Here is a 57,671-nt window from a genome sequence, read left to right as displayed (position 1 = left end):
ACTCCGGGTAAAATGGGTTGTCCGGGAAAATGTCCTTTAAACCAGAAAAGATCGGCAGGCAGCTGCAGTTCAAGCATCAAGCTATGGTCAAGACAGTGTTTACTCAATACCAGTGGGAGCATCATAAAAACAGTTCCCGCAGTTCGGAATAAATTATTTTACCTTGTAAATTCATGGGGATAAATTGAATCACACGCCAAAATCGCGGTATTGCAACAGGAGCAAGCCAGCCTCGCAGAGATTGGCGTAATCCCTGAGTTAATGCAACCTGCGACTCTTTGCCTAGCAGTTCAGCCCCTGTAGCGCTTAGCACTATCACGGCAGCAACATAAGACCGATCTTTCTTCTCAATTTGCAGCACACAAGCCTTTGCTACTGTAGGAAGCTGACATAATCGCTGCTCTATCTCATCAAGGGAGAGTCGCTGTTCGGCAATCTTGACGATGCGATCCTGCCGACCCAGCAAATGAAACTGTCGGTTATTATCAGCTATTCGCAAATTATCACTTAACGGAATGCCTTCTGGCTGTGGGATTAATTCCGAGACTGCACGAGTAGGACTATTATTTTCGAATAACAGCTCGACGCCATCGAATAATGTCCACGGAGTTTCAGATAACCGTTGCTGCCGACTGGCAAGAATCCCGGTTTCACTAGTGCCATAAATATCAACTGGACAGACACCACAAAGCTGCTGTACGTGCGCTGCGGTTTCGACAGAAAGAGGGCCGCCCGCTGAGAATACCTGCTGGCATTTTACCTTTTCGAGATAAGGGTCAAGTCGTTGTAAAAAGGCCGGACTACTGATGACAGTCAAAGGGAACTGCTGTGCCATGGCAACCAACTGCTCGTGGACCTCCAGATTTTCTGCGAAAAAAGGCACTCTCAGACTTAACGGCAGCATAAAACGAAAAGTGAGACCATACATATGCTGAGACGAAACGGTTGCTGCCAAACGTCCCTTACGCAGACTCAGGCCCCAGCGCTGGGCAAGCCAGCGGCTTTCAGTTTGCAAACTGGTTATCGTTTTCGTGATTTTTTGCGGTTTGCCGGTCGAGCCAGAGGTAAACAGCACCACTGAAGCCGTAGCAGGAAATTCAGGCAATGGAATGAGACTGTCGTTTTCAGCAAGCGAATTTTCATCCGAAAAAGTAATCGGGAGCAAAAGCGTTGGGCACGGCAGGCTTAGCGAACAGTCTGTCAGCAGTGCGTCGAACTCGGACAGCTGCTCTTCCAAAAGCGATTGGCGCTGATGCCCCGGCAGCACAGGTATTTTGCCACTATAAAGGGTCGCCAGCATCGCCACGGCAAAGTGGTAACTGTTATCAAAACACAGTGCCCAGCGTTTATGTGGCAGGTTCTTTAGGCGCTGAAGCAACTGACTCACGTCAAAACGAAAGTCACTTTGCTGCCAGCGCTGCGTACGACTCCAGGCAACTAGCGAGTCAGTATCGGCTATTGAAGTCAGCCATTGTTCCATCGGCAGTATTAAACACGCTGGATCCATCTTCTGACTGTCCATTCAATACCCATTAATAAACCGATCAGCAGATAGCTGATACCGCCATTATATAAGGTCCAAACCGCTATATCCCCGAAAAGGCAGGTAAAGAGTGCTATGGAACCATTAATGATGAAAAAAGCACACCAGACTTGCGTCACTCGTCTCGTATATTTAACACCTCGGGGCGGCAAATCAGGCTGAGAGAGTCTGGCCAGTCGCTCCACGATGGGGGGCGAAACAAAAAGCGAATAACCAAATAACACTAGCAACAGGGCATTCACCACTACCGGGTAATAGAGCAGCATTTGCGTTTCATGCAGCAGCCAACTGGCAGACCCAAGCGCAATGCCCGTAATCGCTACTGTCCTTCCCAAAGTGGTCAACTGGGTTAGTTTCCCGCGAAAAGTCAGCAAGCGGAGAATAAATATCATTACTAGAACTGGCGCAAGAACGCTCTCCCCAAGTTTTCAAACCCAGCCAAACCACGAGCGGATAAGCAATGACCACGATTACCGTTATCACTTGCAAACAGGCTGACAGGCGAGAACTTGGAGTTAAACGACCTTCAGTCATTGTCTGATTACTGTTGTTCGGTTTTGATCAGTACGTCAATGGCGTCAACGACGTCTTGAACTGTTTTCACAGATTTAAAGATTTCAGGCTTGATTTTCTTGCCGGTGATTTTTTGCAGGTGCACCACCAAATCGACGGCATCGATACTGTCTAAATCGAGGTCTTCATACAGTCGCGATTCTGGCGTGATGTCATCAGCATCAAGCTCGAATAACTTGACTAAAAGTTCGCTAATTTGTTGATAAATTTCTGGCTTCTGCATACAACCTTCTCAGGAAATTTTGTTTCGTTTAAATACTATTTTAATTTTTGATTGATAAAGCGTACGAGCGTCGCAACCGAATAAAAATGCTGGCGCATCTCTTCGCTTTCGGCCGAAAGTACAACGCCATATTTATTTTTCAGTGCAAGGCCTAATTCCAGAGCATCAATGGAATCCAGACCTAAACCATCGCCAAATAGTGCCGCTTCAGTGTCTATTTCTTCCGGCGTCATCCCTTCAAGATTGAGGGTATCGATGATCAGAATTTTGATTTCGTTACTTAGTGGATCCATTGCTTATTTCTCGTTATTTTTCAACACTAACTCAGAATGCAGATGTTGAGTCAATCGTCTTGCTGCCAAAGCCAACGAAGCGTCACGGGCTTGTATAAAATCCTGGGGTATTACTTTGCTTTTAACTGTAATTACAAACTGGGGTTTAACCGGCGGAACATTGTACCATCGGCCCCGTTTGGTTAGCATTGGTGGTTCACAGGAAATAGAAACTATACGAATCTCACATCCAGCCCTAAGCGCAATATTGGCTGCACCTCGTTGTAAAACAGGCGCTTCTCCAGGAATTGTTCGTGTCCCTTCTGGAAAAATAAGAATCGTACCACCTGCTTGCAGTCTCTCCTCACAGGCATTCAGCAAGTCTTCAGATCCTGAGTTAATTAGATACCCGGCTGACTTAATGACGCCGCTGACAAAAGGATTTCTCAGCAATGCCTGTTTGACGATACAGTCACAACGCGGCATGCAGGATGCCAGTAAAACATAATCCAGCAGGCTAGGATGGTTAGCGACTATCAGACAACCTTTATCTTGCTTAAAAAGATCTGCGCCTACAATACGATAATTCATTACACCGGCTAGACGTAGTGAGTTAAGAAGCAGCTGAAAACTCTTTTTTATACTGTTTAAAGTCATCAAATTAAGCTTTTGTGGATCTTTTATAAACAACCGCAACAGGGTAAACCAGATGATAGAAAGGACTAATCCGCCAATTCCGAAAAATACAAAAAATATCCCGGTTGCTAACCAGCGCCACAGGCGGTTTATCAGGCTGGCTCGTTTCATGTCATTTTTTCCGGTATTTAATCCTTGCGGTTCATAGCCACTGACCGGATCCCGCACTAATGCAAAATGCGCTGTCGTTTTGCAGGTAATGTCTTATAAAACTTAAGCTCTGCGGTAAATCATCAACCTGAGTTTCAGCGATACGCTGGCAACTAAATTGCTCGCCCAGAGACAATACCAGCGCAATACAGTAAGGCGAATAGTTAGCACTGCTCATATCATCATAAGGTTTGGGAACGATGCCATCGAAATCCACTAATAGGACTTTATTTACCCCTTTTACAGATAGCATGGCCCGCGCTTCAATCATACCCTGCTGGAAACTGTCTTTTCCGGCAGCTAATGAGGTGACCGGCAAGGTATTTTTAGCAGTAATAGTCACCCAACCGGCAGCGGTATTGTGGACTGACATAGAAAAATCTGTGGGTGAAACCTGTTGTTCCTGGGCTAACGTCTGAAGAATTTTATAGGTTCTTTCAAGCTCGCCGTGACGACTGGTAAACACGGCCCTGTCTATTTGATGCCTTTCCAGCAATGCTAATGAGGTTTCTACCGCCAGGCGACTAACCAGGCTCATTCTGCGCGAAGACATCATTGGGATACGCTGGCTCTTTTCTATTTCGCCGCAGAATCTACTCTTTTCTGGTAAAAATGCCCATCGCAGCCAGGCTTCTGAAGTACTGACTCCCGGTGCAATTGCCTGCCAGTCAAGTACCGATAATGAGTAATTCATGTGACCTCAGGCTTTGGAATCTTAAGTGTCTAACTTCAGACTGTATTAGATTTCTTATCTGCTTGCACTCGTAATTGCGAATAATCCTAACCCGAGATTTATTATATGATCTTAACAGGATCTTGGTAAGAAAATATCAATACTCTATTATTTAATAAACTATAAACTTAAAAATAAGTATAATTTTTGATTAATTTCTCAAGTAATTAAAATTAAAGAATTATGTTTATAAAATTGGCTTAAGGGATAAAGTTTTTAAGTTTAAATTTTATTAAAACGTCAAAAATCTTATCGAAAGAGGAAGAAATGGGGATAAACGCGCGTGTTTTTCAGATTTAGAATGCAAAAAACCCTGAGCCTTTCGACTAGGGTTATGCAATTAGTGGCGGAACGGACGGGGCTCGAACCCGCGACCCCCTGCGTGACAGGCAGGTATTCTAACCAACTGAACTACCGCTCCACCGGTTCTTTCACTCACAACAGACAATCCGTCTGTTATCAGTTTGTCTTCGTTAATATTCCTTGTCAGGGGAATTGAAGACTAATTTGATGCATGGCAGTTTATGTATGACTCCGTCATACACCCTTCGGGCCGTTGCAAGCAACGTGCTAAAAGCGTTGCTTTTAGTCCTACTCTCTTCTCGAGCAGGCAACCGCCCTACTACTACACAGTACTACTTTTAATTTGATGCCTGGCAGTTCCCTACTCTCGCATGGGGAGACCCCACACTACCATCGGCGCTACGGCGTTTCACTTCTGAGTTCGGCATGGGGTCAGGTGGGACCACCGCGCTACTGCCGCCAGGCAAATTCTGTTTCATTCCAACCGCTTTCCCCATTATTCAGGGCAGCCATCAGAATCAATCTTTGAACAAGCTGAATATCAAAACTTAAGTCTTTGTGTCTCTCTAAAACACCTTCGGTGTTGTAAGGTTAAGCCTCTCGGGTCATTAGTACTGGTTAGCTCAATGCATCGCTGCACTTACACACCCAGCCTATCAACGTCTTAGTCTTAAACGTCCCTTCAGGGGACTCGAAGTCCCAGGGAAGACTCATCTTGAGGCAAGTTTCGCGCTTAGATGCTTTCAGCGCTTATCTTTTCCGCATTTAGCTACCGGGCAATGCCATTGGCATGACAACCCGAACACCAGTGATGCGTCCACTCCGGTCCTCTCGTACTAGGAGCAGCCCCTCTCAATCTTCCAACGCCCACGGCAGATAGGGACCGAACTGTCTCACGACGTTCTAAACCCAGCTCGCGTACCACTTTAAACGGCGAACAGCCGTACCCTTGGGACCTACTTCAGCCCCAGGATGTGATGAGCCGACATCGAGGTGCCAAACACCGCCGTCGATATGAACTCTTGGGCGGTATCAGCCTGTTATCCCCGGAGTACCTTTTATCCGTTGAGCGATGGCCCTTCCATTCAGAACCACCGGATCACTATGACCTACTTTCGTACCTGCTCGAGCCGTCACTCTCGCAGTCAAGCTAGCTTATGCCATTGCACTAACCTCACGATGTCCGACCGTGATTAGCTAACCTTCGTGCTCCTCCGTTACTCTTTAGGAGGAGACCGCCCCAGTCAAACTACCCACCAGACACTGTCCTCACCCCGGATAACGGGGCAAAGTTAGAACATCAAACATTAAAGGGTGGTATTTCAAGGTTGGCTCCACGCAAACTGGCGTCCCCGCTTCAAAGCCTCCCACCTATCCTACACAGCAAGGCTCAAAGTCCAATGCAAAGCTATAGTAAAGGTTCACGGGGTCTTTCCGTCTTGCCGCGGGTAGATTGCATCATCACAGCCATTTCAACTTCGCTGAGTCTCGGGAGGAGACAGCGTGGCCATCGTTACGCCATTCGTGCAGGTCGGAACTTACCCGACAAGGAATTTCGCTACCTTAGGACCGTTATAGTTACGGCCGCCGTTTACTGGGACTTCAATCAAGAGCTTGCACCCCATCAATTAACCTTCCGGCACCGGGCAGGCGTCACACCGTATACGTCCACTTTCGTGTTTGCACAGTGCTGTGTTTTTATTAAACAGTTGCAGCCAGCTGGTATCTTCGACTGTCTTCGGCTCGGGAAGCAAGTTCCTCCACCTAGCGACAGCGTGCCTTCTCCCGAAGTTACGGCACCATTTTGCCTAGTTCCTTCACCCGAGTTCTCTCAAGCGCCTGAGTATTCTCTACCTGACCACCTGTGTCGGTTTGGGGTACGATTCAATGTTACCTGATGCTTAGAGGCTTTTCCTGGAAGTGCGGCATCAACTACTTCACCACCGTAGTGGCTCGTCATCACGCCTCAGGGTTGATATGTAACCGGATTTACCAAGTCACACCCCCTACACGCTTAAACCGGGACAACCGTCGCCCGGCTAGCCTAGCCCTCTCCGTCCCCCCTTCGCAGTAACACCGAGTACAGGAATATTAACCTGTTTCCCATCGACTACGCCTTTCGGCCTCGCCTTAGGGGTCGACTCACCCTGCCCCGATTAACGTTGGACAGGAACCCTTGGTCTTCCGGCGTGCGGGTTTTTCACCCGCATTATCGTTACTTATGTCAGCATTCGCACTTCTGATACCTCCAGCAAACCTCACAGTTCACCTTCAACGGCTTACAGAACGCTCCCCTACCCAACAACGCCTAAGCGTCGCTGCCGCAGCTTCGGTGCATGGTTTAGCCCCGTTACATCTTCCGCGCAGGCCGACTCGACCAGTGAGCTATTACGCTTTCTTTAAATGATGGCTGCTTCTAAGCCAACATCCTGGCTGTCTATGCCTTCCCACATCGTTTCCCACTTAACCATGACTTTGGGACCTTAGCTGGCGGTCTGGGTTGTTTCCCTCTTCACGACGGACGTTAGCACCCGCCGTGTGTCTCCCGTGATAACATTCTTCGGTATTCGGAGTTTGCATCGAGTTGGTAAGCCGGGATGGCCCCCTAGTCGAAACAGTGCTCTACCCCCGAAGATGAGTTCACGAGGCGCTACCTAAATAGCTTTCGGGGAGAACCAGCTATCTCCCGGTTTGATTGGCCTTTCACCCCCAGCCACAAGTCATCCGCTAATTTTTCAACATTAGTCGGTTCGGTCCTCCAGTTAGTGTTACCCAACCTTCAACCTGCCCATGGCTAGATCACCGGGTTTCGGGTCTATACCTTGCAACTTGACGCCCAGTTAAGACTCGGTTTCCCTACGGCTCCCCTATACGGTTAACCTTGCTACAAAATATAAGTCGCTGACCCATTATACAAAAGGTACGCAGTCACCCAACAAAGTAGGCTCCCACTGCTTGTACGTACACGGTTTCAGGTTCTATTTCACTCCCCTCGCCGGGGTTCTTTTCGCCTTTCCCTCACGGTACTGGTTCACTATCGGTCAGTCAGGAGTATTTAGCCTTGGAGGATGGTCCCCCCATATTCAGACAGGATGTCACGTGTCCCGCCCTACTCATCGAACTCACAATTTGTGCATTTTTGTGTACGGGACTATCACCCTGTACCGTGCGACCTTCCAGACGCTTCCACTAACACACAAACTGATTCAGGTTCTGGGCTGTTCCCCGTTCGCTCGCCGCTACTGGGGGAATCTCGGTTGATTTCTTTTCCTCGGGGTACTTAGATGTTTCAGTTCCCCCGGTTCGCCTCGCATGGCTATGTATTCACCATGCGATAATGTGACGTATCACATTGGGTTTCCCCATTCGGGTATCGTCGGGTATAACGGTTCATATCACCTTACCGACGCTTTTCGCAGATTAGCACGCCCTTCATCGCCTCTGACTGCCTAGGCATCCACCGTGTACGCTTAGTCGCTTAACCTCACAACCCGAAGGTGTCTTTTAAACTCATAAAGAGTGACGCCGTTCGTAGCCGTGATTATTTGAGAGACTCTAATACAGGTGCGCATAACTCAAAACTTCTACGGAGAGTTATGTTCAGCTGTATCATTTCAATTTTTCAGCTTGTTCCAGATTGTTAAAGAGCAAAATACTTCGCAGCATACTGTTTCCAATATACTCTGAAGTATTTGATGTGAGCCGTATGGATATGGTGGAGCTAAGCGGGATCGAACCGCTGACCTCCTGCGTGCAAGGCAGGCGCTCTCCCAGCTGAGCTATAGCCCCATACAGTCACTAAACAGATACCTTTATCACTCATCGTTCAGATGAGTCAGCCAATCTTTTTCTTATCAAGGCGGAGTCACACGACGTTTGCTTGGTGCAAACGAGTGGGGCGACAACGCAGAGAAGGAAAGGATTGGTAGGCCTGAGTGGACTTGAACCACCGACCTCACCCTTATCAGGGGTGCGCTCTAACCACCTGAGCTACAAGCCTATAAAGGTATTTCTGCTCGTTACTATTTCATCAGACAATCTGTGTGGACACTGCACAATGCGTATCTTTAGGTAAGGAGGTGATCCAACCGCAGGTTCCCCTACGGTTACCTTGTTACGACTTCACCCCAGTCATGAATCACAAAGTGGTAAGCGCCCTCCCGAAGGTTAAGCTACCTACTTCTTTTGCAACCCACTCCCATGGTGTGACGGGCGGTGTGTACAAGGCCCGGGAACGTATTCACCGTAGCATTCTGATCTACGATTACTAGCGATTCCGACTTCATGGAGTCGAGTTGCAGACTCCAATCCGGACTACGACGTACTTTATGAGGTCCGCTTGCTCTCGCGAGTTCGCTTCTCTTTGTATACGCCATTGTAGCACGTGTGTAGCCCTACTCGTAAGGGCCATGATGACTTGACGTCATCCCCACCTTCCTCCGGTTTATCACCGGCAGTCTCCTTTGAGTTCCCACCATTACGTGCTGGCAACAAAGGATAAGGGTTGCGCTCGTTGCGGGACTTAACCCAACATTTCACAACACGAGCTGACGACAGCCATGCAGCACCTGTCTCACGGTTCCCGAAGGCACTAAGCTATCTCTAGCGAATTCCGTGGATGTCAAGAGTAGGTAAGGTTCTTCGCGTTGCATCGAATTAAACCACATGCTCCACCGCTTGTGCGGGCCCCCGTCAATTCATTTGAGTTTTAACCTTGCGGCCGTACTCCCCAGGCGGTCGACTTAACGCGTTAGCTCCGGAAGCCACGCCTCAAGGGCACAACCTCCAAGTCGACATCGTTTACAGCGTGGACTACCAGGGTATCTAATCCTGTTTGCTCCCCACGCTTTCGCACCTGAGCGTCAGTCTTTGTCCAGGGGGCCGCCTTCGCCACCGGTATTCCTCCAGATCTCTACGCATTTCACCGCTACACCTGGAATTCTACCCCCCTCTACAAGACTCTAGCTTGCCAGTTTCAAATGCAGTTCCCAAGTTAAGCTCGGGGATTTCACATCTGACTTAACAAACCGCCTGCGTGCGCTTTACGCCCAGTAATTCCGATTAACGCTTGCACCCTCCGTATTACCGCGGCTGCTGGCACGGAGTTAGCCGGTGCTTCTTCTGCGAGTAACGTCAATCGTTGCTGCTATTAACAACAACGCCTTCCTCCTCGCTGAAAGTGCTTTACAACCCTAAGGCCTTCTTCACACACGCGGCATGGCTGCATCAGGCTTGCGCCCATTGTGCAATATTCCCCACTGCTGCCTCCCGTAGGAGTCTGGACCGTGTCTCAGTTCCAGTGTGGCTGGTCATCCTCTCAGACCAGCTAGGGATCGTCGCCTAGGTGAGCCATTACCCCACCTACTAGCTAATCCCATCTGGGCACATCCGATGGCGTGAGGCCCGAAGGTCCCCCACTTTGGTCTTGCGACATCATGCGGTATTAGCTACCGTTTCCAGTAGTTATCCCCCTCCATCAGGCAGTTTCCCAGACATTACTCACCCGTCCGCCGCTCGTCACCCAGAGAGCAAGCTCTCCCGTGCTACCGCTCGACTTGCATGTGTTAGGCCTGCCGCCAGCGTTCAATCTGAGCCATGATCAAACTCTTCAATTAAAAGTTCGATTTGCTTAAACAAGTTAAGCGGTGCTCAAAGTTTACTTTCGTAATAATTCAAAAATGAATTACTGCTTGGTCACTCTAAGACTTGGCATTACTGCCTTGATATTCTGTTGCCACCGAGGTGGCTGATATCGTCTTGTGAGTGCCCACACAGATTGTCTGATAAATTGTTAAAGAGCAGTGAGTTACGCGCTTTCGCTTGCTAACTCGAGGTGGCGTATTCTACGCTTTCCTCTTTTGATGTCAACCGTTTATTTTCGCGGCCATCATCATTCTTAATACTTTCCGACTTGTTCACACCGCGTTGCTGCTGCGTTGTTCCCCGTCGATGGAGCGGCATTATAGGGAGGCTGACGGGAATGGCAAGCGAATAAATACAGTTTTATTTCGTTTGCCTATTTTTCACCCGCAACGCTCTATTTTAAGCCGTTTTTAATGGCTGTAGGCAGTTGCGCCAGGCTATCGAGCACTAAATCCGCCAATTCTTCACCTTCTATAGTGACCGGCTTACCGCTGCGGACTAAAATTTTAGTGCCTACGCCAGCTTTTATTGCCGCCTGAAGGTCTTCAATTTTGTCGCCTACCATATAAGAAGCCGCCATATCGATGTTAAGCTCTTCTTTAGCTGTCAGGAACATGCCCGGCTGAGGCTTACGGCAATCGCATACCTGCTTGTACTCTTCTATTAATGCATCGGGATGATGCGGACAGAAATAGATGCCGTCCAGATCGACGCCACGGTCTGCCAGCGACCAGTCCATCCATTCAGTTAACGTGAAGAACTGCTCTTCGGTAAACTTGCCGCGTGCGATACCTGACTGGTTGGTGACTAATACCAGTGCAAAGCCCATCTCTTTAAGTTTGATGCAAGCTTCAATGGTTCCTTCAATGAACTCGAAGTCGTCAATTTCATGAACATAGCCATGATCGACATTAAGCGTGCCGTCGCGGTCTAAAAATATTGCTGGAACAGTTTGTGTCACGTATTAGCTCCTGAGGGCTGATTGATGCCTCAGTATCGCATGTTTTAGGTAACGGTGAGAATGCTATCTGGTTGACTTAGACGTCTAGACGCCTTAGCATCCTTCCCATGTTCTGGAATTAGTTCCAGAGGGTTACTTTTTATACGTCACGGCTGTAAAGACAACATAAGAAAAATATGATTAAACTTTCCAACATCACCAAAGTGTTCAAGCAGGGTCAGCGCAACATCACGGCGCTGTCTGATGTGAGCCTTCACGTGCCTGCAGGACAAATCTATGGCGTCATCGGTTCATCCGGTGCGGGCAAAAGTACGCTGATTCGCTGCGTTAACCTGCTTGAGCGCCCGACTGAAGGAAAAGTTCTGGTCGATGGTCAGGATCTGACCGCCTTTTCCGAAAAAGAACTGACGCGCGCTCGTCGTCAAATCGGCATGATCTTCCAGCACTTTAACCTACTGTCGTCGCGCACCGTTTTTGGTAACGTCGCGCTACCGCTGGAGCTGGACAACCTTCCTGCCAAAGAGATTAAACAACGCGTTACTGAACTACTGAAGCTGGTGGGCCTGGAAGACAAGCATGATGCTTACGCCGCCAACCTGTCTGGTGGGCAGAAGCAGCGCGTTGCCATTGCTCGAGCGCTGGCCAGCAATCCCAAGGTTCTGCTGTGCGATGAAGCTACCAGCGCCCTCGATCCGGCAACTACACGCTCAATCCTGGAACTATTAAAGGATATCAACCGCCGTCTGGGCCTGACTATTCTTCTGATCACCCATGAAATGGATGTAGTGAAGCGCATCTGTGACCAGGTCGCAGTAATCAGCAACGGTCAGTTGATTGAACAAGACAAAGTCAGTGAAATGTTCTCGCATCCTAAAACTCCGCTGGCCCAGCAGTTTATCCAGTCAACGTTGCATCTGGATATCCCGGACGACTACGCGCTGCGCATGAAGCCGGAGCAGAGTGAAGGCAGCGTTCCTTTATTACGTCTTGAATTCACCGGCCAGTCGGTCGATGCTCCTCTGCTCTCGCAGGCAGTGCGTCAATTCAACATTAATAACAATATTATCAGCGCGCAGATGGATTATGCCGGTGGCGTGAAGTTCGGCATTATGCTGACAGAAATGCACGGCAGCGTTGAAGACACACAGGCAGCGATTCAATTCCTGCATGAGAATCAAGTTAAGGTAGAGGTACTGGGTTATGTCTGAGGCAATGATGTGGTTAATGGGCCGAGGCATTTGGGAAACTGTAATCATGACCCTGACCTCCGGCTTCTTCGGATTCGTGCTCGGCCTGCCGTTTGGCGTCCTGCTGTATGTCACCCGTCCGGGTCAGATTGCCGAGAACAAGAAGCTTTACCGGGTACTGTCGGCGCTGGTTAACATCTTCCGTTCTATTCCTTTTATTATCCTGCTGGTGTGGATGATTCCATTTACTCGCGTGATCGTCGGCACTTCTATCGGTTTGCAGGCTGCTATCGTACCACTGACAGTGGGTGCCGCGCCGTTCATCGCCCGTATGGTTGAAAATGCGATGCTGGAGATCCCAAGCGGTCTGGTGGAAGCTGCCCGCGCGATGGGCGCCACGCCGATGCAAATTATCCGAAAAATACTGCTGCCCGAAGCTCTGCCGGGCCTGGTCAACGCCGCGACTATCACTCTCATTACTCTGGTGGGTTACTCTGCCATGGGGGGCGCCGTGGGTGCGGGTGGTCTGGGGCAAATTGGCTACCAGTATGGTTATATCGGTTACGACGCCACGGTAATGAATACTGTATTAGTATTGTTAGTTGTACTGGTGTACCTGATTCAACTCTGCGGCGATCGCATCGTTAAAACAGTGACCCATAAGTAAAGACAAAACGGCGGCAGGGCTTCACGCCGCCCATAATTAATCACGACATAAAATGTATAGAGGATAGGACATGTCCATTAAATTTAAATCTCTTGCAGTAGCGGGTGTACTTCTGGGAACTCTGGCCGTAGCAGGTTGTGGTCCAAAGAAAGAAGATCCCAACCACATCAAGGTTGGCGTGATTGTTGGTGCAGAACAGCAGGTTGCCGAAGTTGCTGCAAAAGTGGCAAAAGAGAAATACGGCCTCGACGTGGAGCTGGTGACCTTTAATGACTACGTGCTGCCAAATGAAGCGCTAAGCAAAGGCGACATCGACGTTAACGCCTTCCAGCACAAGCCTTATCTGGATCAGCAGATCAAAGACCGCGGTTACAAACTGGTGCCGGTCGGCAACACCTTTGTTTACCCGATTGCTGGTTACTCTAAAAAAATCAAATCTGTTAGCGAGCTGAAAGACGGCGACCAGATTGCTCTGCCAAACGATCCGACAAACCTGGGCCGTTCACTGCTGCTGTTGCAAAAAGTGGGCTTGATCAAACTTAAAGACGGCGTAGGACTGCTGCCAACCGTTCTTGACGTAACCGAGAACCCGAAAAACCTGAAGCTGGTTGAGCTGGAAGCTCCTCAGTTGCCACGCTCGCTGGATGACAACAAAATCGCGTTGGCCGTAATCAACACTACCTATGCAAGCCAGATCGGCCTGACTCCGGAAAAAGACGGCATTTTCGTGGAAGACAAAGATTCACCTTACGTGAACCTGATTGTTGCTCGCGAAGACAACAAAGACGCTGAAAACGTGCAGAAATTTGTGAAAGCCTACGAATCTGATGAAGTTGACCAGGCGGCTAACAAAGTCTTCAATGGCGGCGCGGTTAAAGGCTGGTAAGAATTAAAGTATATTTGGATTTATTCAACGATAAATCTCTATTTACATAAAATACTCTCAAGGCGGGCATATGCTCGCCTTGTTATTTGTTGAATACCTTGCTTCAATAACGCCTCTTTCTTTTAATATAAAATATACCCCGTAGCATTTTAAATGCAGCAGGTCGCAGCCGTAGTCATCTCTGAGCCTTTTATAAAGCAATAACAGGGAAAATAAAGTTGCCACAGCCTCAGCGTTTTAATGGATGAAGGGTATGGAGCAGAGGACATATAATGCGTGCTTTACCACTCTGTTTGTTAGCCCTTTTGCTAGCTGGATGTTCCGCGGCTCACAGAACGCAGCCGATTTTTAACGAACACCCGACCTATGAACCATCGCAGCCAGCCAAGCCAAAGCCAGTATCGACTCGTCCTGCGGCGATTAAACTTTATAAAGATCCCGGCGCTCTGGTTGGCACACCTTTCCGCGATCTGGGTGAAGTATCCGGCGAATCTTGCCAGGTTAACGCGCATGACGCGCAGCCAAGCATTTCGAATGCTCGTAGAAGAATGTTGAACCACGCGGCGACCATGAAGGCAAACGCTGTGCTGCTGCATCAATGCCAAATCGTCAGCAATGTCACAGGGTGTCATCAACAGGCAGTCTGTCAGGGCTCTGCTCTGAACGTCAGCTTTAAATGACCGAATTTACCTTTAATGAAATAGGGAGGATCCATTCTCCCTATAAAGAAAAGTTCGCCGTTCCACGCCAGCCAGGTTTAGTCGAGGACGGAGTCGGTGAACTACATCTGCTGCCGCCATATAATCAGGCAGAAGCGGTTCGTGGTCTCGAGGATTTCAGCCATCTCTGGGTGATGTTTATATTTCATCAAACAATGGCGGGCGGCTGGCGACCCACGGTGCGGCCACCCAGGCTTGGCGGCAATGCTCGCGTCGGCGTTTTTGCCACTCGTTCTACCTTCAGGCCAAACCCGCTCGGCATGTCGCTGGTCGAGTTGAAGGGTATCCGCTGTCAGGGTAAAGAGGTCATTTTGCAGCTCGGCAGCCTGGATCTGGTCGACGGCACGCCGATTGTCGATATCAAACCTTATCTACCCTTCGCCGAAAGTCAGCCACAGGCGATTGCCGGTTTTGCTCAGGATGCACCACAGGCCAATATGTCAGTGACTTTTAGTCCGCTTGCAGAAAGCCAGCTTGCAGCCAATTTCGGCCTTTATCCTCACCTGCGCCGCTTTATTACTCAGGTTTTGGGGCAAGATCCCCGCCCTGCCTATCGTAAAGGGGAAGAGCAGGAACGTGATTATGCCGTTCATCTGCTGGAATTTAACGTCAGATGGCGCGTCATTGCCGACCAAAATCAGGTAATCTCGCTCGACCCGCACTAAAATTCAGTGGTTCTCTTTTGACTCGCGTCGGTCACTGGTAAACTATCCCACCGCAGGCTATCTCGGGGTGCGTAATAGCTGCGGATGACGACCGACTATTCGAATAATTTCACGTTCTCGCAGGCCTTGGGTCTGCAGACGATTTGCAGTGCTAACGGAACCAACACATCATGCGTACAACACAATATCTGCTCTCCACTCTGAAGGAAACGCCAGCGGACGCCGAGGTGATCAGCCACCAGCTGATGCTGCGCGCCGGGATGATCCGCAAACTGGCCTCAGGTCTTTATACCTGGCTGCCAACCGGTCTGCGCGTTCTTAAGAAAGTCGAAAACATCGTGCGCGAAGAGATGAACAACGCGTGTGCGATCGAAATCTCCATGCCCGTCGTGCAGCCTGCCGATCTGTGGCAGGAGAGTGGACGTTGGGAGCAGTACGGCCCCGAGTTGCTGCGCTTGGTCGATCGCGGCGATCGCGCATTCGTGCTCGGTCCTACGCATGAAGAAGTGATCACCGATCTGATGCGTAATGAAGTCAGCTCCTACAAACAGCTGCCTTTGAACCTGTTCCAGATCCAGACTAAATTCCGTGATGAAGTCCGCCCTCGTTTTGGCGTAATGCGCTCACGCGAATTCATCATGAAAGACGCCTACTCTTTCCACTCCACGCAAGAATCTTTGCAGGAAGGCTACGACGCGATGTACGCGGCCTACAGCAAAATCTTCACTCGTATGGGTCTTGATTTCCGTGCTGTAGAAGCTGATACCGGTTCTATCGGCGGCAATGCATCGCACGAATTCCAGGTGCTGGCGGAAAGCGGTGAAGATGATGTTATCTTCTCTACCGAATCAGACTACGCGGCGAACATCGAAAAAGCCGAAGCTCTGGCGCCAACCACCCCACGCGGTGCGGCAACGGAAGAGCTGCGCGTTATTGACACGCCAAATGCCAAAACCATCGCCGAGCTGGTTGAGCAATTCCAGCTGCCAATTGAAAAAACCGTTAAAACACTGATGGTTCGCGCGGTGGAAGGTAGCTCTCACAAGTTGGTGGCCCTGCTGGTTCGCGGCGATCACGAGTTAAACGAAATCAAGGCGGAAAAATTGCCACAGGTTGCCGCCCCACTGACTTTCGCGACCGAAGCCGAAATCCGCGAGCTGGTCACTGCCGGTCCAGGCTCATTAGGCCCGATTAACCTGCCAATGCCAGTCGTGATTGACCGCACTGTTGCAGTCATGAGCGATTTCAGCGCCGGTGCCAACATTGACGGTAAACACTACTTTGGCATTAACTGGGAACGCGATTTGCCGCTGCCAGAAGTTGCTGACCTGCGTAACGTGGTAGAAGGCGATGCAAGCCCGGACGGTAAAGGCACGCTGCTTATCAAGCGCGGTATTGAAGTCGGCCACATCTTCCAACTGGGCACCAAATACTCTGAAGCGATGAAAGCTACCGTTCAGGGCGAAGACGGCAAGAACCAGCTGGTAACCATGGGCTGTTACGGAATCGGTGTGACTCGCGTAGTTGCTGCCGCTATCGAGCAGAACCACGACGGTCGCGGCATCATCTGGCCAGACGCAATCGCGCCTTTCCAGGTTGCTATCCTGCCAATGAACATGAGCAAATCTTTCCGCGTGAAAGACGCAGCCGAAGAGCTTTACAACACCCTGCGCGCCAAAGGGATCGACGTTATTCTCGACGACCGTAAAGAGCGTCCTGGGGTGATGTTTGCCGATATGGAGCTGATCGGCGTTCCGCATCAGGTAGTTATCGGTGAACGTAATCTCGATGCAGAAGAGCTGGAATATAAAAACCGCCGCAGCGGTGAAAAGCAGATGATCAAAATCAGCGATATCGTTGATTACCTGCTGAGCCAGATCCCACGCTAGAAATTACGGGCAGGCTGATGACTTGCCCCTGATTGCCACATAAAAAAACGCCCGCCGAGCTTTTTACAGCCGACGGGCGTTTTATTTTGCTGATTTCATTGGTTTAGAAATCAGAGCCTATTTGCAGTGCTTGCTGGCATCGGCAATGATATTGCTATCGGCCACCAGCAGCTTGTGCCCTTTCCCTTCGTCGCCCCCTGGCTCAAGCTGGAAATGTCCATCCATCGAGACAAAGATCAGCTGATCCGGGCTATGACGTGCATCCATATAGGCTTTTTCCAGTAAACTGCTGGTCGCCACTGGAATGACTTTTCCCGTCGCGCAATCGGTAAACACCACGTTGTTGGCTTGATAATGCACCATGCCGCTCAACGGCATCGGCGTTTGCGGCATGCGTTGCTCTGCCGGTTTCAACTGGAAATGCTGCATCGGGTGGCTCGAGCTGGCGTGAATCTGTTCGCCATGCATATCCAGCATCTCAAGGTTGTCTCCGGCCGGGCGGAAATAACGTTTCTCGCCGTTTGCCTCGGTTAAGACCAGCTTATCAGCAGTGCGCGCCCAGCGCCCATACTGCGCATAAGACTGATTCCCCTTGGGTTTAACCTGATAGACTTCATTTAAAATATAAGTACCGTCCTGCTGCAGGAACAAAGAGGTTTCAATACCACCACAGTCGGCACACGGCAGCACGCCCTTATAGCTCTGCTGCATGGCTTCAAAAGGTTGTTCCTGAGCAAAAATCTTGTTGTGACATCCGAATAGCGATAACAGGCTGAGCGACAGCCCCATAGCAATCATTATTTTTTTCACAGTTTTCTCCCACTGCGTTTTAATCTTTATTTCACTCTGTCTTTCATTTTAAGACGAGCGAATTTTTCCTCTTAGTGCCTTGGTCGCACCCTTGCGAACTTTGCTTTCTACACGTCGAATTTTAGAACCGCGCGTCGGCTTGGTGGCTCGGCGTGGCTTTTCAACCACCATTGCCTGATCAATCAGCGAAGCCAGGCGAGCTATAGCAGCCTCACGATTTTGCTCCTGACTGCGATACTCCTGCGCTTTAATGACCACAATGCCCTCTGCGGTAATTAAATGATGCTTAAAAGCCAACAAACGTTGCTGATAATAATCGGGCAGGCTTGAAGCTTTTATATCAAAACGCAGGTGAATAGCGGTTGAGGTTTTATTAACATTTTGGCCACCCGCTCCCTGCGCGCGAATAGCGGTAAGTTCAATTTCGCCGTCCGGGATTTCGAGCCTGCCAGAAAGAATCAACACCTCTATTGCCCCGCCTGTTTCCAGTTACCGTCTTTCCACTCCTGGAAATGAATTTCCAGATTATTGTCAGGATCGGAAAGCCAAATCGCGCCGTCTTGTAAAGTCGCCTGCAATACCATATTGCGCTGACAAAAAGCCACCAGCTGTGACAACAGTTCATCATCAATATAGCGCACGCTGAGGTTTGAGTATTGGCTGACTTTATTTTGCATCTGTGACCACCAAACTTTGGCGGCTCGCTCACCATACGTGTAAAGCACAACTTCTCGCGACTGGTTGCAACCCTTTTTCAGACGCTTCTCATCCGGCAGGCCTAATTCGACCCAAAGTTCAATGCCGTTATGATCGTTTTTACGCCAGATTTCAGGCTCGTCTTCAGCACTTAACCCACGGGTAAAGCTCAAACGCTCGTGCGCGTGGCAAATCCAGGCCAGTAAACGTAGCATCATACGTTGTTCGATTTCAGACGGATGCTGCGCCAGCGTCAGGTTGGCATCAAAGAAAAAATTGCGGTCCATATCGGCAATATTTACTGCGGCTTTATAGATAGTTGCTTTTAACGCCATGGGAAACCTCAAAGTAATGGACGCACATTGTACTTGATATCAACATAAGATAAAGCTTACTCCCCCAGCTGATAACTCCATCATCTCTGTGCTATAGTCGTTTAATAACGGAAGTTTATATTTTCCCGACTGAAAGGCTTCAAACTATGTAGAAAGCAGCATTTCGGGAAAACATGGCAGGGTTTGTTCGAAAAGTTGCGTAAAGAGCCATTTCGAACAAGCTCTATGGGAGGACCTATGCAACAATACTCTGAGTTAGTACGCCGAAAATATGCCGAGATCGGCAGTGGTGATCTCGGCTATGTGCCCGATGCGTTGGGCTGTGTGCTAAAGGCATTAGACGATGTGGCGGCCAACGCCGAACTTCCGTCTTCCGTTCGAGAACAGGCGGCTTATGCCGCCGCTAACTTACTGGTGAGCGATTATGTCGATGAATGATGAGTACCAACCCATCAATTGCGATGATTACGATAATCTCGAGCTTGCCTGTCAGGACCATCTGGTTCTGACTCTGAAGATGCGCAGTGGAGAGCTTGTCGAGGCTAAAGCCAAAGATCTGTTGATGCGAAAAAAAGTGGAGTATCTGATTGTTGACTCGGGTGGGCAACAGTTGGAACTGCGGCTCGACTGGATTGAGAGCTTCAGTAATCCAAAAATTGGTACTGTGGTCGTTAGTGCTGAATAGCGAATAACATCAACCACCATTCAACTCAACAACTGTGTGTGCGGGCAATCTTGGGATTGCCCGTTTTTATTTAGGCCGAAGGCTGGTAATGCTGGCAGACTTGTCAGTGCTGGCTAGAATAGTAAGCCGCTAAGTCACTGATATCTTGATCTGAAAGCCCAGAGGTAAACGCCTGCATAATCCCCGCCTGCCCTCCCGTTCTTCCGCCATCTTTGTAAGCATGCAAAGCCAATCCCAGATAAGCCTCATTTTGCCCGGATAAATTGGGATAAAGCGTGTTGCTGGCTTTACCTGTTGCGCCATGACAAGCTGCACAGCTGGCAGATTTGGCCTGACCGTTGGCAATATTTCCCTCTGCCATCGCAGAAATACTTATCCACGCCAAACAAACGCCCAGCGCACTTCGAGATAAAAAATGCATCACTGCTCCCAAACCGGTTGCCCGGCGGTAAACTATCGACTTTCAGTATTCCAAAACAGTGACCAGGTAGCCTCTTGCGGGCCTGAGGTCAGTGCTTCACGAGTGATAAACAGCCCTGCTGCGGCAATTAGCTGCTCATTATAAAAAATCAAAGGGATGCGCTCGCGATCCCACGGTGGAACATTAAGTTCCTGCCAGAGTTTTTTTATGCTGCGGGAACGGTCACGCCCCACTTTATTGACTTCACCGCTGGCGTGAAAACGCACGGTAAGCATTTCATCAACGCGCGGTTTGCGTAGCGTTAATCCGTTTTGCCCCGCAGACGTAAGGGAAAGCTGCCCAAGACTTGCGGGCAGATCCAGCACCTCTTGCCCCTGCCAGGCAATGACGGTGTCTTTTAACGACTGCATTGGTGCCAACCAGTAAAGGCGCTGCCGATAACGTCGGATGTTGTGAGACCCAAGACGTAGCTGCGGCTCGGCATCTTCGCGGCTTAACGCCACTTCATCCCAAATCCGCTGTAGCTGCTCTCTCGATGGCATACTGGCCCCAAGCGAAGCCAGCCAACGGCGAATCAGAGCAAAACGCCGGGCGGCAGACAGATTTTCTAGCCCTTCAATCGATAGACTGCCTTGCAAATCGATGAGGTTATCCAGCGCTTCCTGCAATAACTCATCGAGCAGTAATTCCTGTTCGGCGCACAGGCTGGCGCTGCGAGCAGTGGCGGCAGCAAAGTGAGGCCACCGCTGATATAGCATCGGCAGCACGTCGAGTCGCAAAAAATTGCGGTCGAAACGCGTATCTTGGTTACTGTCGTCTTCGATCCAGACTAATTGATTTGCACGGGCATATTCTTCGAGCTGCTTTCGCTGCAGGCTAAGCAACGGCCTGATGACCGGATGCCCGCAAATTGAGGTTTCCGCGCTCATCGCAGACAATCCCGCAGGACCGCTGCCACGCTTTAATGCCAGAAGAAAAGTCTCACACTGGTCGTTAAGATGCTGCGCGGTGAAAAGCGTCTCATCGGCCAGCAGATTTTCAGTCAATGCGCGGTAACGAGCCTTTCGCGCCGCGGCCTCAATGCCTCCCTCCCGAGCATCCACCTTGACCGCCAGCGGAATAAACTGCACTTGCCAGAGCTGGCACTGGGCCTCGCAGCTGGCTGTCCAGCTGACAGCATGGGTGCTCAAGCCATGATTCACGTGCATGGCTCGCAGCTGTAAATCGGGCAAAACGCTGTCTCGCAGCCTAACCAACGCGTGCAGCAATACCGACGAGTCCAGCCCGCCACTTAACGCTACACAAACGCGACGCCGATCACCGAGCTGATGCTGTAAATGTTCAAGCAGCATCAGCTGGGTCCGTTGGCCGTTTCTGGCTATCAAAAATAAGATCAGTCGATTTCATAAAGTTCTAAAGGCAGATCGTCGGGATCGCTAAAGAAGGTGAATTTTTTACCCGTGTGCTCATCAACACGCACCGGCTCGCACTCGACGCCGGCTGTAGTGAGAAAGGCAACCGAGGCTTCAATATCATCGACACTAAACGCCAGATGGCGCAGGCCGCAGGCTTCAGGGCGGCTGGTTCTGGCGGGTGGAGACGGGAAGCTGAACAGCTCAATCTGATAGTGCCCATTAATAGCCAAATTAGCCATCCAGGAATCGCGCGCATCACGATAGACTTCAGACTGCAACTCAAAGCCCAGCACGTCACAGTAGAATTTTTTACTGACTTCGTAATCGCTGGCAATAATGGCGATGTGATGAATCTGGCGTAATTTAAGCATCCAAAACTCCTTTTTTCAGAACTTTAACCCAATACTTTCCGTCCTCGGTCAGCCTCGCGCCGTGAATATCGGTTTCAAAGCCAGGGAAATGTTCACCGATGGAACACAGCATTAGCAGGAAATCCAGCACGGCGCGGCTCTCTTTGGTAATCATCTCACCGGGCATCACCACCGGCACGCCGGGCGGATAAGGCAGGATCATGTTGGCCGACACCTGACCAACCAACTGATCAATTTCGCACTCTTCAATATTACCGCGCACCTGATGCTGGAACATCTCATATGGTGTCATTTTCATTTCCGGTAACACGTCGAATGCCTTGAGCATCAGCGAAGGCAGATCGTGTTTAATGATCAGCCTATGGATCCCTTGCGCCAGATCCTGAATGCGCATATGACGATAGAAGTCCGGATCTTCACCATAGAGATCCGGCAGCATGTTCTTTACTCGCAGGTTAAGATCGTAGGCGCGTTTAAAATCGGTTAAACCACGCATCAGACTCATCGATTTGGTTTTATCAATACCAATGCTGAACAGGAACAGCAAATTGTAAGGCCCGGTTTTTTCGACCACCACACCGCGTTCATCGAGGAACTTGGCAACCAACGCCGCCGGAATGCCTTCTGCCGAGAGATTGCCGGTTTCATCCATGCCCGGCGTCAGAATCGTCACCTTGATGGGGTCGAGATACATGTGCTCAGTATCGGCATTTGCAAAACCGTGCCAGTTGTCATCGGGATTCAGCGGCCAACATTCGGCCTCATCAATATCTTCCGGCTGCCAGACATCATAGAACCAGCCGTCGGTTTCTTCACGTAAGCGCTGAATTTCTTTACGAAAATGCAGCGCCCTTTCCACCGAACGATTAATCAATCTGCGCCCCGGATTCCCGCGCAACATCGCGGCGGCGGTTTCTGCCGAGGCTACGATGCCGTAGTTTGGCGAGGTGGTAGTGTGCATCATGTAAGCTTCATTAAAGGTGTTTTCATTGTAATCACCTTTAATGTGAATCATCGAGGCCTGCGAAAAAGCCGCCAGCAGCTTGTGGGTCGACTGGGTTTCATAGATGACTTTGCCGGGAATACGCTCGCCGCTCATACCACTTTTACCGTCATAAATCGGGTGAAAATTGGTGTAGGGCACCCAGGCGGAATCGAAATGAATCGAGGCAACATCGAGAGTATTTTTGATGTAATCGGTGTTGTATAACAGGCCGTCATAGGTGGAATTGGTTATCACCGCGTGTACTGGCCAGCTGGCGTCTTTGGTCTGTTCTACCTTCCCGGCAATGCTGTCACGGGTGAACTCGCGCTGTGGAATACCGCCCAAAATACCGTAGGCATTGCGCAGCGGGCGCAGATAGATAGGAATAATATTGGTCATCATCATCAGATGTGCCAATGACTTATGACAATTACGGTCGATAAGCACAGTACTCCCCGCCGGGGCCGAATACATGCCGACAATTTTATTGGCAGTTGACGTGCCATTGGTGACGATATAGCTTTGCTCGGCGCCAAAGGTGCGGGCAATATACTCTTCGGCTTCCAGATGCGGCCCGGTATGGTCCAGCAGCGAGCCTAGCTCGGTAACGGAAATCGACACGTCGGCTTTCAGCGTTTTAGCACCGAAAAAGTCGTAAAACAGCGTGCCAACCGGACTTTTAAGAAACGCGGTTCCAGCCATATGTCCTGGTGTACAAAAGGTGTATTTGCCCTCTTCCACATATTTAAACAACGCTTTTGTTAACGGCGGGGTAATCTGATCAATATATTCGTCGGTATACTGGCGGATTCGCTTGGCAATATCTTCAGCAGCGTTTAACGCATACTCGAAGAAATACAGCACCATACGCATATCATGCACGCTGACATCCATCGTCGAATGGGTGTTGATAAAGCCATAAAGTGGCAGATATTCGTTTAGCTCGTTAATATCGACACAAAGCTCGGTACTGTGCTGGTCCCAATCGAAAATGACGCCACAGATGCGCGCATTGCTTTCAATAAGTTTCAATAGGTCAGCGCGGTCACGAGGATAAATCGTCTTAAAGCCCAGAATCTCGAGGGCGGCATCCAATTCGCGGATTGGCTCATCTTTGTAATAGACCCCTTCCGGGCGCATGATGGCAATAATATTCATCTGACAAATCCTTCTGGTTTTCTACAACACAGGTTATCGACCCCTGCGGCTGGAGACAATAAAAAAGGGCAGTCCAAAGACTGCCCTTTAAATTTTATAATCGTTACTCAACACACTTAAATCGCGGATTTATAACCCTTGGGCATTCGTGATGTAGGTAAGCGGCAACTGCACTCATCCCCGGAGCTTACACAAGTAAGTGACCGGGGTGAGTAAAGGCAGCCAACACCCCTACATCGTGAAGGACGACAGGGATTAGCAATAACCGTAGGTCATTAAACGCTGATAACGACGATCACGCAGCTCTTCATTATTCAGAGCGTCCAACTCGCCGAGATCAGCTTCAAGCTGAGCACGCAGAGAAGCGGCCATTGCTGGAACATCACGATGCGCGCCACCCAGAGGTTCTGGGATCACGGAGTCGATCAGTTTCAGCTCTTTCAAACGTGGAGCAACAATGCCCATGGCTTCAGCCGCCAGCGGTGCTTTATCTGCGCTTTTCCACAGAATAGAAGCACAGCCTTCTGGTGAAATCACCGAGTAGGTGCTGTATTGCAGCATGTTGACTTTGTCGCCCACGCCGATAGCCAATGCACCACCAGACCCGCCCTCGCCGATAACGGTACAAATTACCGGTACGTTAAGACGAGACATTTCACGCAGGTTGCGCGCGATAGCTTCGGACTGTCCACGTTCTTCTGCGCCCACGCCAGGGTATGCGCCCGGAGTATCGATGAAGGTGATGATAGGCAGTTTGAAGCGTTCGGCCATTTCCATCAGACGCAGTGCTTTACGATAGCCCTCAGGTGCTGGCATACCGAAGTTACGGCGAATTTTCTCTTTGGTTTCGCGTCCCTTTTGATGACCAATGATCATCACGGCACGTTCACCCAAACGAGCGATGCCGCCAACGATAGCTTTATCGTCAGCATAGGCACGGTCGCCCGCCAGTTCATCAAAATCAGTAAAGATGTGCTTGATGTAGTCAAGAGTGTAAGGACGACGCGGATGGCGAGCCAACTGCGCAACCTGCCAGGCACCCAAATCTGAGAAAATTTTACGAGTCAGTTCAACGCTTTTATCACGCAAGCGCGCCACTTCTTCGTCCAGATTAATATCTAATTTTTCGTCTTGACGACTGACTGCAGTCAGCGAGTCAATTTTCGCTTCCAGCTCCGCAATCGGCTGTTCAAAATCAAGAAAATTCAGACTCATAGCATTCCTATTTTAGTCAAATTCCAGTTCAACCTGCTCTGTACCTACCAGAGACCGTAAATCAAGCAGCAGACGATCGGTTGGCGTAACACGCCAGGTAGCACCAAATCGGAGCCTTGCCCGAGCGTTCTCCCGTTGGTAATACAGGTGCACTGGTATCGTCCCCGATCGATGAGGTTCCAACGATTCACGAAGACGGTTCAAAAGCTGGTCATCAATTTGCCTGTCAGTCAGCGATATAGCAAGACCACGAGCGTATTTTTCACGCGCTTCACTGATGTCCATTAAATCACGGGCCATCATTTTAAGCCCGCCGTTGAAGTCATCAAAGCTGACCTGTCCTGTCGCGATCAGGATACGGTCTTTTTCCAACAAATGCTGAAATTTCTCTAAAGCTTCTGTAAACAACATCACTTCAAGACGACCAGAACGGTCGTCCAGCGTACAAATACCAATGCGGTTACCCCGCTTGGTCATCATCACCTTCGCAGCAACAACCAAACCCACTGCGATGGTCATTTTTCCCCGATCGGTCGGGTGCATATCTTTCAGGCGCTGGCCGCCGCCGTAACGCTCGATTTCTTTGAGGTACTGAGTGATCGGATGCCCGGTAAGATATAGCCCCAGGGTTTCACGTTCGCCATCCAATACCTTTTGTTCCTGCCAGGGAGTAACACTGGCGTAGGATTTTTCGACCTGTTCAGGCTCTTCAGCCAATACTCCGAACATATCAACCTGGCCAATGGCTTCCGCTTTGGCATGTTGATCGGCCGCTTTCAACGCATCACCCAGCGAGTGCATCAATGCTGCGCGATGCGGGCCGAGGCGGTCGAAAGCCCCGGACATAATGAGTTTTTCCAGAATGCGCCGATTAAGCTTTTTGGTATCGGAACGGGCACAAAGGTCAAACAGCTCTCTAAAATAACCGCCTTCGTTACGCGCTTCAATGATTGCTTCAATCGGACCTTCGCCGACGCCCTTGATAGCGCCGATACCGTAAACGATTTCACCGTCGTCGTTAACATGAAAATGATACAGACCGCTGTTGATGTCAGGCGGCAGGATTTTAAGCCCCATACGCCAGCATTCGTCGACCAGCCCAACCACTTTGTCGGTGTTATCCATATCCGCGGTCATTACCGCGGCCATAAATTCTGCCGGATAGTGCGCCTTCAGCCAAAGCGTTTGATAGGACACCAGCGCATAGGCCGCAGAGTGCGATTTGTTAAATCCATAACCGGCAAACTTCTCTACCAGGTCGAAGATTTTAACCGCCAGTTCACCGTCAATACCGCGTGATTTTGCACCGTCTTCAAAACCGCCGCGCTGCTTGGCCATCTCGACCGGATTCTTTTTACCCATTGCACGACGCAGCATATCCGCGCCGCCAAGCGAGTAACCGGCCAGCACCTGAGCAATCTGCATAACCTGTTCCTGATACAGGATAATGCCGTAAGTCGGCTCCAGAACAGGTTTCAGTGATTCATGCTGCCACTGAATATCAGGATATGACAACTCTTCGCGGCCGTGCTTACGGTCGATAAAGTTGTCTACCATGCCTGATTGCAGCGGCCCGGGGCGGAACAGCGCCACCAGGGCAATCATATCTTCGAAGCTGTCGGGCTTCAGGCGTTTGATCAAATCTTTCATGCCGCGTGATTCAAGCTGGAAGACCGCAGTGGTTTCCGAGCGCTGCAGCATGTCGAAACTTTTCTTATCGTCTAACGGAATAGCAGCAATATCAAGCGGTTCAAGACCGGTTTTAGCACGACGGGCGTTAATCATATTTAGCGCCCAGTCGATAATCGTCAGCGTGCGCAGGCCGAGGAAGTCAAACTTGACCAGCCCGGCGTATTCGACGTCATTTTTATCAAACTGGGTCAGCGGGTTTTTACCCTCTGCATCGCAATAAAGTGGCGCAAAGTCGGTGATTTTGGTCGGTGCAATAACGACACCACCGGCGTGTTTACCGGCATTGCGTGTCACGCCCTCCAGCTTGCGCGCCATATCAATCAAGGCTCTGACTTCTTCGTCGGCCTCATAGATTTCAGGCAGCTGTGGCTCAGCCGCGAAGGCTTTTTCCAGCGTCATACCCGGATCGGGCGGCACTAGTTTGGAAATACGGTCAACGAAACCGTAAGGATGGCCCAGCACGCGGCCCACATCGCGGATTACCGCTTTTGCCGCCATGGTACCAAAGGTAATAATCTGTGAAACCGCCTCGCGGCCATACATTTCGGCAACGTGATCGATAACTAAATCACGCTTTTCCATGCAAAAGTCGACGTCAAAGTCAGGCATCGAAACGCGTTCCGGGTTTAGGAAACGTTCGAACAGTAAATCGAATTCCAGCGGATCCAGATCGGTTATCTTCAGCGCATAAGCAACCAGCGACCCTGCGCCAGAACCACGCCCCGGCCCGACCGGCACGGCGTTATCTTTAGACCACTGGATAAACTCCATAACGATCAAGAAGTAACCCGGGAAACCCATCTGGTTGATCACCCCGAGTTCGATATCGAGACGATCGTCGTATTCCGGGCGTTTCTCTGCTCTGACTGCGGGATCTGGGAACAGGAATTCCAGACGTTCTTCCAAACCTTTCTTTGAGCACTCGACCAGGAAGTCTTCGGTAGACATATCGCCAGTCGGGAACTGCGGCAGGAAATACTCGCCCAAGCGGATAGTCACGTTACAGCGCTTGGCTATTTCAACGCTGTTGAGCAGCGCTTCGGGGATGTCGGCAAACAGCTCGCACATCTCTTCTTCACTGCGCATGTATTGCTGCGTGGTGTAATTTTTTGGACGTTTAGGATCGTCGAGAGTGAAGCCGTCATGGATAGCCACGCGGATCTCGTGCGCATCGAAATCACCTTCAACCAGGAAACGCACGTCATTCGTCGCAACGACGGGTAAACCGGTCTCTCCAGCCAGCGCAACTGCCTGATGAAGATAGTTTTCTTCATCCGGGCGACCGGTGCGGATAAGCTCAAGATAGTAGCGATCAGGGAAATATTGCTGATAGAACTCGACGCACTGATCAACCTGTAACTGATTAGAGCGGGTGAGAAATTTGCCGATATCGCCGTGACGGGCACCTGAAAGCAACAGCAGGCCTTCGTTAAGCTCTGCCAGCCATTCACGCTCGATAATCGGTCCTGCCGCACCGTAGCCACGCTGATAGGCACGGGAAATAATCAAAGTAAGATTCTGATAACCTTGATTGTTTATCGCCAGTACAGTCAGCTGAGCCAATTCGTCGCCCAGCATATCGCTATGGACGTTGAAATCTGCACCGATCAGCGGTTTGATCCCCGCGCCGTGTGCCGCCCCATAGAATTTAACCAGACCACAAAGGTTGGTGAAGTCGGTGATACCCAGTGCAGGCATGCCGAGGGCAGCGGCTCGTTTCACCAACGGGCCGACCTTGGCTAATCCATCAACCATGGAATAGTCACTGTGTACGCGCAGATGAATAAAACGAGGTTCAGCCATAGTCAGATACCAAACATATGAGGGTGGCAGTTATAAAAACTGGGTAAACAATGCTGCTAGAGTACCGCGATTAACCCGATACGACGACATTTTCCAACGCGCGCCTGACTGGAGCAAAGCTGCGACGATGATGAACGGTTGCCCCAAGTCGAGCAAGCTGTTCCAAATGTGCTGCGGTTGGATAGCCTTTATGCTTGGCAAAACCGTATTCAGGAAACGCTAAATCTAGCTCAACCATTTCACGGTCTCTGGTAACTTTTGCCAATATGGACGCAGCGCTGATTTCTGCCACGCGGCTATCACCCTTGACTACAGCCTGCGAAGGCATCGCCAGCGCCGGGCAGCGGTTACCGTCAATCAGCACAAAATCAGGCGTTACTGCCAGCCCAGCTACGGCGCGCTGCATTGCAAGCATGGTGGCATGCAGGATATTCAGTTCGTCGATTTCAGCCGGATCTGCGCGACCGATGCACCAGGCCAGCGCTTTTTCTTTGATTTCTTGATACAAAAATTCGCGGCGTTTTTCGCTGAGCTTTTTGGAATCAGCCAGACCGATAATTGGCCTTGCGGGGTCCAGGATCACCGCGGCGGTCACTACATCGCCCACCAGCGGGCCACGCCCAACTTCGTCCACACCAGCGATTAAATTAGCCTGTGGGTAGGTAAAAATGTCTGTCATTTATTCGCCAACTCTATCACCGCCTGCGCCGCCTGCTCGTCGGCATCGCGACGAATACTTTCATGAAGCGTCAGGAAGGTTTCTTTCAACTGATGACTTTTCTCCCCACCGGCCAGCAATGGCAGCAGTGCGGCAGAAAGTTTATCGGGCACGCACTCTTCTTGCAGCAGCTCGGTCACGATTTCACGACCGGCCAGCAGGTTAGGCAGGGAAACATAGTCCGTTTTAACCAAACGCCTGGCTATCCAGTATGTTACCGGTTTCAAACGGTAACCCACTACCATCGGACATTTTGCCAACATGCATTCCAATGCTGCCGTGCCCGAGGCAAGCAAAGCCGCGTCGCTGGCAATCATCGCATTACGCGCCTGGCCGTCGAGCAAGTGTGCTGGAAGATCGGGTGCAATTTCCGCCTTTATACGCTCAAACTGTTCGCGGCGTTTAGCATTAACCAGAGGTACCACAATGTGTAAATCTGGATAGGTTTTTCGCAACTGTAACGCTGTTTTCAGGAAATCGGCGCTGAGCATTTCTACCTCGGCGTGCCGACTGCCGGGCAATAGCGCCAGGCAATGGATATCCTGCGGAATACCTAACGCTTCGCGGGCCAGTTTTTTATCGGGATGCAATGGAATAGAGTCTGCCATCGTATGGCCGATAAAGCGGCAGGAAACGTTAAATCTGTCATAAAACGCTTTTTCAAAAGGCAAGAAAGCCAGCACCAAATCGGTGGCTTTGCCAATTTTGAAAACGCGTTTTTGTCGCCAGGCCCAAACTGAAGGGCTGACGTAATGAATGGTTCGAATACCGCGCTTCTTAAGGCGGCCTTCCAGCCTAAGATTGAAATCAGGGGCATCGATGCCAACAAAAACGTCAGGCTTAAGCTCGCTAAACCGTCGCGTAAGTTCATTACCGATTTTTAACAGGCGAGGTAGACGCCCAAGCACCTCTACCAAGCCCATCACCGCCAGCTCTTCCATCTCAAACCATGCCTCACATCCTTCTGCCTGCATTAGAGGGCCTGCGACCCCCACAAAGCGTGCATTGGGATAGTGGCTCTTGAGAGCCCGGATCAAGCCCGCGCCTAGAATATCGCCAGATGTTTCGCCGGCAACCAGGCCAATTGTCAGAACGGGCTTTTCCATTATTTCTTAAATCCAGTTGAGCAGCTTAAACAGCGAACCTGAGTGCGGGTTCTTTATTAGCGAATAATGCCGCGCGTTGAACGGGCAAAGAAATCGCTAAATGGCTGTACTGCCGGGAACTCGGCAGCAATGGCGGCAATCTCGGGGAGCGATTCTTCAAGCGTATTGCCACTGCGATAAAGCACTTTATAGGCATTACGGATAGCATGAAGAGAAGGTTTGTCAAAACCACGACGTTTTAACCCTTCGATATTAATACCGAAAGGTGTCGCATGGTTGCCCTGAGCTATAACGAACGGTGGCACGTCCTGCGCAACGCCGGAGCATCCGCCAACCATCACGTGAGCACCGATAATGCACCACTGATGTACCGCCGTCATGCCACCAATAATGGCAAAATCATCAACCTGAACGTGACCGCCCAAGGTTGCGTTATTGGCAAGGATACAGCGATTGCCAATTACACAGTCATGAGCAATATGGGCATTGACCATCAGCAGGTTATCACTACCTACTTTGGTCAGCCCGCCGCCTTGAACGGTTCCACGATGAATGGTCACGCTCTCACGAATATTGTTGCGATCGCCCACTTCAACACGCGTTGGCTCACCGGCATATTTGAGATCCTGATTGATTTCCCCAATGGAAACAAACTGGAATATGCGGTTATCGCGACCAATTTTGGTCACGCCATTAACAACCACGTGTGACTTAAGCTCGGTGCCTTCGCCAATCTCGACCTGAGAGCCGATATAGCAGAAAGGACCGATGTGAACACCGGCACCAATAACTGCCCCTTCTTCAACTACGGAGCTTGGGTGAATAAAGGCGGTTTTATCAATCACGGATTATTTCTCCTGACTACGGGCACACATCATCTGGGCTTCACAAACTACCTGACCGTCGACTAATGCCTTGCCGTTGAACCAGGTTACGCCGCGACGAGTTTTCTCGAAAACGACTTCCAGCACCATAGTATCACCGGGTACAACAGGCTTTTTAAAACGAGCGCCATCAATGCCAGCAAAGTAGTAAAGCTCACCTGGCTCAAGTTTACCGACGCTTTTAAACGCAAGCAGACCGGTAGCCTGTGCCATGGCTTCAAGAATCAGTACGCCAGGAAAGATCGGTTTGCTGGGAAAATGTCCCTGGAAACAAGGTTCGTTAAAGGAAACATTTTTAATTGCACGAAGTTTTTTATGCGGAGTGAACTCGATAACCCGGTCCACCAGCAAAAAAGGAAAACGGTGCGGAAGCAGCTCAAGTATTTCTCCAATACCAAAACCTTCTACGCTAACTTCATGTTCGTGATCGCTATGAGTAGGAGTGCTCAAAATACTCGTCCTGTCTAAAATTACTGATATCATCAATAGCACGGCCTGCGTGACCCTCAAAGAGGAGCATTCTGCAGGCCGCAAATAGAGACTAAGAATCGTAAAGGCAATGAATTATAGAACAAAATCATCACCTTACTTATTGATTTTTAGTGTTTGTTGTTGGTAAGTTAGTCTTCTTCGATTCTACGCTCTACAGCTTTTAAGCGTTTATTCATCTCGTCGATGTTCATAACCAACGCGGCGGTTTTACGCCAAACTTTGTTCGCCTGTAACGGAATACCGGAGGAGTATACCCCAGGTTCGGTAATTGGTCGCATCACCATTCCCATTCCCGTTACAACCGCCTTGTCGCAAATCTCCATGTGACCGTTAATGACACTGGCTCCGCCAATCTGGCAAGAACGCCCGATTTTCAGGCTACCGGCCATGATCACACCGCCTGCGACTGCCGTATTGTCTCCAATCACGACGTTGTGTGCAATCTGACATTGATTATCAATGATCACACCATTACCAATTTGCGTATCGTCAAGTGCGCCACGGTCGATGGTTGTGCAGGCGCCGATCTCCACAGAGTCACCAATAATCACAGTGCCAAGCTGCGGGATCTTCACCCAATTACCGCGATCGTTCGCATATCCGAAGCCATCTGCACCGATAACGGTGTTTGACTGAATCAGACATTTCTGACCAATTTCAACGCGATGATAGATTGATACATTGGCCCAGATACGGGTACCGGCACCAATTTTAGCATCTTTTCCGATAAAGCAACCTGCACCAATAATGACACCGTCGCCTAATATAACGCCAGATTCGATAACTGCATTCGCGCCTACTGATACTCGATCGCCGATTTTAGCATCGGGAGAGATAACAGCGCTCGGGTCTATGTCCTGAGCCGGTGCTGGCGTGGTGTCAAGTAACTGAGCCATGCGAGCGTAAGTCAGGTAAGGGTTTTTAACCACAAGTGCCGCACTTTGGCAAAAGGGCAGATCCGCTTCGGTCAACACTACAGCACCCGCATTACAGGTAGCCAACTGTTCACGGTAACGGCTGTTTGATAAAAACGTGATTTGCTCAGAGTGTGCGGAATGCATTGAAGCAATGCCGGTGATGACGAAATCGCCATCACCGTGCAATTGTGCATCCAACTGCTGTGCGAGATCAGCCAGTCGAATTGAAACCATGCTTATTTAACCTGTTTCAACACTTCGTCAGTGATGTCTTTTGCATCGTTAGATGCATAAGCCAGAGCGTTGGCGTCGATGACGATATCCAGACCATCTTTTGCTGCTACAGTTTTAACTGCATCCTGGATGCGGCCCAGGATTTTGTTACGCTCTTCTGCCTGACGCTTACGATTGTCATTGTCAAAAGCCTGAGCTTTTGCAGAGAAATCTTCACGGTTAGCCATAACTTGTTTTTCAAGTTTTGCACGATCAGCGGCTTTCATTGTGCTTGCGTTACGCTGCAGGTTTTGCATCTGAGATTGCAGAGCAGTTTCCTGAGCTTGCAGTGCTGTAGCACGGCCTTTGAATTCGCTTTCCAACTGTTTTGCAACAGCTTCACGAGCTGGCATTTGCTGGAAAATTTCTTGAACGTTTACAACACCAATTTTATCAGCAGCTTGAACGCTAGCTGAAGCAGCCATAACTAATCCGAGGCCTGCGGCGTATAACCACTTTTTCACTATAAACTCCTTCCATCACCCGTTTGTGCTCGAAAGCACAGTAATTTACGCATAAGGCCTGAGTAATTACTCGGACCTTATGCGTTTCTGCTGATAAGGCTCAGTAGTTTTAACAGATTACCACGTTTGACCGATGTTAAACTGGAACTGTTCTGGCTTATCACCTTCGTATTTCTTGACTGGCTGCGCATAAGAGAACGACAGAGGTCCCAACGGAGACTGCCATTGTAATGCGATACCGGATGAAGCACGAATATTGCCTGGTTTACTATAGTCTGGAATACCGGCAGCAATAGTTTCTGCGGTATTGTGCCAGTTAGTATCCCACACGGTACCAGAGTCAACGAACAACGAGGTACGCAGTGAGTTGACGTATTTATCACCCACAAACGGAGTAGGTACGATAAGCTCGGCACTCAACAGGCCCATCGCGTTACCGCCGACCGCATCGTCAGAGTTGGTTACCGGACAACCGTTATAGGAAGTCGCACCTGTTGGGCAGTTGTAGTAAGCCGCTTTAGGACCAATGGTATTCGACTGGAAACCACGGACGCTGCTTGAACCACCGGCATAGAAGTTGTCGTAGAACGGCACTTCTTTACCGCCCAGGCCGTCAGCATAACCGGCACGAGCACGTCCCATCAGCACCCACTTGTGACTCTCGGTCAGAGGCAGATAGCTGGTAGCGTCGAAGGTGACTTTATAATACTTGTTGGTTGAACCCGGAACAGTAATTTTACCGCTCAGGCTGGCTTTGGTACCCGCTGTCGGGAAGAAGCCACGGTCCAGGTTGTTGTAACCCCAACCCGTAGTCAGGAAGAAGTCATTGGCGCTAAAGCTCGCGTCCGACGTATTATTCTGACCCGCGACAACGTTTGGATTTTTGCCCGCACTGTACAAGTAACGGAACATCGCAACCTGCGGTTCCATGTTGGACAGGTCATTGTGGACATAGTCCGCACCCAGACGAAGCGAGTTGTTCTCGTTGACCGGGAAGCCCAGCGTGGTGCCGAAACCGTAGCTCTTGTTGGTATACTCGGACAGGTCCGCGTCATCTGCTTTAAAGTCGTTGTAGAAGAGACGGCCGCCCAGGCTCACGCCATCAACCGTGAAGTACGGGTTGGTAACAGTCAGCTCGGTATAGGTTTGGTAATCATTTTTAGTGCCGGTAATGCCAGCCTGATAACCCGTACCTAACCAGTTATCCTGCTGAACGCCGACGGTAAAGCTGACGCCGCTTTCTGAACCGTAGCCTACGCCAAAGTTAAATGTACCGGTGTTACGCTCTTTAACTTTATAGACAACGTCAACCTGATCGGCAGTACCCGGAACGCGCTGAGTTTCAACATCAACGGTTTCGAAATAACCCAGACGATTCAGACGCTCTTTACCTTTGTCTACCAGATCGCTGCCAAGCCATGCACCTTCCATCTGACGCATTTCACGACGCAATACGCTGTCTTTGCTGGTGTCATTACCTTCAAAGCGAACGTGGCGAACATAGTAACGGTTACCGGCATCGACATTGATATGCAGAATAACGGTTTTGTCTTTATCGTTGATTTCAGGCTGCGTGGTCACTGTTGGATACGCGTATCCATAACGACCCAGCAAAGCTTTGATATCATTCTCGATTTTGGTCACTTTGGCGCCGTTATAAAGCTCACCATTGCTGATTTTACTCAGACTTTCGATCTCAGCCGAGTGACCTTGCATGTTACCCGCAACCTGAACACCGGCAACTTTGTACTGATCGCCTTCGTGGATATTCAGGGTGATGTAGATACCCTTCTTGTCCGGCGTCAGACTGACCTGAGTCGAGTCGATGTTGAAGCGCGCGTAACCGCGATCAAGGTAATAGCTGCGTAAGGTTTCGAGGTCACCAGAAAGTTTTTGCTTCTGGTATTTACGATCCCCAATGACGTTCCACCACGGCACTTCGTCACGTAGCTGGAACTGGGAAACTAATTGATCGGTGCTGAATGCGTGGTTACCGACGATGTTGATCTGCTGGATTTGAGCAGACAAACCTTCGGTAAAGACCAGTTTCAAGTCAACGCGGTTGCGTGGCAAAGGAGTCACGACGGCTTTTACCGACGCGCTGTATTTACCGACGCTGTAGTAAAAGTCCTCGAGGCCCTTTTCGATATTCGAGACTTGTGTACGGTCAAGCGCGTCGCCAACCCGGACGCCAGAGGCATCAAGGTTTTGTTTAAGCATGTCATCTTTCACCGCTTTATTGCCGGAGAAAGTGATGCTGGCGATGGTTGGGCGCTCTTTGACTTGAACAATCAGGGTATCGCCATCACGCAGAACGCGAACGTCCTCAAAGTTGCCAGTGGCAAACAATGCACGAATGGTATTACTGATATCATCGTCGGTAACGGTATCACCTACGCGAACCGGCATATTGAGTAACGCCGCACCGACGGCAACGCGCTGGAGGCCTTCGAAATGAATATCCTTCACTACGAATCCATCTGCGCCGTATACGGTCGCGCTGCCAAACAGCAGCGACGCTATGAGCAACTTTTTGATCGCCATCGTTGTTATGCGTCTTCCTAACCTAATCCCCGCCTTAAAGACGGGAGAAATCATTGAAAAGTGCAAGCCCCATCAACAACACCAGCAAAACTGAGCCAATGCGGTAACTGAAGTCCTGAACTCGCTCGGAAACTGGCCCACCCTTGAGCTTTTCTATTGCCAGAAACAGCAGGTGACCACCATCTAACACCGGTAATGGGAACAGATTGATAATACCGAGATTGACACTTATCAATGCCAAAAACATAAGGTAGTAAACAAATCCGTATTCAGCTGACAAACCTGCGCCCTGTGCAATGGAGATAGGGCCACTCAGATTATTCAGCTTCACATCGCCGGTTATTAACTTGCCCAGCATATTGACCGTTAACTTCATCAGTTGCCAGGTTTTATCCCCAGCCTCGGATAACGCTTCCAACGGCCCATACTGGCGAATCGTTTTATACTCGTCAGGCAGTGGGATAATTTTTGGTACTACCCCGGCAAAACCCTGCACCTGCCCTTTACCCACTGATTTAGTGTCTGGTATCAGCGTTAAGTTCAAAGGTTGTCCGTTGCGCTCGACGTCTAATACCATCGATTTGCCAGGATTATCGCGTACCTGAAGCGCAAAAGCTTGCCAACTTACCAAAACCTGACCATCAACTTTAACGATCCTGTCTCCGGCTTGCAAACCAGCCTTCTGCGCAGCAGAGTCAGCCTGTATCTGAGCCAGAACAGGCACTATCTGAGGCCCACGAGGAATGATCCCCAGGGCAACGACAGGATCCTGTTTTTCCGGGTCAAAATGCCAGGCGTCGAGATCAAGTTGCTTTTCAACCACCTGGGACTGAGATGAGCCAAACGGCGCAACTCCGATGGTCGTTTTCGCATCTCCAATTTCGCCAATCAACGCCATGCGAACAGATTCCCAATCAGGCGTTTCGATACCGGCAACTGACTTAAGTTCCATGCCCGGTAAAATATTGGATTGTGCAGCAACGGATTGCGGCGTAATTTCGCCGACAACCGGACGCACGCTGGGAACGCCGATAATAAATACTAACCAGTAGGCGAAAACAGCGAAAATGAAGTTGGCGATGGGGCCCGCGCTGATAATGGCCGCGCGCTGCCAGACGGCTTTGTTATTGAAGGATTTATGAAGAAGTTCCGGGGCGACCGCTTCAACACGCTCATCGAGCATTTTGACATAGCCGCCCAGCGGGATCAGGGCCAAAACGTATTCAGTTCCCTGTTTGTCGGTTCGACGCAACAGCGCCTTACCAAAACCGACCGAGAAACGTTCAACGTGTACACCGCAGCGACGAGCAACCCAGAAATGGCCAAATTCGTGCACGGTGATAAGCACCCCCAATGCAACGATAAAGGCGGCCAGGCTCCAGAGTATGTTCATCATAATCCTAACTTTCCCTTAAAAACTGCCGCTGGCAGAAGATTAATACACCAACAGCATCAGACAGGCAAAAACCGGCACCGCAGCAGTTAAACTGTCAATACGATCCATAATCCCGCCGTGGCCAGGTATTAAATTACCACTGTCTTTAATCCCTGCTTCACGCTTGAACATGCTTTCGGTTAAATCACCAAGAACAGAGGCTAAAGCGGCAATCACAGAACAAATCAACAGGGTTACAGGAACTACGTTCAACGGCGCATAGCGCCCAAACAGCCAAGATATCACTGCAGAGGTCAACAGACCCCCAACCAGACCTTCCCAGGTTTTACCCGGTGATACTTTAGGCGCCAGCTTGTGTTTGCCAAACAGCTTACCAAACAAGTAAGCGCCGGAATCTGCACCCCATACTAACAGCATCACGTACAGCAACCACCACGCACCGCTGTAATGATTTTCTGCATAGCCATAAAGGCGCAGCGACAGCATGCCCCAGAAGAAGGGAACAATGGTCAATAAACCGAAAATCAGTTTAAGCGCACGCGAATTCCGCCATGCCGCAGCAGAGCCGGGATATGAAACAACCAGCACAAGCGCCAGTATCCACCAGGCCAACCCCAGCCACAGTGAACCGCTGATTTGCAGCAGGTGAACCGACTGTTGATAGGCAGGAAGACTCAACATCATGGCAGTTAATACAAACCCGCAAAGAATAGCCAACCATACACGCTGAGTTCGTGACTTGTATCCGGCAAATTGTCCCCATTCCCAGGCAGCCAACATACTGACGACAATAGTAACGACGGTAAAACCGACAGGCGGTAATAAAAATAGCGCAGCAATGACCAGAGGAATCAAAATCAAAGCTGTAATAATGCGATACTTCAGCAAAAGTTCTCCCTAGGACGCATCGGCGCCGATAGGTGTAGTCCCCCCGAAGCGACGCTCGCGTTGTGCAAAAGCATTCAGCGCACCTTCAAAGACAATTTCATCAAAATCAGGCCAGAGGACGTCAGTAAAGTAAAGTTCCGCATAGGCTATCTGCCAAAGCAGGAAATTACTGATACGATGTTCCCCACCGGTTCTGATCACCAGGTCAACAGGTGCCAACTCACTCATACAAACTGAAGCATCCAGTGCCTCTTCCGTGATTTGGTCCGCCCGAAGTGTACCAGCTTCAACCTGACCTGCCAGCTTCTTTACGCCTTCAATGATATCCCAACGTCCACCGTAATTGGCGGCAATGTTAAGAGTCAGGCCATCATTGTTTTGTGTCAGCGTTTCAGACTTGCGGATCATGTCCTGCAGACGCGAGCTAAAGCGGCTGACATCGCCAATCACCCGCAAGCGAACATTATGTTTATGCAGGCTTTTCACTTCGCTGTTCAAGGCGCGAATAAAAAGCTGCATCAACGCAGAAACTTCCTGAATTGGGCGATTCCAGTTCTCACTGCTGAAGGCATAAAGCGTGAGCGCATCTAAATGATGGCTTGCAGCAAAGCTAACCGCTTTACGTACGGACTTTACTCCCGCTTTATGACCAAAGACTCGCATTTTTCCCTGGCGTTTAGCCCAACGGCCATTCCCATCCATAATGATGGCTACATGGCGCGGTAGCAGACAAGTTGTATCAGTCATTTGTTGATTTTCGAGCGACATAACCCCTACTCTTTTCCTTCAGCTAGAATTAACGACGTCACCTGAAACCCTGCATTCGCGTGCATGATGGAGCGTGCGCGTAAAAAAGCCGTGAACCCAACAGGCACGGCTTCACCTGACTACCAACGTGCTAAAAATAAATATGTATTGCCATGAAACACAATTATACGTTGTCAGGAGGCGCAGACTATATCATTTCAACGTTGTTCGAACAAACAGCCTCAACCAATGACGCATAATTTTACAGAGTAAATGTCTTTAATAACAAGAATGCGCTGTCTCTGGCAGAACGGTCTATCTCTAAAACCTCTTCTACGCAGCTAGGTTCTGCAGGCAATGGTTTTTCCAATACTTGCTGATTCAGTCTGGCAATGTCACCGAAGCGAATCTGCCCTGCGAGGAAGGCCGCAACCGAGACTTCATTGGCGGCATTCAGCGTCGTAGTGGCAGACTGGCCAGTACGACTCGCGTCAATCGCCAACTTCAGGCACGGATAGCGAACATAATCTGGCTCGCTAAACGTTAACGCCCCCATCTTGCAGAAATCCAGTGGTTGGACGCCTGCTGAAACTCGCGCAGGATAAGCCATCGCATGAGCGATTGGCGTGCGCATGTCCGGAGAACCCAGCTGTGCCAGCACGCTACCATCAATGTAGCGAACCATCGAGTGAATCATCGATTGAGGATGAATGATCACTTCCATCTGTTCCGCAGAAGCATTAAACAGCCAGCGCGCCTCAATATACTCCAGCCCCTTATTCATCATGGTGGCAGAGTCGACGGAAATTTTACGGCCCATTGACCAGTTTGGGTGTGCACAGGCGCGTTCCGGCGTCACGGCGTCAAACTCTGCCAATGGAAGTTCACGGAACGGACCGCCTGAGCCGGTCAGAATAATGCGCGATACACCGTTTTCTTCCAGTGAGGCATAGCCCATCTGCTGCTGCACCTTTTCGGGCAGGCTCTGGAAAATAGCATTGTGTTCGCTGTCGATCGGTAATAGCTGACTTTGGCTTTCACGTACCGCATCCATAAAGATGCGACCACAAGTTACCAGGGATTCTTTATTTGCCAGCAATACGCGTTTACCGGCTTTTACTGCCGCCAGCGTTGGCAGGAGTCCTGCTGCTCCAACAATAGCCGACATAACCTGGCTGACATCATCCAGCGCTGCAAGTTCGCAGGCGGCGTTAACGCCGGAAAGAACCTCGGTTTTACTCCCCTGCTCCTGCAGAACAAGGCGCAGTGCTGCTGCAGACGTCTCATCGCCCATCGAAGCATATTGCGGGGAAAACTCGAGGCATTGCTCAGCCATTACCTGAACATTATTTCCGGCGACCAGCGCACGAACACTAAAGGCATCGGGATTAGAGCGCACAACCGAAAGTGTGCTGGTGCCTACAGAACCCGTGGAGCCAAGAATAGTCAGTTGCTTCATGAAGGTACTCAGTATAGCGATAGTCATTATCGGAAGTGACACAGTCTGTTACTCATCGGGCCGCTTGTCTATCAGATTTAAGCACCAAATGCTGTGGTTCACTACGAGGGAATGCTGCCCATTTTATTGATAAATTCTTAATTTACAATTAAGTATGGGAGTTTTAGGAGAAATGCCGATTTAAAAAAAATTAAGCGCCGCTTAAGCGACGCTTCGTAAACTGCCTGCGCAATGATTAGAAATCCAGCAATTCGGCTTCTTTATCACTCAGAGATTTGTCGATTGACTTGATGAAGACATCAGTCATTTTCTGAATATCGTCTTGAGAACGGCGATCTTCATCTTCACTGATTTCTTTGTCTTTCAACAAAGCTTTCACTTTGTCGTTGGCATCACGGCGCACGTTACGCACTGAAACACGGCCCTGCTCTGCTTCGCCACGTACGATCTTGATCAGATCTTTACGACGCTCTTCAGTCAGTGGAGGCAGTGGAACGCGGATGGTGCTGCCAGCAGACATTGGGTTCAGACCCAAATCTGAAGTCATGATGGCCTTTTCTACAGCAGCGCTGATAGAGCGGTCAAACACGGTGACTGCCAGAGTACGAGCATCTTCTACGACTACGTTCGCCAACTGGCGCAGCGGAGTTTTTGAACCGTAGTAATCAACCTGAATACCATCGAGGATGCTCGGCTGTGCACGGCCGGTGCGGATTTTGCTGATGTTGTTTTCGAATGCTTCAACGCATTTGCCCATGCGAACTTCAGCATCTTTTCTGATGTCATTTATCACGTTGCGAACCTTTGGAAACAGATTACTAGGCAGACCATAGTCTTAGTATAGTCCGTGAATATTCAAAATGGTCGTCTGGGACAACAGCAGGTTATTCGCCTTTGGAAATCAGCGTACCTTCGTTTTCGCCCATAACCACGCGGCGCAGTGCGCCTGGTTTGTTCATATTGAAAACACGAATTGGCAGATTATGGTCACGAGCCAGCGTAAAGGCGGCAAGGTCCATGACTTTCAATTCTTTATCCAACACGTCAGTATAAGTCAGGTGGTCGAACATGGTCGCGTCTGGGTGTTTAACCGGATCGGCAGAGAACACACCGTCAACTTTAGTCGCTTTCAGAACCACGTCGGCTTCAATTTCAATCCCGCGCAAACAGGCCGCAGAATCGGTAGTAAAGAATGGGTTGCCAGTACCGGCTGCAAAAATCACGACACGGTTATTACGCAGCAGGCTGATTGCTTCGGCCCAGCTGTAATTGTCGCAAACGCCGTTAAGCGGAATTGCCGACATCAGGCGCGCATTCACATAGGCACGGTGCAGTGCATCACGCATTGCCAGACCATTCATAACTGTGGCCAGCATTCCCATGTGATCGCCCACCACGCGGTTCATTCCTGCCTGAGCAAGACCGGCACCACGGAACAGGTTCCCGCCGCCAATCACGACACCCACCTGGATGCCCAGCTCAACCAGTTCTTTAACTTCCTGTGCCATGCGATCCAAAACGCTCGCATCGATACCAAAACCTTCACTGCCTTGCAGGGCTTCGCCACTGAGTTTTAGCAGGATACGCTGATAAACGGGTTTCGCATTGGTAGCCATGGTGTCTGTCCTAAGAAGCAATGTGTCGTAATGGGATGGTCGTTTTTTTTGCATCACAAATCCTGTGATGTTATCAGACAAAAACTACAGTCTGACATAACTGCTAAAGGGTTGAACCCCTGGATATTTCAAGGCTGGATAAAACGGAACCGCCAATTGCAGCGGTTCCATTTTTTGCATCAATCCAGCATTAAGACTGTTTGCTCATTGCAGCAACTTCTGCAGCAAAATCAGTCTCGGCTTTCTGGATGCCTTCGCCCACTTCAAAGCGGATGAAGTTAACAACGTCAGCGTTGTGCTCTTTCAGAACCTGAGCAACAGTTTTGCTTGGTTCGATAACGAAAGGCTGACCAGTCAGAGAAACTTCGCCGGTGAATTTCTTCATGCGGCCTTCAACCATTTTCTCTGCGATTTCTTTAGGCTTGCCAGACTGCAGTGCGATGTCCAGCTGAACCTGGTACTCTTTTTCTACAACTTCTGCAGAAACGTCTTCTGGCTTAACGAACTCTGGCTTGCTTGCAGCAACGTGCATAGCGATTTGCTTAACCAGCTCTTCATCGGCACCAGTAGCAGAAACCAGAACACCGATGCGAGCACCGTGCAGGTAGCTACCCAGAACGTCGCCTTCCAGAGAAGCGATACGGCGAATGTTGATGTTCTCACCGATTTTGGCAACCAAAGCAACGCGCTCTTCTTCGAACTGTGCTTTCAATACTTCAACGTCAGTGATTTTGCCAGCGAAAGCAGCATCCAGCACTTTTTCAGCGAAAGCCTGGAAACCACCATCTTTAGCAACGAAGTCGGTCTGGCAGTTAACTTCAAGGATCAGACCGTAGTTGCCTTCGATTTTGGTTTTAATCACGCCGTCAGCAGCTACGTTGCCTGCTTTCTTAGCAGCTTTGATCGCGCCAGATTTACGCATGTTTTCGATAGACAGCTCGATGTCGCCGTTAGCTTCAACCAAAGCTTTTTTGCAGTCCATCATGCCAGCGCCAGTACGTTCGCGCAGTTCTTTTACCAGGGCAGCGGTAATATCAGCCATTGTAGTTTCCTCGATTATCCCAGTGCAAAAAGTCGTTTTGCAGTAGGATATTTCTCGCATTTAAGATAAGCAAAGGGGGCCAATTAAGGCCCCCTAACCAACATATTCAATACCTGGTTAATAAGGGCTGCATACCCATCATCTTTCAATCTGCATGTGCGTTGGCTGCCCTCGCTCACCCCAGTCATTTACTGATGTAAATTCCGGGGGATTCGTTCAGTTGCCGCCTTCCTGCACCTTGAAATCTATTGGGTATATCGGAGCCGTCCTTATTATTCAGCTTCTACGAAGCTTTCTTCTGCCTGAACAGCCAAGTCTTGAGAACGGCCTTCACGAACAGTGGCAGCAACGGCGCTCAGGTACAGATTCACTGCACGGATTGCGTCATCGTTACCAGGGATAACGAAGTCAACGCCATCCGGATCGGAGTTGGTATCAACAATAGCGAATACCGGGATACCCAGGTTGTTAGCTTCTTTGATTGCAATGTGTTCGTGGTCGGCATCGACAACAAACAGTGCATCAGGAAGACCACCCATATCCTTGATACCGCCCAGGCTATTTTCCAGCTTCGCAAGCTCGCGAGTACGCATCAGAGCTTCTTTTTTGGTCAGCTTTTCGAAAGTGCCGTCTTGTGATTGAATTTCCAGATCTTTCAAACGCTTGATTGACTGACGAACGGTTTTCCAGTTAGTCAGCATACCGCCCAACCAGCGATGGTTCACGAAGAACTGATCGCAGTTGTGTGCAGCGTCTTTTACCGCTTCGCTTGCTGCGCGCTTGGTACCAACGAACAGGATCTTACCTTTACGGGAAGAGATCTTGGTCAACTCAGCCAGAGCTTCGTTGAACATTGGTACAGTCTTCTCAAGGTTGATGATGTGAACCTTGTTACGTGCGCCGAAGATGAATGGCTTCATTTTCGGGTTCCAGTAACGGGTCTGGTGACCGAAGTGAACACCGGCCTTGAGCATGTCGCGCATGGAAACAGTTGCCATGATAAAACCTCTATAGTAAATGTTTGGGGTTATGCCTCCACGTATCCCGTGCAACCGACCCCGTAAAAAGCCATCGTCAGACAGCAATTCCAGAGCACCCCGGCGCAGGTGTCGATACGTGTGTGTTATTACTTATTAAACGAATAAGTACACAAATGAGTGAGTGTTTGGCTCATCCACTTTTTGCCTGCTGCAACTAGACCTGAGTCTTTCTGCAAAGACAATACAGTGATTGCCGGCGCGCTTTATACCATAAATTCGGACCAGAAACCAACTAAACTTAAACAAAAGCGCGGCGGAAGAATGATAATTTGGCAGCTCAGAACAGGGCTGATACCATGAGCCCATCTAATATTATTGTCGACCGGCAGGCATAAAGAAAGGCTGTTTTAGCAAAGGTCGTCAAAAACATGACACCCGCAGGATTCATTCATGGCAATTTCAATCAAAACACCTCAAGACATCGAAAAAATGCGCGTCGCTGGCCGCCTGGCTGCCGAAGTGCTGGAGATCGTCGAACCGCACATTAAACCCGGCGTCAGCACGGCTGAACTTGACCGCATCTGTCACGAGCATATCACTGTGAATCAGCAGGCCATCCCTGCCTGCCTGGGTTACCACGGCTTTCCGAAGTCAGTGTGTATCTCGATCAATGAAGTGGTATGTCACGGTATTCCAAGCGACGAACGTCTTCTCAAAGACGGTGATATCGTCAACATTGACGTCACGGTCATCAAAGACGGTTTTCATGGTGATACCTCAACCATGTTTATCGTCGGCAAGCCAACCATTCTGGGCGCGCGCCTGTGCCGTGTAACGCAAGAAAGCTTGTATCTGGCGCTGAAAATGGTCAAACCGGGTATCCGACTGCGTACGCTGGGCAAAGCAATTCAGCAGTTCGTTGAAGCCGAGAAGTTCTCTGTGGTTCGCGATTACTGCGGACACGGCATCGGCGAAGGCTTCCATGAAGAACCACAGGTCTTGCACTATGATGGCGATGACGGTGGCGTGGTGCTGCAGGCTGGCATGGCTTTCACCATCGAGCCGATGGTAAACGTCGGTGGTTTCCGTATCCGCACCATGAAAGACGGCTGGACGGTGAAGACGCAAGACCGCAGCCTGTCGGCACAGTACGAGCACACTCTGGTTGTCACTGAGAACGGCTGTGAAATCATGACGCTGCGTAAAGATGAAACGCTGCCAAACATTCTGGTTCACGAGACTACAGCAGCAAACTAAGTCTTGAAAAAATTTCGAAGCCGGCGCAAAAGTCGGCTTTTTTATCATAGTGTCTTGTCGTCTATTTACATCAATGCAGGGCTACGCACTTATGTCTGATTCATTTCTGTCTAAAAATCTTATCCATCTAGCCTTGCCCCTGCCGGTCGAGATTACCCGCGCATTCCCTGACAAACCCGCTTCGCCCTCAACATATAAAGATAACGAGCTGGATCGCCAATCGCTGAAACAGCACATGGATGAATTCCAGCTTTGGCTGGCCGACGCGTTTAACTGCGGGCAACGCGTCGAGGAGCTGGTTGCCGCTCGGGCGCTGTATATCGATCAGATGCTGCAACGACTGTGGATCTTCTATGGTTTTGATAAAATTCCTGAAACTGCAATGGTGGCCGTTGGCGGCTATGGTCGCGGTGAGCTGCATCCGCTTTCAGACATTGACGTGCTGGTCCTCAGCCAGAAACGTCTTAACGAAGATCAGGCGCAGCGCATTGGTGAACTGATTACCCTGCTGTGGGACCTCAAGCTTGAAGTTGGCCACAGCGTGCGCACGTTGGAAGAATGTTTGCTGGAAGGCCTGGCAGACCTTACCGTTGCTACCAACCTGATTGAATCGCGCCTGATTTGCGGCGATGTCGCTCTGTTTTTGAATATGCAAAAGCACATCTTCAGCGACGGTTTTTGGCCCTCTCCAACCTTCTTCCGGGCGAAAATCGCCGAGCAGAATGAACGCCATCAGCGCTACCACGGCACCAGCTATAACCTCGAGCCGGATATAAAAAGCAGCCCCGGCGGCCTGCGTGATATCCACACCCTTTTATGGGTTGCGCGTCGCCACTTTGGTGCCACGTCGCTGGACGAAATGGTCAGTTTCGGCTTCCTGACCAAGGCCGAGCGCAATGAAATAAACGAATGTCAGAGTTTCCTGTGGCGTATCCGTTTTGCGCTGCATCTGATCCTCAACCGCTACGATAACCGCCTGCTGTTTGATCGTCAGCTCAACGTTGCTCAACTTTTGCAATATCAGGGTGAAGGCAATGAGCCGGTCGAGCGGATGATGAAAGACTTCTACCGCATGACCCGCCGCGTCGGCGAGCTGAATCAGATGCTGCTGCAACTGTTTGATGAGGCGATTTTGGCTATCGGGCCAAATGAAAAACCGCGCCCGCTGGACCACAACTTCCAGCTGCGCGGCGACCTTATCGACGTTCGCGACGAAACACTGTTTGACCGCGAGCCGCAGGCGATTATCAGCATGTTTTACCTGATGGTCCGCCATCGGGAAATCAAAGGCATTTATTCGACCACCGTGCGCCTGCTGCGCCGCACCCGTCGTCATTTGCAAACGCCGCTGTGCATGATCCCCGAAGCGCGTGAAATTTTTATGGCTATTTTGCGTCATCCGGGAGCCGTTTCACGAGCACTGGTGCCTATGCATCGCCACAGCGTGCTATGGGCCTACATGCCGCAGTGGGGCCTGATTGTCGGCCAGATGCAGTTCGACTTGTTCCATGCCTACACTGTCGATGAACATACCGTTCGCGTGCTGCAAAAGCTGGAAAGTTTCGCCGATGAAAATACTCGTCCGCGCCATCCACTGTGTGTCGACCTGTTCCCACGCCTGCCGCAGCCAGAACTTTTGCTGATGGCGGCGCTGTTCCATGACATTGCCAAAGGCCGTGGCGGCGATCACTCAGTGCTGGGTGCACACGATGCACAAGAGTTCGCCGAGCTGCACGGGCTGAGTTCCGTAGACAGTCAGCTGGTTTCGTGGCTGGTGCGCTGTCACTTACTCATGTCTGTCACCGCTCAACGTCGCGATATTCAGGATCCTACTGAAATTCAGCAGTTCGCAGCCGAGATGAAGACTGAAAACCGCCTGCGCTACCTGGTGTGCCTGACGGTGGCAGATATCTGCGCGACCAATGAAACGCTGTGGAACAGCTGGAAGCAGAGCCTGATACGCGAACTGTATTTCGCCACTGAAAAACAGCTGCGTCGCGGCACGCAACATACTCCGGACCTGCGCGAGCGGGTGCGCCATCATCGATTGCAGGCCTTGGCGCTGCTGCGTATGGACAATATCGACGAAGAGGCGTTGCATCATATCTGGAGCCGCTGCCGTTCCGATTACTTCCTGCGTCACACGCCAAATCAGCTGGCCTGGCACGCCCGCCACTTGCTCGATCACGACTCCACCAAACCACTGGTGCTGGTGAGTCATCAGGCGACGCGCGGCGGAACCGAGATCTTTATCTGGAGCCCGGACAAACCTTATCTTTTTGCTGCCGTGGCGGGGGAACTGGACAGGCGAAATCTGAGCATCCACGATGCACAGATCTTTACCAACCGCGACGGCATGGCAATGGACACCTTTATCGTGCTCGAACCGGACGGCAATCCGCTGACGCAAGACCGCCACGAAACTACTCGTTTCGCGCTGGAACAGGCAATGCTTCAGGCCTACCAGCCGCCTCGTGCCCGTCGTCCGTCGCCCAAGCTGCGCAATTTCAGCGTGCCGACCGAAGTCAGTTTCCTGCCAACGCATACTGATCGCAAAACCTACATGGAGCTAATCGCGCTGGACCAACCGGGCTTGTTGGCACGCGTGGGGGAAGTATTCTCAGATTTGGGTCTTTCACTGCACGGCGCAAGGATTTCGACCATCGGCGAGCGCGTAGAGGATTTGTTTATTTTAGCCAACAGCGATCGTCGTGCGCTGGACAAGCAAACCCGCAGGGAAATTCAGCGAAGATTGACCGAGGTGCTCAATCCGTTCGACAAAATATGATACAAATAACGCTTGGCTTTTTTACTTTCAACATCACTAGCAGATAAAGAGAATAGTATGGAATTGCAAACCGTCATTGAACAGGCCTTCGAGCGCCGTGCCGACATAACTCCGGCTAACGTTGACAACGCAACACGCGACGCGGTTAACCTGGTTATCAATAAAATCGACAGCGGCGAACTGCGCGTTGCCGAAAAGATTGACGGCGAGTGGGTGACCCATCAATGGTTGAAAAAGGCGGTACTGCTCTCTTTCCGCATCAATGATAATGAAGTGATGGAAGGTGCGGAAAACCGTTTCTACGACAAAGTACCCATGAAATTTGCCGACTATGACGAAGCGCGCTTCAAACGTGAAGGCTTTCGCGTAGTGCCTCCCGCCGCCGTGCGCAAAGGTTCGTTCATTGCACGCAACGTGGTTCTGATGCCGTCATATGTGAATATCGGCGCCTACGTGGATGAAGGCACTATGGTTGATACCTGGGCTACCGTGGGTTCATGTGCGCAAATCGGTAAAAACGTGCACCTTTCTGGCGGCGTAGGCATCGGCGGCGTACTGGAACCACTGCAGGCCAACCCGACCATCATCGGCGACAACTGCTTTATCGGCGCGCGTTCAGAAATTGTCGAAGGCGTAATTGTTGAAGACGGCTGTGTGATTTCCATGGGCGTTTACATCGGCCAGAGTACCAAAATTTATGACCGCGAAACGGGTGAAATCCATTACGGTCGCGTTCCCGCAGGTTCAGTGGTAGTTTCAGGCAATCTGCCGTCAAAAGATGGCAAATATAGCCTGTACTGTGCAGTGATCGTTAAAAAGGTTGATGCCAAAACGTTAGGCAAAACCGGCCTTAATGAGTTATTACGCTCTATCGACTAAACTAGAGAGGCGGGTTTATTAACCCGCTTTTTTTTAAGGTGTTTTCGGCGTTTTGGTATAAACGATAAGTTTAAACAATAAAAGGAAGGTGCCGCATGTATGACAATCTGAAAGGCTTGGGGATCACTAATCCTGATGACGTGGATCGCTACAGTCTGCGTCAAGAAGCAAATAACGACATTCTCAAGATTTACTTCCGTAAAGACAAAGGTGAGTTTTTTGCCAAAAGCGTAAAATTCAAATACCCGCGTCAGCGTAAAACCATCGCCGCAGACAATGCCGGACAAGGTTACAAAGAGATTAACGAGATTAGCCCCAATCTCCGCTATGTCATCGACGAGCTGGACCAAATCTGCCAGCGCGAACAAATTGAAGTCGATCTTAAGCGCAAAATTCTCGATGACCTGCGTCACCTGGAATCGGTTGTTGCCAACAAGATTTCCGAGATTGAATCTGACCTCGAAAAACTGACCAGCGGCCGATAAATATTTTCTTTCGTACTCTTGAATGAAGACTCAAAGATTCCGAGGGGCAGGAAGGCGATAACTCAGTGACCCCCAGTAACTGACACACGATTCAGTTACTGGGGGGCACGAAGGCAGACAAGCTCGAAAGATGATCAAGATTAGACGATTTGCGTCGCCCATTTCTCAACCCATGGCAGTGCTACCAACTCTGGCTCTGGGTGTTCAATCGCATCGATTTCCAGCATCTCGCCCATGCGATTTGCCCCCTGCTCTTGCAGCATGTCATCCATCTTATGACCGCCGCCACAGAAGAAATCATAGCTGCTGTCGCCGAGCGCAATCAGGCCATAACGCAGCTCGGGCTGATAGCCAATCTTATCGCGAATTGCCTCATACAAAGGTGCAATACTGTCGGGTAAATCGGCCTGACCAGTGGTTGAGGTAACGATTAACACGTAATGATGGCGATAATATTGCCAGGCTTCCAACGTGCCTTCTTCAAACACTTTAACCTGATGCCCCTGCTTCTTGAGCAGTGTTTCGGCTTCTTCCGCCACCAACAACGCATTCCCGTAAACGGTACCTACAAAAATACCAATCTCAGCCATACCGATTTCTCCCTTAATTGAATCCTGAATTGTTAACTATCCTGACCCGCCTGCTCAGGAAACTCAACCCTTTCCAACTCGCTCGCGCAGCCTAGCCAGTCAAAGCGTGTTACTAACTGCTGCCAGCGGCTGTCCCATGGCGCAGTGATCGTCAATGGTTCGCCGCTAATCGGATGATCCAGCTGCATATGGCTGGCATGCAGCATCAATCCTGGACAGTCAAAATGCTGTGCCATACCGCGATTCTGCTTGAGGTCACCGTGAGCCGTATCGCCGATAATTGGATGCCGCAAATGCGTCATATGACGACGCAACTGATGCTTACGCCCGGTTTCCGGCGTTAACTCGACCAGGCTATAGCGCGCAGTTTCGTACTTGCCAATGGCTACTGGCATCTCTTTTCGAGCCAATACGCGATAATGGCTGACTGCTGGCTGGGCCGGTTTATCCTGAGTCGCAAACTTGTCCGCAATTTTGTCCTGCTCTTCAGTCAGCGCGTAATCGACCGTGCCATCTTCCATCACGTAACCCCTCACCACGGCGTGATAAACCTTGTTCATTTGGTGAAGTTCAAACTGCTGTGAAAGCAAACGCGCAACCTCGCTCGACAATGCCAGCAACAATACGCCTGAGGTCGGTTTATCAAGACGATGCACGGTAAACACGTGCTGACCAATCTGATCGCGCAGAGTTTGCATCACAAAAACGGTTTCATGCCGGTCAAGCCAACTACGATGGACCAGCATACCCGCAGGCTTGTTCACCGCGATCAAATGCTCGTCCTGAAACAAAATTTCCAGCATGTCAGTCTTCTATGTTCAGTAAATCATCAAGGCGTTGCAGCTCATTATGCAGGCGAATCTGATCGGGCAGAGCCATTTCATAATAAGGAGTAATGGCAAAACGGGTCGGTAAACTCGCCTCGGCGGCCAGAATTGCGTGCATGCGCGGGATCAACACCCACTGCAACCACTGCTCGGCCGACATGGTATCTACCGAAAAAGGTTCTTTACTTTCGAATGCATCTGGCTCAGGCGGCATCGGCTGCCATAGAGACAGTTCACGCATAACTTGCTCAATATCCTGCAATATCTCGCGGACTTGGTTTTCTGTACTCATCGATCACTCTCTGCATTACATACGGGCGGGTTGGAGGGGCGCGCGTAAAAGGGGCAAAGCATAGCACTGAAGGCGCGGCTCCCCAAATTTCTGCGCGACGGGCAAAACTTTTTATTAAGCATAGCCCCCAACAATCAACTATCAGTTTTTCATACTGGTACTGCAATAAAGCTACGGGCAATATAGGCGCACTTTACATTAACTGACTTTAAAGATGCCTGCGAAACCGATAACACCTATTAAAAAACGCGCAACCCCCGTTAAAGCCATGATTGCCTCCGTCTCCGGCTATGCGATGGACGGTTTTGACCTACTTATTTTGGGCTTTATGCTACCGGCCATAGCCAGCGAGCTGCACCTTGATGCTTCGCAAAGCGGATCGCTGGTAACCTGGACGCTGATAGGCGCAGTGCTCGGGGGCGTCATTTTCGGACCGATTAGCGATCGATTTGGCCGTATCCGCGTACTCACTTTTACTATTTTGATGTTCTCACTGTTCACCGGACTATGCGCCGTGGCTCAGGGCTATTGGGATCTGCTGACCTACCGCACGCTGGCTGGCGTCGGTCTGGGAGGAGAATTTGGTATTGGCATGGCACTGATTGCCGAAGCCTGGCCAGTTGAAAAGCGCAATCGAGCCTCGGCCTATGTTGGTATGGGGTGGCAGTTGGGCGTGCTGATGGCAGCGTTCCTCACCCCGCTGCTGCTGGGCTTGATCGGCTGGCGCGGAATGTTTCTGGTTGGACTGCTGCCCGCAATGCTCTCTTTCCTGATCCGCAGAACTATGGGTGAACCTGAAGAGTTTATTAAACAATCTGCATCAACCAGGCAAGAATCGCTGATGGCACGCCTGCGCCTGCTTTTTAAAGATAGTGAGACGACAAAATGTAGTTTAGGCATTTTGATCCTCACCTCCGTGCAAAACTTCGGTTATTACGGCCTGATGATTTGGATGCCTAGCTACCTTTCCAAAAACTTTGGTTTTTCGCTGACTAAATCTGGGTTATGGACTGCCGTGACCGTAATCGGTATGACGCTCGGAGTCTGGCTGTTTGGCGTGCTCTCCGATCGCTTTGCGCGCTGGAAAATTTTCCTGATTTATCAAGTTGGCGCGGTGATAATGGTCATCGTATACGCGCAGTTGACCGACCCAATAGTGATGCTGTTTGCCGGTGCGATCATGGGCCTGTTTGTAAATGGCATGATTGGCGGCTACGGTGGCCTTATTTCTGACAGTTACCCAGTCAACGTGCGCGCTACGGCGCAGAACGTGTTATTTAATCTAGGGCGTGGGGTCGGGGGGTTTGGTCCGTTAGTGATTGGCATGCTGGCATCAAAGGTCGCCTTCACTGCGGCAATTAGCCTGCTGGCGGCTATTTATTTACTGGATATCATTGCCACTGTTTTCCTGCTGCCAAAAACGCAAGGCAAGAAAGAAGATAGTCTTGGCGCTATTGGGTAATCTCGGGGGATTAACTCGAGGAAAAATCCAAAAAGTTGGGGGTACTGTTTGCACAGTACCCCCGGTTCGTTTTATAGCAATCCAGCTACCTGTGTGCTCCCTGCTCAATCCGTGAAAACTTGTCCTGTGGTTATCCTAACCAGCCATCCCTTGCAGCGTCCAACTTTCATCCTGACGTATCGTCCTAGTCATCCTGACATTCATCCTTTAGTCTTCCTGACCCACCAAACTCCTGTTTTGGCTCTCAATCTCCATCCTGGAGGTGTCCCTTGTTTCTTCCTGAAACTTCCTTGCATAATCCGATGCGATCCTGACTCTTCCTGAGTCGTCCTCTTCTTTATGAAACAGTCATCATCCTAATGCTCTGTCTCATGCCTTCCTTTCGACAAACTTAGAATCGTCGATTTTGAGGTTTGTGACAAGGCTAGCGGTATGACTTACATTATCCTTACATACCCCCCAAGAGAGCCAAAACAGGTTAAGCTTATGTTTTATGGTTAATATTATAATTAACACGGAAATTATTAGCAGGAAATATAAGAGATCTCTTACAGAGTTTGTAAGAGATCTCTCACAAGGTTGTAAGCCAAATTTCCCTTAAACTTAATCAGGGAACTTGCGGGACCAGCATTGTAAGGAATTCGGACAATGATGACGAGAGGATCGTTCTTTTTTTACTGCCGAACTCTTCCAGCATGACTTCGCCGGTTAAATTACTTAAAGAGAGTAGCATTAATTCCGAATCGGTAGTCGCCAGAAAAACAGTGGGTTCAAGCTTGAGACGTTTTTGCGTGAGCAAATGACCAATTAAATTTTCCTGTAGGCGGATAAAATCATCCTCACTCCAGACCTGAACCAAGGTAAAGGTATGATTAAGATAGCTGGCATGCATATCACCGGAAAACTGTGAGGTATAAAAGGCATGAGCTTCCGGACGCAGGTTCAAATCAAGCGCTCTTTCAACGTTAGCAAGTTCAGACGGCGGTGTAAAAGGCCGAGGAAGCCAAAAAACTTGATTATCACTGCGGCTAATGGTGCACGAGGACTCCACGCCAAAGAGTTCTTCACTGCCAGGAGCATTGCCCGTTTTCTGCTGCCACAGGTCAACATAGCGCTGAGTAAACCCCCGCAGGGCTTCAGAAACTTCAAGGTCCATATTTTTTCTCATCTTCAGGGTCAGCAGTGCGTTAAACTAGGGTCAAACGCAATTTATTTTTTATTGTACCAATCTCTTATCAAGGTGACAGCATGTCTTCCTATCAGGATAACCCCGCTCTTTCTCAACTGACTCTCGGCAAAGCGACACCTTATCGCGATCAGTATGACGCCACTCTGCTTCAGGCGGTGCCTCGCAGCATGAACCGTGAGCCGCTTGGCTTGTATCCAGATTCATTGCCTTTTCACGGCGCAGATATCTGGACGATGTACGAGCTGTCATGGCTCAACGCCAAGGGCTTGCCGCAGGTCGCCGTAGGTGAAATCAGCCTGGAAGCAGACAGCGCAAGCCTGATCGAGTCCAAGAGCTTTAAACTCTATCTCAACAGCTTTAATCAGACAAAATTTGATGACTGGGCCAGTGTTCAACGTACTTTGGAAAGCGACCTAGGCGCCTGTGCGCAGGGTAAGGTCAGTGTTGTCCTGCGTCCTTTGAGTGAGGTTGAGGGCGCGCCGATTGGCCGCTTCGCCGGGATTTGCATTGACGCACAAGATATTGAAATCACAGATTATGCCTTCAGCACCGATTATCTGCTTGATGCGACCAGTGACAAAATAGTCGACGAAACGCTGGTCAGCCATTTGCTGAAATCCAACTGCCTGATAACCCATCAACCCGATTGGGGTTCGGTGCAAATCCAGTATCGCGGGCCGGCTATCGATCGCGAAGCCCTGCTGCGTTATCTGGTGTCATTTCGAAATCATAACGAATTCCACGAGCAGTGCGTTGAGCGCATCTTTAACGATCTGCTGCACTTCTGCCAGCCAACACGCCTGGCAGTTTACGCACGATACACCCGCCGTGGCGGTCTGGATATCAATCCATGGCGGGCGAATTTCCTGTTTGAGCCTTCCAATGCGCGGCTTGTCAGGCAATAACGCCCCACTTTGTTCAAGAACTGAGCTGTCAGTCGGCGAGCAATGGTAAAAGCCTATGGACAGGTTTACTGTTAAAGAATAACAAGCACGCAAAACATCATTAACGCGGCGTTAATAAGGAGCAACTTTGATTACACATATCAGCCCACTTGGCTCAATGGATTTGTTGTCTCAGTTGGAAGTGGACATGCTCAAACGCACTGCGAGCAGCGACTTATATCGCCTCTTCCGTAATTGTTCTTTGGCTGTGCTCAACAGTGGCAGTCAGACTGACAGCAGCAAAGAGTTGCTGGACCGCTTTGAAAGCTTTGATATCAACGTATTACGTCGCGAACGTGGCGTAAAACTTGAACTGGTAAACCCGCCTGAAGAAGCGTTTGTCGACGGGCGAATTATCCGCTCGTTGCAGGCCAACCTGTTTGCCGTGTTGAGAGATATTCTGTTCGTTAACGCGCAGCTCAGCAGTGCAGGGCGTTATCAGGATCTCGACCTGACGGACTCGGTCCAGCTAACTAACCTGGTGTTCTCCATCCTGCGCAACGCCCGCACCCTGCATCTGGATGAAGACCCCAATATGGTGGTATGCTGGGGCGGCCATTCGATTAACGAAATCGAATATCAGTATGCACGCAACGTCGGTAGCCAGTTGGGTCTGCGCGAACTGAATATCTGTACCGGATGCGGTCCTGGCGCGATGGAAGCTCCGATGAAAGGCGCCGCTGTCGGCCACGCACAGCAGCGCTATAAAAACAGCCGTTTCATCGGGATGACCGAACCGTCAATCATTGCCGCCGAGCCGCCTAACCCGCTGGTAAACGAGCTGGTGATCATGCCAGATATCGAGAAACGTCTAGAGGCCTTTGTGCGTATTGCTCATGGCATCATCATATTCCCTGGTGGTGTGGGCACAGCGGAAGAGTTGCTGTATTTGCTGGGGATTCTGATGGATCCGGCCAACAGCGATCAGGTACTGCCGCTGATCCTCACCGGTCCGAAAGAAAGCGCTGACTACTTCACCGTACTCGACGCGTTTATCCGCGAAACGCTGGGCGACGAAGCGCAAAAGCATTACACCATTATTATTGACGATCCGACCGAGGTGGCAAGGCAGCTCAAGCGCGCCATGCCGTTGGTGAAAGAAAACCGTCGTAACAGTGGCGATGCTTACAGCTTCAACTGGTCGATTCGTATCGCGCCAGATTTGCAGCTGCCGTTTGAGCCAAGCCATGAAAATATGGCTAATCTCAATCTGCATCTCAACCAGCCACCAGAGCAGCTGGCAGCCGCTTTACGCCGCGCATTTTCGGGCATTGTGGCCGGTAATGTCAAAGAAGTGGGCATTCGCGCGATTCAAAAAAACGGGCGGTTCAAGCTGCATGGCGATCCGCTGCTGATGAAGAAGATGGACAGCTTGTTACAAGGTTTTGTAGCTCAGCATCGTATGAAACTACCTGGCACGGCTTATGTGCCTTGCTATGAGATATGTTCCTGATCTTGATGCTTTTATTCTAATATTCATCCGCTTATAAAAGCGGGTGAATATATCAACAAATCCCGCACCTCCAAGCAAAAGTGAAATTGCGCGCCCTCTCGCAATTCCCCGCTGCAAGCTTGCGCAAACCGACTTCCCCGATGCCATCGAACCGAAATACTGATACCCTCTCGGTATGAAAATTCACTTATTAATCATCGACGCGCTAAATCTTATCAGGCGCATTCATGCCGTACAGGGATCACCCTGCGTCATTGCCTGCCAGAGCGCCGTTAATCAGCTGATTCAGCACACTCAGCCAACCCACGCGGTTGCTGTATTCGACGAGGACGATCGCCACGATAGCTGGCGACACCAGTGCCTTCCAGACTACAAGGCAGGGCGAACGCCAATGCCGGAAAACTTGTTTGCTGAAATGCCTGCATTAAAAGCCGGCTTTGAGAGTATTGGAATTGCCTGCTGGCACGCTGCGGGGCAAGAGGCGGACGATCTCGCCGCCACCCTTACTGCCAAAGTAGCTGGCGCTGGTCATCAGGTAACGATTGTTTCTACCGATAAAGGCTACTGCCAGTTGCTCGCACCCGAGGTACAAATACGTGACTACTTCCAGAAACGCTGGTTAGACATGCCGTTCGTGCAGGCAAGTTTCGGCGTACTTCCAACCCAGCTAACAGACTACTGGGGTTTGGCAGGTATCAGCAGCAGTAAAATTCCGGGCGTCGCCGGTATTGGCCCAAAAGCCGCGGAAACCTTGCTGAGTCAGCATCCGACGCTGGAAGAGCTGTATCTGCACCTGAATGAAATACCAGAAAAGTGGCAAAAGAAACTGCGCGAACATCAGGAAATGGCATTCATAAGCCGCCGCGTCGCAACGCTGCAAACCGATGTAATTTTGAAGGGAAATCTACAAGATTTACGGCTCAAAGGCTGAGCCGTAATTTAGAAACTTCAAGGGCGAAGAGGTACAATCCTCAAAGTCATTGGAGCTGTGGCAAGGCGGCTAGTTTGAGAATCCCCGGGAGCTGACACAAGTCAGTGACCGGGGTGAGCAAACGCAGACAACGCCGCTACAGCTTCAAGGAACACAAAATATTCCTCTAAGCCATTGGAGTTGTAGCAAGGCGGCCAGTTTGAGAATCCCGATGAGCTGACACAAGTCAGTGACTGGGGTGAACAAACGCAGCCAACGCCGCCACAGCTTCAAGGAACACAAAATATTCCTCTAAGCTATTGGAGTTGTAGCAAGGCGGCCAGTTTGAGAATCCCCGGGAGCTGACACAAGT

51 protein-coding genes, 3 tRNA genes, 3 rRNA genes and 1 pseudogene (1 of these 58 cut by a window edge) are annotated in these 57,671 nt (G+C 50.2%); 16 read left to right on the top strand and 42 right to left on the bottom strand.

Translation table 11 applies throughout. The features are described 5' to 3' along the window. From AB3G37_RS04865 to gmhB, 14 genes and pseudogenes are all read right to left on the bottom strand, one after another. Positions 1 to 125: the 5' portion of a hydroxymyristoyl-ACP dehydratase gene (locus AB3G37_RS04865; RefSeq protein WP_369789872.1), read on the bottom strand. 217 nt of this gene lie to the left of the window's left edge; only the first 125 of its 342 coding nucleotides appear in the window; it begins with the start codon at positions 123 to 125; the stop codon falls past the left edge of the window. Next, entirely contained in the window at positions 122 to 1,507 is a 1,386-nt protein-coding gene (locus AB3G37_RS04860; RefSeq protein WP_369789871.1) for an AMP-binding protein, read from the bottom strand. Before AB3G37_RS04860 ends, AB3G37_RS04865 begins: the two co-directional genes overlap by 4 nt. Beyond that, positions 1,489 to 2,077, bottom strand: a pseudogene (locus tag AB3G37_RS04855) (hypothetical protein). Before AB3G37_RS04855 ends, AB3G37_RS04860 begins: the two are co-directional and overlap by 19 nt. A gap of 7 nt (positions 2,078 to 2,084) precedes the next feature. After that, positions 2,085 to 2,339 (bottom strand): acyl carrier protein, encoded by a 255-nt coding sequence (locus AB3G37_RS04850; protein ID WP_009638149.1) that lies wholly within the window; start codon positions 2,337 to 2,339, stop codon positions 2,085 to 2,087. 35 nt (positions 2,340 to 2,374) lie between these two features. Beyond that, positions 2,375 to 2,632: a phosphopantetheine-binding protein gene (locus tag AB3G37_RS04845; RefSeq protein ID WP_369789870.1), complete on the bottom strand. Its 258-nt coding sequence runs from the start codon at positions 2,630 to 2,632 to the stop codon at positions 2,375 to 2,377. 3 nt (positions 2,633 to 2,635) lie between these two features. Beyond that, complete coding sequence (locus AB3G37_RS04840) at positions 2,636 to 3,418, bottom strand: lysophospholipid acyltransferase family protein (RefSeq protein ID WP_369789869.1); 783 nt, start codon at positions 3,416 to 3,418, stop codon at positions 2,636 to 2,638. A 31-nt stretch (positions 3,419 to 3,449) separates the two neighbouring features. Continuing rightward, a complete protein-coding gene (locus tag AB3G37_RS04835; RefSeq protein WP_369789868.1) occupies positions 3,450 to 4,151 on the bottom strand; it encodes a beta-ketoacyl synthase chain length factor in 702 nt (233 codons plus the stop codon). A gap of 383 nt (positions 4,152 to 4,534) precedes the next feature. After that, positions 4,535 to 4,611 (bottom strand) — tRNA-Asp (locus AB3G37_RS04830). Positions 4,612 to 4,841: 230 nt separating this feature from the next. Then, positions 4,842 to 4,957: ribosomal RNA gene (rrf, locus tag AB3G37_RS04825) — 5S ribosomal RNA — on the bottom strand. Positions 4,958 to 5,080: 123 nt separating this feature from the next. Further along, positions 5,081 to 7,977: ribosomal RNA gene (locus tag AB3G37_RS04820) — 23S ribosomal RNA — on the bottom strand. Between the two features lie 229 nt (positions 7,978 to 8,206). Next, positions 8,207 to 8,282: transfer RNA gene (locus tag AB3G37_RS04815), tRNA-Ala, on the bottom strand. Between the two features lie 134 nt (positions 8,283 to 8,416). Next, positions 8,417 to 8,493 (bottom strand) — tRNA-Ile (locus tag AB3G37_RS04810). A 72-nt stretch (positions 8,494 to 8,565) separates the two neighbouring features. After that, positions 8,566 to 10,108 (bottom strand): 16S ribosomal RNA (locus tag AB3G37_RS04805). The 16S, 23S and 5S rRNA genes sit together here with 3 tRNA genes alongside, the layout of an rRNA operon. Positions 10,109 to 10,530: 422 nt before the next feature. Continuing rightward, the gene (gene gmhB / locus AB3G37_RS04800; RefSeq protein WP_009638381.1) at positions 10,531 to 11,097 is read right to left on the bottom strand and encodes a D-glycero-beta-D-manno-heptose 1,7-bisphosphate 7-phosphatase; all 567 of its coding nucleotides are present in this window, start codon (positions 11,095 to 11,097) and stop codon (positions 10,531 to 10,533) included. 176 nt (positions 11,098 to 11,273) lie between these two features. On the opposite strand from gmhB, the gene metN reads away from it, so the two are divergent. From metN to proS, 6 genes are all read left to right on the top strand, one after another. After that, complete coding sequence (metN, locus tag AB3G37_RS04795; RefSeq protein WP_009638380.1) at positions 11,274 to 12,305, top strand: methionine ABC transporter ATP-binding protein MetN; 1,032 nt, start codon at positions 11,274 to 11,276, stop codon at positions 12,303 to 12,305. After that, positions 12,298 to 12,951 (top strand): methionine ABC transporter permease MetI, encoded by a 654-nt coding sequence (locus AB3G37_RS04790; protein WP_369789867.1) that lies wholly within the window; start codon positions 12,298 to 12,300, stop codon positions 12,949 to 12,951. Before metN ends, AB3G37_RS04790 begins: the two co-directional genes overlap by 8 nt. A 70-nt stretch (positions 12,952 to 13,021) precedes the next feature. Beyond that, positions 13,022 to 13,837: a MetQ/NlpA family lipoprotein gene (locus AB3G37_RS04785; RefSeq protein ID WP_009638378.1), complete on the top strand. Its 816-nt coding sequence runs from the start codon at positions 13,022 to 13,024 to the stop codon at positions 13,835 to 13,837. Positions 13,838 to 14,109: 272 nt separating this feature from the next. Then, a complete protein-coding gene (gene rcsF, locus AB3G37_RS04780; protein WP_369789866.1) occupies positions 14,110 to 14,517 on the top strand; it encodes an Rcs stress response system protein RcsF in 408 nt (135 codons plus the stop codon). Beyond that, on the top strand, positions 14,514 to 15,221 hold the full coding sequence (gene tsaA / locus AB3G37_RS04775; protein WP_009638376.1) for a tRNA (N6-threonylcarbamoyladenosine(37)-N6)-methyltransferase TrmO: 708 nt from the start codon (positions 14,514 to 14,516) through the stop codon (positions 15,219 to 15,221). The genes rcsF and tsaA overlap by 4 nt, the downstream gene beginning before the upstream one ends. A gap of 170 nt (positions 15,222 to 15,391) precedes the next feature. Next, a complete protein-coding gene (gene proS / locus AB3G37_RS04770; RefSeq protein WP_009638375.1) occupies positions 15,392 to 17,110 on the top strand; it encodes a proline--tRNA ligase in 1,719 nt (572 codons plus the stop codon). Positions 17,111 to 17,227: 117 nt separating this feature from the next. On the opposite strand, the gene nlpE is transcribed toward proS, so the two are convergent. Genes nlpE through AB3G37_RS04755 form a run of 3 tightly spaced genes read right to left on the bottom strand, consistent with a single transcriptional unit; the run spans position 17,228 to position 18,951 of the window. Beyond that, positions 17,228 to 17,920 carry an envelope stress response activation lipoprotein NlpE gene (nlpE, locus tag AB3G37_RS04765; protein WP_009638374.1) on the bottom strand — a complete coding sequence of 231 codons (693 nt, stop codon included), beginning with the start codon at positions 17,918 to 17,920 and terminating at the stop codon, positions 17,228 to 17,230. Positions 17,921 to 17,968: 48 nt separating this feature from the next. Beyond that, positions 17,969 to 18,385, bottom strand: coding sequence for an alternative ribosome rescue aminoacyl-tRNA hydrolase ArfB (gene arfB, locus AB3G37_RS04760; RefSeq protein ID WP_369789865.1), 417 nt, complete (start codon positions 18,383 to 18,385; stop codon positions 17,969 to 17,971). Between the two features lie 2 nt (positions 18,386 to 18,387). After that, positions 18,388 to 18,951 carry a YaeQ family protein gene (locus tag AB3G37_RS04755; RefSeq protein WP_369789864.1) on the bottom strand — a complete coding sequence of 188 codons (564 nt, stop codon included), beginning with the start codon at positions 18,949 to 18,951 and terminating at the stop codon, positions 18,388 to 18,390. 237 nt (positions 18,952 to 19,188) lie between these two features. On the opposite strand from AB3G37_RS04755, the gene AB3G37_RS04750 reads away from it, so the two are divergent. Together AB3G37_RS04750 and rof are read left to right on the top strand one after the other, a co-directional pair. Next, positions 19,189 to 19,389, top strand: a complete 201-nt coding sequence (locus AB3G37_RS04750; RefSeq protein ID WP_009638371.1) for a YaeP family protein — start codon at positions 19,189 to 19,191, stop codon at positions 19,387 to 19,389. Beyond that, on the top strand, positions 19,376 to 19,636 hold the full coding sequence (gene rof / locus AB3G37_RS04745) for a Rho-binding antiterminator (RefSeq protein ID WP_009638370.1): 261 nt from the start codon (positions 19,376 to 19,378) through the stop codon (positions 19,634 to 19,636). Before AB3G37_RS04750 ends, rof begins: the two co-directional genes overlap by 14 nt. A 103-nt stretch (positions 19,637 to 19,739) precedes the next feature. Here rof and AB3G37_RS04740 read toward each other — a convergent pair whose 3' ends face one another. The 21 genes from AB3G37_RS04740 to rpsB form a co-directional block, all read right to left on the bottom strand. After that, positions 19,740 to 20,057, bottom strand: a complete 318-nt coding sequence (locus tag AB3G37_RS04740; protein WP_369789863.1) for a cytochrome c — start codon at positions 20,055 to 20,057, stop codon at positions 19,740 to 19,742. A 32-nt stretch (positions 20,058 to 20,089) separates the two neighbouring features. Next, a complete protein-coding gene (gene tilS, locus AB3G37_RS04735; protein WP_369789862.1) occupies positions 20,090 to 21,409 on the bottom strand; it encodes a tRNA lysidine(34) synthetase TilS in 1,320 nt (439 codons plus the stop codon). A gap of 41 nt (positions 21,410 to 21,450) precedes the next feature. Beyond that, on the bottom strand, positions 21,451 to 21,843 hold the full coding sequence (locus AB3G37_RS04730) for a VOC family protein (RefSeq protein WP_369789861.1): 393 nt from the start codon (positions 21,841 to 21,843) through the stop codon (positions 21,451 to 21,453). Next, positions 21,836 to 23,986: a lysine decarboxylase LdcC gene (locus tag AB3G37_RS04725; protein ID WP_009638366.1), complete on the bottom strand. Its 2,151-nt coding sequence runs from the start codon at positions 23,984 to 23,986 to the stop codon at positions 21,836 to 21,838. Before AB3G37_RS04725 ends, AB3G37_RS04730 begins: the two co-directional genes overlap by 8 nt. A 255-nt stretch (positions 23,987 to 24,241) precedes the next feature. Beyond that, positions 24,242 to 25,201: an acetyl-CoA carboxylase carboxyl transferase subunit alpha gene (accA, locus tag AB3G37_RS04720; protein ID WP_009638365.1), complete on the bottom strand. Its 960-nt coding sequence runs from the start codon at positions 25,199 to 25,201 to the stop codon at positions 24,242 to 24,244. A 12-nt stretch (positions 25,202 to 25,213) separates the two neighbouring features. Then, positions 25,214 to 28,696: a DNA polymerase III subunit alpha gene (dnaE, locus tag AB3G37_RS04715; RefSeq protein ID WP_369789860.1), complete on the bottom strand. Its 3,483-nt coding sequence runs from the start codon at positions 28,694 to 28,696 to the stop codon at positions 25,214 to 25,216. A gap of 70 nt (positions 28,697 to 28,766) precedes the next feature. After that, on the bottom strand, positions 28,767 to 29,375 hold the full coding sequence (gene rnhB, locus AB3G37_RS04710) for a ribonuclease HII (protein ID WP_369789859.1): 609 nt from the start codon (positions 29,373 to 29,375) through the stop codon (positions 28,767 to 28,769). Further along, positions 29,372 to 30,520, bottom strand: coding sequence for a lipid-A-disaccharide synthase (lpxB, locus tag AB3G37_RS04705; protein WP_369789858.1), 1,149 nt, complete (start codon positions 30,518 to 30,520; stop codon positions 29,372 to 29,374). The genes rnhB and lpxB overlap by 4 nt, the downstream gene beginning before the upstream one ends. A gap of 56 nt (positions 30,521 to 30,576) precedes the next feature. Then, the gene (lpxA, locus tag AB3G37_RS04700; RefSeq protein WP_009638360.1) at positions 30,577 to 31,365 is read right to left on the bottom strand and encodes an acyl-ACP--UDP-N-acetylglucosamine O-acyltransferase; all 789 of its coding nucleotides are present in this window, start codon (positions 31,363 to 31,365) and stop codon (positions 30,577 to 30,579) included. 3 nt (positions 31,366 to 31,368) lie between these two features. After that, entirely contained in the window at positions 31,369 to 31,854 is a 486-nt protein-coding gene (gene fabZ, locus AB3G37_RS04695; RefSeq protein WP_009638359.1) for a 3-hydroxyacyl-ACP dehydratase FabZ, read from the bottom strand. Positions 31,855 to 32,024: 170 nt separating this feature from the next. Then, on the bottom strand, positions 32,025 to 33,047 hold the full coding sequence (gene lpxD / locus AB3G37_RS04690; RefSeq protein ID WP_369789857.1) for a UDP-3-O-(3-hydroxymyristoyl)glucosamine N-acyltransferase: 1,023 nt from the start codon (positions 33,045 to 33,047) through the stop codon (positions 32,025 to 32,027). A 2-nt stretch (positions 33,048 to 33,049) separates the two neighbouring features. Beyond that, complete coding sequence (skp, locus tag AB3G37_RS04685) at positions 33,050 to 33,550, bottom strand: molecular chaperone Skp (protein ID WP_009638357.1); 501 nt, start codon at positions 33,548 to 33,550, stop codon at positions 33,050 to 33,052. A gap of 117 nt (positions 33,551 to 33,667) precedes the next feature. Next, positions 33,668 to 36,094, bottom strand: a complete 2,427-nt coding sequence (gene bamA, locus AB3G37_RS04680; RefSeq protein WP_009638356.1) for an outer membrane protein assembly factor BamA — start codon at positions 36,092 to 36,094, stop codon at positions 33,668 to 33,670. Between the two features lie 34 nt (positions 36,095 to 36,128). Then, positions 36,129 to 37,490, bottom strand: coding sequence for a sigma E protease regulator RseP (rseP, locus tag AB3G37_RS04675; protein ID WP_009638355.1), 1,362 nt, complete (start codon positions 37,488 to 37,490; stop codon positions 36,129 to 36,131). A gap of 39 nt (positions 37,491 to 37,529) precedes the next feature. After that, the gene (gene cdsA / locus AB3G37_RS04670; RefSeq protein ID WP_009638354.1) at positions 37,530 to 38,378 is read right to left on the bottom strand and encodes a phosphatidate cytidylyltransferase; all 849 of its coding nucleotides are present in this window, start codon (positions 38,376 to 38,378) and stop codon (positions 37,530 to 37,532) included. A 9-nt stretch (positions 38,379 to 38,387) separates the two neighbouring features. After that, positions 38,388 to 39,146, bottom strand: coding sequence for a (2E,6E)-farnesyl-diphosphate-specific ditrans,polycis-undecaprenyl-diphosphate synthase (gene ispU, locus AB3G37_RS04665; RefSeq protein WP_009638353.1), 759 nt, complete (start codon positions 39,144 to 39,146; stop codon positions 38,388 to 38,390). 241 nt (positions 39,147 to 39,387) lie between these two features. Then, on the bottom strand, positions 39,388 to 40,584 hold the full coding sequence (gene ispC, locus AB3G37_RS04660) for a 1-deoxy-D-xylulose-5-phosphate reductoisomerase (RefSeq protein ID WP_369789856.1): 1,197 nt from the start codon (positions 40,582 to 40,584) through the stop codon (positions 39,388 to 39,390). A 235-nt stretch (positions 40,585 to 40,819) separates the two neighbouring features. Next, entirely contained in the window at positions 40,820 to 41,377 is a 558-nt protein-coding gene (gene frr, locus AB3G37_RS04655; RefSeq protein ID WP_009638351.1) for a ribosome recycling factor, read from the bottom strand. Between the two features lie 91 nt (positions 41,378 to 41,468). Beyond that, positions 41,469 to 42,200, bottom strand: coding sequence for a UMP kinase (gene pyrH, locus AB3G37_RS04650; RefSeq protein WP_009638350.1), 732 nt, complete (start codon positions 42,198 to 42,200; stop codon positions 41,469 to 41,471). Between the two features lie 190 nt (positions 42,201 to 42,390). Further along, a complete protein-coding gene (gene tsf, locus AB3G37_RS04645) occupies positions 42,391 to 43,242 on the bottom strand; it encodes a translation elongation factor Ts (protein WP_009638349.1) in 852 nt (283 codons plus the stop codon). A gap of 272 nt (positions 43,243 to 43,514) precedes the next feature. After that, positions 43,515 to 44,240, bottom strand: a complete 726-nt coding sequence (rpsB, locus tag AB3G37_RS04640) for a 30S ribosomal protein S2 (protein WP_009638348.1) — start codon at positions 44,238 to 44,240, stop codon at positions 43,515 to 43,517. 432 nt (positions 44,241 to 44,672) lie between these two features. Between rpsB and map the strand changes: the two genes are divergently transcribed. The 4 genes from map to AB3G37_RS04620 all read left to right on the top strand — a co-directional run bounded on the left by map (position 44,673) and on the right by AB3G37_RS04620 (position 49,631). After that, positions 44,673 to 45,479, top strand: coding sequence for a type I methionyl aminopeptidase (map, locus tag AB3G37_RS04635; protein WP_369789855.1), 807 nt, complete (start codon positions 44,673 to 44,675; stop codon positions 45,477 to 45,479). A 91-nt stretch (positions 45,480 to 45,570) separates the two neighbouring features. Next, positions 45,571 to 48,267 carry a bifunctional uridylyltransferase/uridylyl-removing protein GlnD gene (gene glnD / locus AB3G37_RS04630; protein WP_369789854.1) on the top strand — a complete coding sequence of 899 codons (2,697 nt, stop codon included), beginning with the start codon at positions 45,571 to 45,573 and terminating at the stop codon, positions 48,265 to 48,267. Between the two features lie 57 nt (positions 48,268 to 48,324). Beyond that, the gene (gene dapD, locus AB3G37_RS04625; RefSeq protein ID WP_009638345.1) at positions 48,325 to 49,146 is read left to right on the top strand and encodes a 2,3,4,5-tetrahydropyridine-2,6-dicarboxylate N-succinyltransferase; all 822 of its coding nucleotides are present in this window, start codon (positions 48,325 to 48,327) and stop codon (positions 49,144 to 49,146) included. A 95-nt stretch (positions 49,147 to 49,241) separates the two neighbouring features. Then, the gene (locus AB3G37_RS04620; protein ID WP_009638344.1) at positions 49,242 to 49,631 is read left to right on the top strand and encodes a DUF3461 family protein; all 390 of its coding nucleotides are present in this window, start codon (positions 49,242 to 49,244) and stop codon (positions 49,629 to 49,631) included. Between the two features lie 140 nt (positions 49,632 to 49,771). Here the strand turns inward: AB3G37_RS04620 and AB3G37_RS04615 are convergent, their stop codons facing one another. From AB3G37_RS04615 to AB3G37_RS04605, 3 genes are read right to left on the bottom strand one after another with little or no spacing between them, the layout of a single operon-like run. Then, complete coding sequence (locus tag AB3G37_RS04615; RefSeq protein ID WP_009638343.1) at positions 49,772 to 50,221, bottom strand: flavodoxin; 450 nt, start codon at positions 50,219 to 50,221, stop codon at positions 49,772 to 49,774. Between the two features lie 32 nt (positions 50,222 to 50,253). Continuing rightward, positions 50,254 to 51,024 carry a tRNA pseudouridine(65) synthase TruC gene (gene truC / locus AB3G37_RS04610; protein WP_369789853.1) on the bottom strand — a complete coding sequence of 257 codons (771 nt, stop codon included), beginning with the start codon at positions 51,022 to 51,024 and terminating at the stop codon, positions 50,254 to 50,256. Position 51,025: 1 nt separating this feature from the next. Further along, positions 51,026 to 51,340: a YqcC family protein gene (locus AB3G37_RS04605; protein WP_009638341.1), complete on the bottom strand. Its 315-nt coding sequence runs from the start codon at positions 51,338 to 51,340 to the stop codon at positions 51,026 to 51,028. 214 nt (positions 51,341 to 51,554) lie between these two features. Here AB3G37_RS04605 and AB3G37_RS04600 point away from each other — a divergent pair, with 214 nt between their 5' ends. Further along, positions 51,555 to 52,802 carry an MFS transporter gene (locus AB3G37_RS04600; RefSeq protein ID WP_369789852.1) on the top strand — a complete coding sequence of 416 codons (1,248 nt, stop codon included), beginning with the start codon at positions 51,555 to 51,557 and terminating at the stop codon, positions 52,800 to 52,802. 607 nt (positions 52,803 to 53,409) lie between these two features. On the opposite strand, the gene syd is transcribed toward AB3G37_RS04600, so the two are convergent. Further along, on the bottom strand, positions 53,410 to 53,958 hold the full coding sequence (syd, locus tag AB3G37_RS04595; protein WP_369789851.1) for a SecY-interacting protein: 549 nt from the start codon (positions 53,956 to 53,958) through the stop codon (positions 53,410 to 53,412). Between the two features lie 92 nt (positions 53,959 to 54,050). On the opposite strand from syd, the gene queF reads away from it, so the two are divergent. From queF to xni, 3 genes are all read left to right on the top strand, one after another. Next, positions 54,051 to 54,896: an NADPH-dependent 7-cyano-7-deazaguanine reductase QueF gene (gene queF / locus AB3G37_RS04590; RefSeq protein ID WP_369789850.1), complete on the top strand. Its 846-nt coding sequence runs from the start codon at positions 54,051 to 54,053 to the stop codon at positions 54,894 to 54,896. A gap of 127 nt (positions 54,897 to 55,023) precedes the next feature. Then, positions 55,024 to 56,388, top strand: coding sequence for a nucleotide 5'-monophosphate nucleosidase PpnN (gene ppnN, locus AB3G37_RS04585; protein ID WP_009638338.1), 1,365 nt, complete (start codon positions 55,024 to 55,026; stop codon positions 56,386 to 56,388). A 175-nt stretch (positions 56,389 to 56,563) separates the two neighbouring features. Continuing rightward, a complete protein-coding gene (gene xni, locus AB3G37_RS04580) occupies positions 56,564 to 57,319 on the top strand; it encodes a flap endonuclease Xni (RefSeq protein ID WP_369789849.1) in 756 nt (251 codons plus the stop codon). Positions 57,320 to 57,671 lie beyond the last annotated feature (352 nt).

The sequence above is a fragment of the Rouxiella sp. WC2420 genome (assembly GCF_041200025.1).
Taxonomy (GTDB): domain Bacteria; phylum Pseudomonadota; class Gammaproteobacteria; order Enterobacterales; family Enterobacteriaceae; genus Rouxiella.
This window is presented reverse-complemented; position numbering and strand designations above follow the sequence as displayed.

What these genes read in the sequence shown, in the direction of transcription:
- AB3G37_RS04860 (WP_369789871.1), bottom strand. Translation starts at nt 1,507, where the DNA reads ATGGATCCAGCGTGTTTAATACTGCCGATGGAACAATGGCTGACTTCA.
- AB3G37_RS04850 (WP_009638149.1), bottom strand. Translation starts at nt 2,339, where the DNA reads ATGCAGAAGCCAGAAATTTATCAACAAATTAGCGAACTTTTAGTCAAG.
- AB3G37_RS04845 (WP_369789870.1), bottom strand. Translation starts at nt 2,632, where the DNA reads ATGGATCCACTAAGTAACGAAATCAAAATTCTGATCATCGATACCCTC.
- AB3G37_RS04840 (WP_369789869.1), bottom strand. Translation starts at nt 3,418, where the DNA reads ATGAAACGAGCCAGCCTGATAAACCGCCTGTGGCGCTGGTTAGCAACC.
- AB3G37_RS04835 (WP_369789868.1), bottom strand. Translation starts at nt 4,151, where the DNA reads ATGAATTACTCATTATCGGTACTTGACTGGCAGGCAATTGCACCGGGA.
- metN (WP_009638380.1), top strand. Translation starts at nt 11,274, where the DNA reads ATGATTAAACTTTCCAACATCACCAAAGTGTTCAAGCAGGGTCAGCGC.
- AB3G37_RS04790 (WP_369789867.1), top strand. Translation starts at nt 12,298, where the DNA reads ATGTCTGAGGCAATGATGTGGTTAATGGGCCGAGGCATTTGGGAAACT.
- AB3G37_RS04785 (WP_009638378.1), top strand. Translation starts at nt 13,022, where the DNA reads ATGTCCATTAAATTTAAATCTCTTGCAGTAGCGGGTGTACTTCTGGGA.
- rcsF (WP_369789866.1), top strand. Translation starts at nt 14,110, where the DNA reads ATGCGTGCTTTACCACTCTGTTTGTTAGCCCTTTTGCTAGCTGGATGT.
- tsaA (WP_009638376.1), top strand. Translation starts at nt 14,514, where the DNA reads ATGACCGAATTTACCTTTAATGAAATAGGGAGGATCCATTCTCCCTAT.
- proS (WP_009638375.1), top strand. Translation starts at nt 15,392, where the DNA reads ATGCGTACAACACAATATCTGCTCTCCACTCTGAAGGAAACGCCAGCG.
- AB3G37_RS04755 (WP_369789864.1), bottom strand. Translation starts at nt 18,951, where the DNA reads ATGGCGTTAAAAGCAACTATCTATAAAGCCGCAGTAAATATTGCCGAT.
- AB3G37_RS04750 (WP_009638371.1), top strand. Translation starts at nt 19,189, where the DNA reads ATGCAACAATACTCTGAGTTAGTACGCCGAAAATATGCCGAGATCGGC.
- rof (WP_009638370.1), top strand. Translation starts at nt 19,376, where the DNA reads ATGTCGATGAATGATGAGTACCAACCCATCAATTGCGATGATTACGAT.
- AB3G37_RS04740 (WP_369789863.1), bottom strand. Translation starts at nt 20,057, where the DNA reads ATGCATTTTTTATCTCGAAGTGCGCTGGGCGTTTGTTTGGCGTGGATA.
- tilS (WP_369789862.1), bottom strand. Translation starts at nt 21,409, where the DNA reads ATGCTGCTTGAACATTTACAGCATCAGCTCGGTGATCGGCGTCGCGTT.
- AB3G37_RS04730 (WP_369789861.1), bottom strand. Translation starts at nt 21,843, where the DNA reads ATGCTTAAATTACGCCAGATTCATCACATCGCCATTATTGCCAGCGAT.
- AB3G37_RS04725 (WP_009638366.1), bottom strand. Translation starts at nt 23,986, where the DNA reads ATGAATATTATTGCCATCATGCGCCCGGAAGGGGTCTATTACAAAGAT.
- accA (WP_009638365.1), bottom strand. Translation starts at nt 25,201, where the DNA reads ATGAGTCTGAATTTTCTTGATTTTGAACAGCCGATTGCGGAGCTGGAA.
- dnaE (WP_369789860.1), bottom strand. Translation starts at nt 28,696, where the DNA reads ATGGCTGAACCTCGTTTTATTCATCTGCGCGTACACAGTGACTATTCC.
- rnhB (WP_369789859.1), bottom strand. Translation starts at nt 29,375, where the DNA reads ATGACAGACATTTTTACCTACCCACAGGCTAATTTAATCGCTGGTGTG.
- lpxB (WP_369789858.1), bottom strand. Translation starts at nt 30,520, where the DNA reads ATGGAAAAGCCCGTTCTGACAATTGGCCTGGTTGCCGGCGAAACATCT.
- lpxD (WP_369789857.1), bottom strand. Translation starts at nt 33,047, where the DNA reads ATGGTTTCAATTCGACTGGCTGATCTCGCACAGCAGTTGGATGCACAA.
- bamA (WP_009638356.1), bottom strand. Translation starts at nt 36,094, where the DNA reads ATGGCGATCAAAAAGTTGCTCATAGCGTCGCTGCTGTTTGGCAGCGCG.
- rseP (WP_009638355.1), bottom strand. Translation starts at nt 37,490, where the DNA reads ATGATGAACATACTCTGGAGCCTGGCCGCCTTTATCGTTGCATTGGGG.
- ispU (WP_009638353.1), bottom strand. Translation starts at nt 39,146, where the DNA reads ATGTCGCTCGAAAATCAACAAATGACTGATACAACTTGTCTGCTACCG.
- ispC (WP_369789856.1), bottom strand. Translation starts at nt 40,584, where the DNA reads ATGAAGCAACTGACTATTCTTGGCTCCACGGGTTCTGTAGGCACCAGC.
- pyrH (WP_009638350.1), bottom strand. Translation starts at nt 42,200, where the DNA reads ATGGCTACCAATGCGAAACCCGTTTATCAGCGTATCCTGCTAAAACTC.
- tsf (WP_009638349.1), bottom strand. Translation starts at nt 43,242, where the DNA reads ATGGCTGATATTACCGCTGCCCTGGTAAAAGAACTGCGCGAACGTACT.
- rpsB (WP_009638348.1), bottom strand. Translation starts at nt 44,240, where the DNA reads ATGGCAACTGTTTCCATGCGCGACATGCTCAAGGCCGGTGTTCACTTC.
- map (WP_369789855.1), top strand. Translation starts at nt 44,673, where the DNA reads ATGGCAATTTCAATCAAAACACCTCAAGACATCGAAAAAATGCGCGTC.
- glnD (WP_369789854.1), top strand. Translation starts at nt 45,571, where the DNA reads ATGTCTGATTCATTTCTGTCTAAAAATCTTATCCATCTAGCCTTGCCC.
- dapD (WP_009638345.1), top strand. Translation starts at nt 48,325, where the DNA reads ATGGAATTGCAAACCGTCATTGAACAGGCCTTCGAGCGCCGTGCCGAC.
- AB3G37_RS04620 (WP_009638344.1), top strand. Translation starts at nt 49,242, where the DNA reads ATGTATGACAATCTGAAAGGCTTGGGGATCACTAATCCTGATGACGTG.
- AB3G37_RS04615 (WP_009638343.1), bottom strand. Translation starts at nt 50,221, where the DNA reads ATGGCTGAGATTGGTATTTTTGTAGGTACCGTTTACGGGAATGCGTTG.
- truC (WP_369789853.1), bottom strand. Translation starts at nt 51,024, where the DNA reads ATGCTGGAAATTTTGTTTCAGGACGAGCATTTGATCGCGGTGAACAAG.
- AB3G37_RS04605 (WP_009638341.1), bottom strand. Translation starts at nt 51,340, where the DNA reads ATGAGTACAGAAAACCAAGTCCGCGAGATATTGCAGGATATTGAGCAA.
- AB3G37_RS04600 (WP_369789852.1), top strand. Translation starts at nt 51,555, where the DNA reads ATGCCTGCGAAACCGATAACACCTATTAAAAAACGCGCAACCCCCGTT.
- syd (WP_369789851.1), bottom strand. Translation starts at nt 53,958, where the DNA reads ATGGACCTTGAAGTTTCTGAAGCCCTGCGGGGGTTTACTCAGCGCTAT.
- queF (WP_369789850.1), top strand. Translation starts at nt 54,051, where the DNA reads ATGTCTTCCTATCAGGATAACCCCGCTCTTTCTCAACTGACTCTCGGC.
- xni (WP_369789849.1), top strand. Translation starts at nt 56,564, where the DNA reads ATGAAAATTCACTTATTAATCATCGACGCGCTAAATCTTATCAGGCGC.